Source organism: Marinomonas sp. IMCC 4694 (assembly GCF_008122525.1).
Taxonomy (GTDB): domain Bacteria; phylum Pseudomonadota; class Gammaproteobacteria; order Pseudomonadales; family Marinomonadaceae; genus Marinomonas.
On record NZ_VSRV01000001.1, the window covers coordinates 2,076,172 to 2,133,842 of the forward strand.

At 44.9% G+C, this 57,671-nt stretch carries 47 protein-coding genes and 1 pseudogene (1 of these 48 running past the window's edge); 11 read left to right on the plus strand and 37 right to left on the minus strand.

Translation table 11 applies throughout. From position 1 onward, the window contains the following. The first annotated feature begins 339 nt into the window (after positions 1-339). A complete protein-coding gene (locus tag FXV75_RS09470) occupies positions 340-1,893 on the plus strand; it encodes a methyl-accepting chemotaxis protein (RefSeq protein WP_148832849.1) in 1,554 nt (517 codons plus the stop codon). A gap of 302 nt (positions 1,894-2,195) precedes the next feature. Continuing rightward, positions 2,196-5,087, plus strand: coding sequence for a ligand-binding sensor domain-containing diguanylate cyclase (locus FXV75_RS09475; protein WP_148832851.1), 2,892 nt, complete (start codon positions 2,196-2,198; stop codon positions 5,085-5,087). A 134-nt stretch (positions 5,088-5,221) separates the two neighbouring features. On the opposite strand, the gene dld is transcribed toward FXV75_RS09475, so the two are convergent. The 6 genes from dld to FXV75_RS09505 form a co-directional block, all read right to left on the minus strand. Next, complete coding sequence (gene dld / locus FXV75_RS09480) at positions 5,222-6,958, minus strand: D-lactate dehydrogenase (RefSeq protein ID WP_148832854.1); 1,737 nt, start codon at positions 6,956-6,958, stop codon at positions 5,222-5,224. Positions 6,959-7,140: 182 nt separating this feature from the next. Next, on the minus strand, positions 7,141-8,007 hold the full coding sequence (gene purU, locus FXV75_RS09485) for a formyltetrahydrofolate deformylase (protein WP_148832855.1): 867 nt from the start codon (positions 8,005-8,007) through the stop codon (positions 7,141-7,143). Positions 8,008-8,114: 107 nt separating this feature from the next. Beyond that, on the minus strand, positions 8,115-8,795 hold the full coding sequence (locus FXV75_RS09490) for a sarcosine oxidase subunit gamma (RefSeq protein ID WP_148832857.1): 681 nt from the start codon (positions 8,793-8,795) through the stop codon (positions 8,115-8,117). After that, positions 8,788-11,820 (minus strand): sarcosine oxidase subunit alpha, encoded by a 3,033-nt coding sequence (locus FXV75_RS09495; RefSeq protein ID WP_148832860.1) that lies wholly within the window; start codon positions 11,818-11,820, stop codon positions 8,788-8,790. Before FXV75_RS09495 ends, FXV75_RS09490 begins: the two co-directional genes overlap by 8 nt. Positions 11,821-11,831: 11 nt before the next feature. Further along, positions 11,832-12,125, minus strand: coding sequence for a sarcosine oxidase subunit delta (locus FXV75_RS09500; protein WP_148832862.1), 294 nt, complete (start codon positions 12,123-12,125; stop codon positions 11,832-11,834). 30 nt (positions 12,126-12,155) lie between these two features. After that, positions 12,156-13,409 carry a sarcosine oxidase subunit beta family protein gene (locus FXV75_RS09505; protein WP_148832864.1) on the minus strand — a complete coding sequence of 418 codons (1,254 nt, stop codon included), beginning with the start codon at positions 13,407-13,409 and terminating at the stop codon, positions 12,156-12,158. A gap of 396 nt (positions 13,410-13,805) precedes the next feature. Between FXV75_RS09505 and FXV75_RS09510 the strand changes: the two genes are divergently transcribed. Next, positions 13,806-14,234, plus strand: a complete 429-nt coding sequence (locus tag FXV75_RS09510) for a nucleoside-diphosphate sugar epimerase/dehydratase (protein WP_148832866.1) — start codon at positions 13,806-13,808, stop codon at positions 14,232-14,234. A gap of 77 nt (positions 14,235-14,311) precedes the next feature. Here FXV75_RS09510 and sucD read toward each other — a convergent pair whose 3' ends face one another. From sucD to sdhC, 9 genes are all read right to left on the minus strand, one after another. Continuing rightward, positions 14,312-15,184, minus strand: coding sequence for a succinate--CoA ligase subunit alpha (gene sucD / locus FXV75_RS09515; protein ID WP_148832868.1), 873 nt, complete (start codon positions 15,182-15,184; stop codon positions 14,312-14,314). Positions 15,185-15,186: 2 nt separating this feature from the next. Next, entirely contained in the window at positions 15,187-16,353 is a 1,167-nt protein-coding gene (sucC, locus tag FXV75_RS09520; protein ID WP_148832870.1) for an ADP-forming succinate--CoA ligase subunit beta, read from the minus strand. An 88-nt stretch (positions 16,354-16,441) separates the two neighbouring features. Then, on the minus strand, positions 16,442-17,881 hold the full coding sequence (lpdA, locus tag FXV75_RS09525; protein ID WP_148832872.1) for a dihydrolipoyl dehydrogenase: 1,440 nt from the start codon (positions 17,879-17,881) through the stop codon (positions 16,442-16,444). 86 nt (positions 17,882-17,967) lie between these two features. Beyond that, a complete protein-coding gene (gene odhB / locus FXV75_RS09530; protein WP_148832874.1) occupies positions 17,968-19,491 on the minus strand; it encodes a 2-oxoglutarate dehydrogenase complex dihydrolipoyllysine-residue succinyltransferase in 1,524 nt (507 codons plus the stop codon). Between the two features lie 33 nt (positions 19,492-19,524). Next, on the minus strand, positions 19,525-22,362 hold the full coding sequence (locus tag FXV75_RS09535; RefSeq protein ID WP_148832877.1) for a 2-oxoglutarate dehydrogenase E1 component: 2,838 nt from the start codon (positions 22,360-22,362) through the stop codon (positions 19,525-19,527). A gap of 377 nt (positions 22,363-22,739) precedes the next feature. After that, complete coding sequence (locus tag FXV75_RS09540) at positions 22,740-23,444, minus strand: succinate dehydrogenase iron-sulfur subunit (protein WP_148832879.1); 705 nt, start codon at positions 23,442-23,444, stop codon at positions 22,740-22,742. Between the two features lie 12 nt (positions 23,445-23,456). Beyond that, positions 23,457-25,229 carry a succinate dehydrogenase flavoprotein subunit gene (sdhA, locus tag FXV75_RS09545; RefSeq protein WP_148832881.1) on the minus strand — a complete coding sequence of 591 codons (1,773 nt, stop codon included), beginning with the start codon at positions 25,227-25,229 and terminating at the stop codon, positions 23,457-23,459. Between the two features lie 3 nt (positions 25,230-25,232). Then, complete coding sequence (gene sdhD / locus FXV75_RS09550) at positions 25,233-25,580, minus strand: succinate dehydrogenase, hydrophobic membrane anchor protein (protein WP_148832882.1); 348 nt, start codon at positions 25,578-25,580, stop codon at positions 25,233-25,235. After that, positions 25,574-25,951 (minus strand): succinate dehydrogenase, cytochrome b556 subunit, encoded by a 378-nt coding sequence (sdhC, locus tag FXV75_RS09555; protein ID WP_148832884.1) that lies wholly within the window; start codon positions 25,949-25,951, stop codon positions 25,574-25,576. The genes sdhD and sdhC overlap by 7 nt, the downstream gene beginning before the upstream one ends. Positions 25,952-26,520: 569 nt before the next feature. Here sdhC and gltA point away from each other — a divergent pair. Continuing rightward, positions 26,521-27,804 carry a citrate synthase gene (gene gltA, locus FXV75_RS09560; protein WP_148832886.1) on the plus strand — a complete coding sequence of 428 codons (1,284 nt, stop codon included), beginning with the start codon at positions 26,521-26,523 and terminating at the stop codon, positions 27,802-27,804. Positions 27,805-27,873: 69 nt separating this feature from the next. On the opposite strand, the gene FXV75_RS09565 is transcribed toward gltA, so the two are convergent. Continuing rightward, positions 27,874-28,098, minus strand: coding sequence for a hypothetical protein (locus FXV75_RS09565; RefSeq protein WP_148832888.1), 225 nt, complete (start codon positions 28,096-28,098; stop codon positions 27,874-27,876). A gap of 3 nt (positions 28,099-28,101) precedes the next feature. Further along, entirely contained in the window at positions 28,102-29,184 is a 1,083-nt protein-coding gene (locus tag FXV75_RS09570) for a DUF2066 domain-containing protein (RefSeq protein ID WP_148832889.1), read from the minus strand. 115 nt (positions 29,185-29,299) lie between these two features. Here FXV75_RS09570 and purM point away from each other — a divergent pair, with 115 nt between their 5' ends. The 3 genes from purM to FXV75_RS09585 are packed head-to-tail and all read left to right on the plus strand — an operon-like array spanning position 29,300 to position 31,753. Beyond that, positions 29,300-30,358, plus strand: a complete 1,059-nt coding sequence (gene purM, locus FXV75_RS09575; RefSeq protein WP_148832891.1) for a phosphoribosylformylglycinamidine cyclo-ligase — start codon at positions 29,300-29,302, stop codon at positions 30,356-30,358. After that, positions 30,355-31,008 (plus strand): phosphoribosylglycinamide formyltransferase, encoded by a 654-nt coding sequence (gene purN / locus FXV75_RS09580; protein WP_148832893.1) that lies wholly within the window; start codon positions 30,355-30,357, stop codon positions 31,006-31,008. Before purM ends, purN begins: the two co-directional genes overlap by 4 nt. A gap of 13 nt (positions 31,009-31,021) precedes the next feature. Continuing rightward, positions 31,022-31,753 (plus strand): DUF3108 domain-containing protein, encoded by a 732-nt coding sequence (locus FXV75_RS09585; RefSeq protein ID WP_148832894.1) that lies wholly within the window; start codon positions 31,022-31,024, stop codon positions 31,751-31,753. Here the strand turns inward: FXV75_RS09585 and FXV75_RS09590 are convergent. The 14 genes and pseudogenes from FXV75_RS09590 to FXV75_RS16710 all read right to left on the minus strand — a co-directional run bounded on the left by FXV75_RS09590 (position 31,750) and on the right by FXV75_RS16710 (position 50,564). Further along, positions 31,750-32,328 carry a molybdenum cofactor guanylyltransferase gene (locus FXV75_RS09590; RefSeq protein WP_148832896.1) on the minus strand — a complete coding sequence of 193 codons (579 nt, stop codon included), beginning with the start codon at positions 32,326-32,328 and terminating at the stop codon, positions 31,750-31,752. The two genes, FXV75_RS09585 and FXV75_RS09590, sit on opposite strands and share 4 nt — an antisense overlap. A gap of 61 nt (positions 32,329-32,389) precedes the next feature. Then, entirely contained in the window at positions 32,390-33,430 is a 1,041-nt protein-coding gene (locus FXV75_RS09595) for a glycosyl transferase family protein (RefSeq protein WP_148832898.1), read from the minus strand. Between the two features lie 14 nt (positions 33,431-33,444). After that, positions 33,445-36,126 carry a nitrate reductase gene (locus tag FXV75_RS09600; protein ID WP_148832899.1) on the minus strand — a complete coding sequence of 894 codons (2,682 nt, stop codon included), beginning with the start codon at positions 36,124-36,126 and terminating at the stop codon, positions 33,445-33,447. Between the two features lie 318 nt (positions 36,127-36,444). Beyond that, positions 36,445-36,777: a nitrite reductase small subunit NirD gene (nirD, locus tag FXV75_RS09605; RefSeq protein WP_148832901.1), complete on the minus strand. Its 333-nt coding sequence runs from the start codon at positions 36,775-36,777 to the stop codon at positions 36,445-36,447. 3 nt (positions 36,778-36,780) lie between these two features. Beyond that, positions 36,781-39,339 (minus strand): nitrite reductase large subunit NirB, encoded by a 2,559-nt coding sequence (gene nirB, locus FXV75_RS09610; RefSeq protein WP_148832902.1) that lies wholly within the window; start codon positions 39,337-39,339, stop codon positions 36,781-36,783. Between the two features lie 57 nt (positions 39,340-39,396). Beyond that, positions 39,397-40,638 (minus strand): NAD(P)/FAD-dependent oxidoreductase, encoded by a 1,242-nt coding sequence (locus FXV75_RS09615; RefSeq protein WP_148832904.1) that lies wholly within the window; start codon positions 40,636-40,638, stop codon positions 39,397-39,399. After that, positions 40,631-41,473 (minus strand): ABC transporter ATP-binding protein, encoded by an 843-nt coding sequence (locus FXV75_RS09620; protein ID WP_148832906.1) that lies wholly within the window; start codon positions 41,471-41,473, stop codon positions 40,631-40,633. Before FXV75_RS09620 ends, FXV75_RS09615 begins: the two co-directional genes overlap by 8 nt. Positions 41,474-41,487: 14 nt before the next feature. Beyond that, a complete protein-coding gene (locus FXV75_RS09625; protein WP_148832907.1) occupies positions 41,488-42,459 on the minus strand; it encodes an ABC transporter permease in 972 nt (323 codons plus the stop codon). 90 nt (positions 42,460-42,549) lie between these two features. Next, complete coding sequence (locus FXV75_RS09630; protein WP_148832908.1) at positions 42,550-43,959, minus strand: CmpA/NrtA family ABC transporter substrate-binding protein; 1,410 nt, start codon at positions 43,957-43,959, stop codon at positions 42,550-42,552. 375 nt (positions 43,960-44,334) lie between these two features. After that, positions 44,335-45,525, minus strand: coding sequence for a CmpA/NrtA family ABC transporter substrate-binding protein (locus FXV75_RS09635; RefSeq protein ID WP_148832910.1), 1,191 nt, complete (start codon positions 45,523-45,525; stop codon positions 44,335-44,337). Beyond that, the gene (locus tag FXV75_RS09640; RefSeq protein WP_148832911.1) at positions 45,522-46,127 is read right to left on the minus strand and encodes an ANTAR domain-containing response regulator; all 606 of its coding nucleotides are present in this window, start codon (positions 46,125-46,127) and stop codon (positions 45,522-45,524) included. The genes FXV75_RS09635 and FXV75_RS09640 overlap by 4 nt, the downstream gene beginning before the upstream one ends. Before the next feature lie 210 nt (positions 46,128-46,337). Beyond that, the gene (locus tag FXV75_RS09645) at positions 46,338-46,964 is read right to left on the minus strand and encodes a response regulator transcription factor (RefSeq protein ID WP_148832913.1); all 627 of its coding nucleotides are present in this window, start codon (positions 46,962-46,964) and stop codon (positions 46,338-46,340) included. A 105-nt stretch (positions 46,965-47,069) separates the two neighbouring features. Further along, positions 47,070-48,401 (minus strand): HlyD family type I secretion periplasmic adaptor subunit, encoded by a 1,332-nt coding sequence (locus FXV75_RS09650; protein ID WP_148835323.1) that lies wholly within the window; start codon positions 48,399-48,401, stop codon positions 47,070-47,072. A 2-nt stretch (positions 48,402-48,403) separates the two neighbouring features. Further along, positions 48,404-50,564 (minus strand): annotated as a pseudogene (locus FXV75_RS16710) (type I secretion system permease/ATPase). A gap of 270 nt (positions 50,565-50,834) precedes the next feature. On the opposite strand from FXV75_RS16710, the gene FXV75_RS09660 reads away from it, so the two are divergent. Then, on the plus strand, positions 50,835-51,209 hold the full coding sequence (locus tag FXV75_RS09660; RefSeq protein WP_148832914.1) for a hypothetical protein: 375 nt from the start codon (positions 50,835-50,837) through the stop codon (positions 51,207-51,209). A gap of 44 nt (positions 51,210-51,253) precedes the next feature. Here FXV75_RS09660 and FXV75_RS09665 read toward each other — a convergent pair whose 3' ends face one another. The 5 genes from FXV75_RS09665 to FXV75_RS09685 all read right to left on the minus strand — a co-directional run bounded on the left by FXV75_RS09665 (position 51,254) and on the right by FXV75_RS09685 (position 55,570). Continuing rightward, the gene (locus tag FXV75_RS09665; protein ID WP_148832916.1) at positions 51,254-53,203 is read right to left on the minus strand and encodes an EAL domain-containing protein; all 1,950 of its coding nucleotides are present in this window, start codon (positions 53,201-53,203) and stop codon (positions 51,254-51,256) included. 10 nt (positions 53,204-53,213) lie between these two features. After that, a complete protein-coding gene (locus FXV75_RS09670; protein WP_148835325.1) occupies positions 53,214-53,831 on the minus strand; it encodes a transglutaminase-like cysteine peptidase in 618 nt (205 codons plus the stop codon). A 79-nt stretch (positions 53,832-53,910) separates the two neighbouring features. Next, the gene (locus tag FXV75_RS09675) at positions 53,911-54,204 is read right to left on the minus strand and encodes a DUF1244 domain-containing protein (protein ID WP_222863118.1); all 294 of its coding nucleotides are present in this window, start codon (positions 54,202-54,204) and stop codon (positions 53,911-53,913) included. A 37-nt stretch (positions 54,205-54,241) separates the two neighbouring features. Further along, entirely contained in the window at positions 54,242-54,841 is a 600-nt protein-coding gene (locus tag FXV75_RS09680; RefSeq protein WP_148832920.1) for a tRNA-uridine aminocarboxypropyltransferase, read from the minus strand. Between the two features lie 3 nt (positions 54,842-54,844). Continuing rightward, a complete protein-coding gene (locus FXV75_RS09685; protein ID WP_148832922.1) occupies positions 54,845-55,570 on the minus strand; it encodes a pyridoxine 5'-phosphate synthase in 726 nt (241 codons plus the stop codon). A gap of 145 nt (positions 55,571-55,715) precedes the next feature. Here FXV75_RS09685 and FXV75_RS09690 point away from each other — a divergent pair, with 145 nt between their 5' ends. The 3 genes from FXV75_RS09690 to FXV75_RS09700 all read left to right on the plus strand — a co-directional run bounded on the left by FXV75_RS09690 (position 55,716) and on the right by FXV75_RS09700 (position 57,394). Then, positions 55,716-56,390 (plus strand): DNA-3-methyladenine glycosylase I, encoded by a 675-nt coding sequence (locus FXV75_RS09690; protein WP_148832924.1) that lies wholly within the window; start codon positions 55,716-55,718, stop codon positions 56,388-56,390. A gap of 51 nt (positions 56,391-56,441) precedes the next feature. After that, positions 56,442-57,083, plus strand: coding sequence for a DsbA family oxidoreductase (locus FXV75_RS09695; RefSeq protein WP_148832926.1), 642 nt, complete (start codon positions 56,442-56,444; stop codon positions 57,081-57,083). A gap of 116 nt (positions 57,084-57,199) precedes the next feature. Beyond that, entirely contained in the window at positions 57,200-57,394 is a 195-nt protein-coding gene (locus FXV75_RS09700; RefSeq protein ID WP_148832928.1) for a (2Fe-2S)-binding protein, read from the plus strand. A 28-nt stretch (positions 57,395-57,422) separates the two neighbouring features. Here the strand turns inward: FXV75_RS09700 and bfr are convergent, their stop codons facing one another. Beyond that, on the minus strand, positions 57,423-57,671 hold the 3' portion of the coding sequence (gene bfr, locus FXV75_RS09705) for a bacterioferritin (protein ID WP_148832930.1). 216 nt of this gene lie beyond the right edge of the window; only the last 249 of its 465 coding nucleotides appear in the window; its start codon lies off the right edge, out of view; it ends in the stop codon at positions 57,423-57,425.

The following is a 57,671-nucleotide window of genomic DNA, read 5'->3' on the forward strand; positions in this document are numbered from 1 at the left end:
AGGAAGACCAAACACAGGGCTTCCTGCTTTGTTTTGATGCTGCCAATAAACGAAAAATAACACGACTGAAACACCAACAAAGTTGCATTATTTTTTGAAAAAAGACCATTTAAACAAAAAGAAAAAATATTTTCCCCCTTCACTTAAAAGCGAATCATAAACGCTATCTTTCTGTTTTAGCTAACAATTTAGCCTTACAGAAACGATACAAAAACACACAATTACTATCAATAATAAGTCAAATTAATGTTAGTATTGCCTAATATATAGTTATAGTCTCATTCATAGTCTATATTTGTAAGTAGCGAAGCCACGCATACATAGATAAAGGAAACGTCGATGCGCAACAACTCACCGATTACCAAAACAGAAAAAACATTCTCCCATTCAGTAAAGCTTATATCAGTAACTGATAAAGACGGCAGGATTGTTAGTTGCAATGAGGCGTTTATTGACATCAGTGGGTTTGATAAGAGTGAGCTGGTGGGGGAGCATCACAATATCGTGAGACACCCAGAGATGCCAGCAGAAGCTTTTAAAGTAATGTGGCAGCACTTAAATGCGGGCAAACCTTGGATGGGAATGGTTAAAAATCGCTGTAAAAATGGCGATTTTTATTGGGTAGATGCTTACGTTACGCCAGTAACGAAAGAAGGGAAGATTATAGGCTACGAGTCTGTTCGTTCATGCCCTAACCGTAAAGACGTGGAACGCGCCGACAAACTCTATAAGCAAATCAATGCCGGTCACCCCATTAGGGGCGCGCTGCCGATTTCGGTCCAAAATTTGGCTTTAATAATAGCTATAGCGACCTGCGCAGGGTTGTTCGCATTTGGTTATGAACACTCGTCTCAAGCGGCTCTTCTGCTGTCAACTCTTAGCTACGCATTCTGGTCCTCTACGACAACAAGAAAGACGATATCTTCCCTCACTACCATTCTTAGTCATTCGTTTTCGCATCCGCTAGCGGTTAAAACATATACCGATGATTCTGAAACCGTTGGTACGGTCAAAGTCGCCATACTGAGCCAGATTGCGCACTTAAACACCGTCATAACTCAAATTGAAAATGCCGCTTTTCTGGTTGCAACTGAGTCTGACAACAGCGCCGAACTGACTAATTTGACAAAACAAGCCATTGAAAGCCAGCAAGCAGAAACCCTTCAAGTTGCCAAGGCCATCGGCGAAATGACCATGGCGATTTCAGAGGTATCCAAACATGTTGGCGACACCGCCCACAGTGCAGATACGGCTAACCAGCTCTCAATGGATGGCGCTAGTGTGGCCAAGGACACCCACAAGGCGATTAAAAAATTAAAAGACACCGTCCAAAAAATCGGTAGTTCGGTGCACGGCGTTTCTGATCAAACCGCAAAAATTGCTCAAGCTGCCCAAATGATTGAGCAGATTGCAGATCAAACCAATCTACTCGCGCTTAATGCGGCCATTGAGGCAGCAAGAGCTGGCGAACAAGGTCGTGGCTTTGCCGTTGTGGCGGACGAAGTGAGAAGCTTAGCGCACCGAACCCAAGAATCAACAAAAGAGATATACGTGATTGTTAGTGAGTTAACCGAACGCGCAAACCAAGCCGTTGACATCGCGGAAACGGGGACACACGACGCAGAAGAGGGTTTATCTCAAGTCATTCAGAGCAGTAAGATGCTGTCTGGCATTTCTGAATCAGTGAACAAAATAGCCTCTATGTCAACTCAGATGGCCACGGCAGTAGAAGAACAGTCGTATGTGGCTGAGGACATTAAAAAGCAAATCGCGACCATTTCGTCTTTGGCAGATACCAGTACCCAGAGCTCCTCAAAACTCGCTGAAACGATACATTATTTAAAGAAAATATCCGATGAACTGCACGAGCTTGTCGTGCGATTTAAACGCTAGCGGTTTCAATATCGACAAGCTTCGTCTGGTCATACTGATGATTTATTCACCAGACGCAGCGATTGTTACAGAAACCGCCTCTTCATTTGATATATTTATTCAGCAGAATCCCTTCTGCTGGCAAGGTGGTTACAGTCATGCACGGGAATAACAACTGAATTAATACACACCTCAAGCACATCATTTAAATATATAGCCACTTTTTCCTTAACACACAGAAGTGCTGCGAAAGTCTCCTCAAATACGCTATTATTGTGATCAAATTGATTGCAACTCATTGAAAGTGTATTAAGAGAGAAGAAATGCTTGTCAGTAAGACAAAAATATTCGTAAAGTGGTTCGGTGTCATTCTTTGGGCTTGTTTTCCTCTCGCCCATGCCAACACGCCAATGGCGGATTATTTCACCGATGCTTGGTCGACCCAAGACGGCCTTCCTCACAACAGCATTAATGCCATCGCGCAAACCACCGATGGGTATTTGTGGTTTGCCACCTGGGAAGGTGTGGCACGCTATAATGGTCGTGAGTTTCTTTTTTTTGAACGCTCTTCTGATACCGGTATGATCGATTCTGGCACTCGCGCCCTAGTTACCGACAACGACAATGGATTATGGATTGCGGGTGCAAGGGGCGGCGTAACTTATCGACTAAACGACGAATGGCAACCTCAGCCTGTTGCACAAAGCATGGTAAACCATGTTCTTAAAGACAAAGCGAACAACCTTTGGTTGGCCATTGAAGGCTTGGGCGTTTTATATCGTCCTGGTGCAACCGCAACAGGTGAGGACCAAAAAGAAACATGGCCGCTACAAAACCTCAGCGCGTATCGTCTCCTTGAAGACAGCCAAGAAAGAATATGGGCCGCCACAGAAAAGGGTTTATTTCAGCTCAACAGCCAAGACAAACGAGAGCAATTAAGCCAACATGGTTTACCAAATCAGCATGTTAATGCAGTATTGGAAACGCAAGACAAACGCTTATTAATCGCCACAAATAAAGGAGCTTATGCGCTTGAAGGCGATCACATCACTTTGCTGCACCCCAGCCTGAAGGACGAAGCGATTTCATCGTTAATGGAAGATAATGAAGGTAATCTTTGGCTCGGCACCATCAACAAGGGCGTTTTACGGCTCAACAACGCCAAAATAGAAGCGTTAAATACTCAGTTAGGTCTACCTAATAATCGAGTAATATCCATGCTACAAGATTTAGAAGGCAGCATTTGGATTGGAACAAACGGTGGTTTAATGCGTCTGCGTAAAGCCCCGTTTACCACCTTTACTAAAGAACGAGGACTAATAGGAAATTATGTACGTAGTGTCATCGCAGTTGATGAGCATTCAATATTAGCTGGTTCCAGCGAAGGTTTGAGCCTGCTTGGAAAAGGCCGTGTTCGCAATGCATTAGGCAGTAGCGTGGCTACCATGTCCGTTCTGAGCTTTGCCAAACGACAGGCGGGTGGCGTCTGGGTCGGTACCTCTTTGAATGGTTTAATGATATGGGAAAACAATGCGTTAACGCCCTATCTAAACCAGATCAGTGGCTTACCAAGCGATGAGGTCAGAGCCATACTCGAAGACCGTCTCGGAAACCTGTGGATTGGCACCACGAATGGGCTAGTGAAACAAAACCAACGGGGTGAAAAACAAATCTTTAAGCGTGAGCAAGGCTTGCCAGACAATTACATCATGGCGTTAACGGAAGATGATCAAGGACATATCTGGGTTGGAACAGGCGTTGGGGTTGCTAAGTTAACCGAAAAGGGCTTTGATCCTATTCCTATTGCCACCCAAGAAGGTGCGGGCTATGCGTTCGGCTTTTGGGTAGAACCCGACTTTGTATGGATTGCAACGGATCGTGGGCTAATACGCTATCGCCAAATAGATGGCCATCTCAGCGTCATTGGTCGTCGCGCTGGGTTGCCTATAGACAAACTCTTTCAGGTCGTTCATGACGGCAATCATGGTTTATGGCTCACAAGTAACCGTGGTATTTGGCGAATTGATTACCAGCAAGCCCACGCGGTCGCAGATGGTCGTCTTATTAATATAGCGTTTGAACACTTTGCAGAACAAGATGGTATGGCGAGTGCTCAAGCCAACGGTGGATCAAACCCTGCGGCTGTCGCGATGGAAACCGGCCAACTGTGGTTTGCGACCGCAAAGGGTGTTTCTACTATTGATGGCTCTGGGCTTTCTCAAAAAAATGCCGTGCAACTGCCTGTTGTGATTGAATCCGTTATTGCCGATGGACAACATCTATCCCTACAAAAAAATACCGTATTACCTGCCGGTACAAACCGAATCACGTTTGATTATGCCGGTTTAGGCTATGTCCTGTCTTCGCGCATTGAATATCGAACTCGCCTAGTGGGGTTCGAAAATAGTTGGGCATTAAGAGACAAAAACACCTTGGCGGAATACACCAATTTACCACCAGGTGATTATGAGTTTTTAGTCAGTGCTCGGTATCCATACAGCGACTGGAATAATGCCATACAAACCTACAACTTTCGCATACTGCCTTATTTTTGGCAACGATTAGACGCTCAGATGGCGCTTGGCATCTTGTTTATTTCTCTGATCATTAGCTTGTTACGCTGGCGTTTACGTCGCTTGAGAATGAGTGAACTGCATTTAACGGCGCTTGTGGAGCAGCAAACCCATGCGCTACGCCAGCAATCAGAAGACTTTAAGCACCAAGCCAATGAAGACGATTTAACGAAACTGCCCAATCGTCGGGCTTTTGATAAATTGCTGAGTAAAAAATTCTTGAAAGCCAAAGAAAATAACACCCCATTGGCACTGGTTATTATCGATATTGACCATTTTAAACACATCAACGATACCTACTCTCACCTTATTGGCGATAAGGCAATACAAGCACTTTCCGCTCAGCTGAAACGCCTTGCCGGTGATACAATACACGTGGCCCGATGGGGAGGTGAAGAGTTCACCTTAATTGTAGAAGGGGTCGAAAATCACTCAATCGCTGCGTATTGCGACACAGTACGACAAGACATCGAAAACATCGACTACGCTTGCGTAGCGGCCAAGCTATCGCTGACTGTCAGCATGGGTGTTGCCCTAGTCAATCAAGTTGATCACTATGAAGATCTATTAAAGCTCGCAGACCAAGCGCTGTATCAAGCCAAAGACAGAGGTCGTAATCGAGTAGAAATTTGGCAGCCTTAACACTTAACAAGCCAAACTAACATAACGACGTTCAATCAACAAACACTTGGCATTAATGCAATACTTACGAACAATAACCGAGACTTAAGCCTTGGCTATTGTTTCACGTGCTGCATCCTATGCGTTCGCCCTATTTACTGACATCCGCAGTCGTGGTGCGAATCACTCGCTTCTTGCCAATATTTGAGCTTTGTCGTGCCACCAATGCCTGAATTGAACGTATTAGTTGGGTCGGTTTTTTGATAAAACTCGCGCAATGCTGACTTTGCAACATACTCATGGCCAACGTTATGCTCCGCTGGGTACTCCGCGCCGCGTAGATCATAACTGGCTAAAATTTGCTTTTTCACCGCTTTACCATCTACCCCTTTCTTCATAATGTAATTTTGGTGCATCACATGACAAAAGAAGTGGCCGTAGTACATTTTGACCGCAATCTTATCGTTGGTTTCTTGAGGCAGTACTTCAAACCAATCTCGCTCATTTCGAGGAAACGCCACATCAATGGTCATGATAGATCCCAAGCCCTTGCCGTTCATTATATGATAACGAGTCAATGCCCCACCCGTCACAAAACGATGTAAAATGGCCTGATCGGCTTCGCGCTCTGTGCAAGCAAAATAGCCACCTTGTTTGTCTTTGAAGAAGTGCTCTAAATAAGCCTGCGCTTCGTCTACACCTGCATTACTGGTTTCTACAATCCAATGATGCTCGTACTTTTCACGAAAATCTTCCATGCGTTTAGGTAAGTGATTGGGAAAAAGTTGACTCGCATACTGCATCATAATGTCGGAAAATTTATTGGGCATAAACTTTAATTTTCCAGCCCAGCGGTCTACCGTACGTTTCAATGCAAACATTTTTGGAATGTACTTAGTTCCGAGTTTGTCGATGACTAAAAAACTGTCTTTGCCGTATTTTTTACTGATGTCATAACTGCTGCTGTGCATGTATTCGCCAGAGACCGGCAAATTGGTAAACGTTGACAGCATATCTCGGCGCATTTGCTCCATCACAGCAGGATCGTTTGTACCAATGTAAAATACCTGATGTTTTTCAGGAATGGGAAAAGTATCAATTCGTACCGCAAACACCGCCAGTTTACCCGCACACCCAGAGGCTTCGTACAAACGACGCGGATCATTGTTAAAACGCGAAGGCGTATCGGCATCAACATCTCGAATACGCTCATGGTATTCATTGTCGGAACCACGTTTTTTAGGGAATTGAACATCTTTTTCTTGATATGTTTTGTTTTGTAAGTTTATAAGAATCGCTTCAGGATCAGAACCCAATTCAATGCCTAGGTTATTGACTAGCTGCAACTCACCCTCTTGCGTTACTTGAGCAAACAAAGACATTTCAGTATAAGCTGGCCCGCGCTGAACCAAGGCACCACCGGAGTTATTGCATACGCCGCCCACAATAGACGCACCAATACAGGAAGAGCCAATCACTGAGTGAGGCTCCCGTCCATAAGGTTTTAAGGTATCTTCTAAGCCGAATAAGGTACTGCCCGCAAAACCGATGATTTGCTTGCCTTGATCAAGCAACTGTATGTCATCAATGCGCATCGTACTGATGATCACGATGGGTCGGTCATATCCGCCACCATATGGCGTTGACCCTCCCGTTAATCCAGTATTGGCCGCTTGCATGATCACGATTACATCGGCTTTTACACACGCTTGTAAACACCGCCATATTTCAACCAAACCTCCAGGGCGCACAACCGCATACGCTTTGCCGCCACCAAGACGAAAACCTTGACTGTAGGGTTTAGTTTTATCTTCATCGGTTAATGTGTGCTGACTTCCTACAATGGCACTTAATTCAGTGGCCAAGTTTAGGCTGAAACTGGTGTCCGTCATACTAAAATACTTCGCAAGGTGTCGATAAAAGAGGTTTGTATAATAAACCTAACAAGCTATAAAAAACACTCTGACCACACAATAACGAATCATATTCATAAGCAAAGCTTATGCAAAAAAAAGCAAAAAGCCGCTCCCCCGAACGGCTTTTTGCTGACAGATAGCCAACTCATCAGAGCGGTTTATCCGCCGAACACTACTGTACGTTTACCATTCAAAAACACGCGTTTCTCTACATGACATTTAACCGCATTGAATAAGGTCACGCGTTCAATATCTTGGCCCTTAGCGATCAAATCTTCCGCATAATGGGCGTGATTAACCACCTGAATACCCTGCGAGATAATCGGGCCTTCATCAAGATCATTATTTACATAATGCGCCGTCGCACCGACCATTTTCACGCCTTTTTCCCACGCTTGGTGATAGGGACGAGCACCCTTAAAGCCTGGTAGTAAAGAGTGATGAATGTTAATGGCACGACCATCTAGGTACTCACACATACCGGGAGAAAGCACCTGCATGTAGCGAGCTAACACAACCAGTTCGGTATCGTATTGTTCTATCAATTCACGCACTTTTGCTTCCTGTTCTAGCTTAGTGTCGGCGGTAATAGGCAAATAGTAATAAGGAAGACCGTGCCATTTGGCCAAATCTTCTAAATCTGGATGATTCGAAATAATTACCGTCACATCAATATTCAATTGACCTGTTCTAAAGCGATACAGCAAATCATTCAAGCAATGATCATATTTTGACACCATGATCGCCACTTTAGGCTTGTGATCTGGCGCCGTTAATTGCCACTCCATTGAAAACGCCATAGCACGTTCGGAAAACGTATCGGCAAAGTGGGCTTCACTGAAGTTGACACTTTGTGGCAAAAACTCAATACGAATAAAAAATAATCCCGACTCTCTGTCGTCAAAGGAATGAATTTCATCGATGTAATTGCCCGCCTCGGCCATGTAACGTGTGACTACATCCACTGTGCCAATAATGCTCGGACAACGAGCCGTAAAAATCCAAGGTGCGATTTTTGTTTTCATACAATGTTCTCTTTATGTCTGGGCTGATGACACCCTGATTCGATACTCTTTACATTAGATCAATCAGGGTATAGGAGAAGATCCACCAACAGGATGAAACAAGTCGACTAGGCGGATTTTACAACCAAACCAAACTCACGACTGGCGTCTTGAATCCACAACCAAAGGTAATCAGCAAAACTGCGACGCACTATCAGCTCAAAATGCGTCTCACCTAAACGACGCATTACCACGCCACTTTTCGCAAAAAGAGTTGATACTACTTTTTCGACAGGAAAAACAGTGATGTGTAAATCAACCGGTACCGATTTTTTGAGCATATCAACAATATGATCACCGGATACATTAAAAACCGTCGTACCACCACTGATATTCACTAAAGAAAAATGCCCACTAAGCGACTCGAAAAAGTGTGTTTCCAACTCAAACGCACTGTCACCCGGCACACTGATCAGCCATTCATCTGGACCAACCCAACGAACAGACAATGTACCAAACGCTGAATCGTCATTGTCAGTAGATGTCAAGGGAGACATTGGCAAAGCCACACCCAAAATCGTCGCAATCTCATGTTGCTGAACCAACGACGGTGCGCAACGTAATGTTAACAAACCCAACAGCGCCTGCTCGTAGAAATGAACGCCTCCTGCTTGTGGTCCTTTCGCCGCAACACCAGCCAAATCGGCATGATGCAACGGACTTTCTCCGACCACGTCTAACGCTGAAAGAGGTGGTCTTTGTGCGGTGATCAATTTTTCTAATGGTGTTTCAAAGGTACTATCAGACATGTTGACGCTCCCCTTTTGGGTCTAAAAACACAGGGCTACAAATTTCAGCTTCGATCACACGACCATCGGCGAGTGGGTAAAAAATGCTTTCGCCCATTTTGTCTAAGCCACCTTTTACAAACCCCATCGCAACAGAGCGCTGCAGATTCGCACTCCAGTAACTGGACGTCACATGCCCGACCATTGGCATCGGAATAGGCGCTTTCGGATCCAGCACCCCTTGCGCACCTTCAGGCAATACCACGTTTGGATCTAGGGTCTTCAGCCCAACTAATTGCTTACGATCAGTACGAACGCAATCTTCGCGCTGCATGCCACGCTTGCCAATAAAGCTAAATGGCTTCTGCATAGACACCGCCCATGACATGCCTAGATCGAACGGATGTACGGAACCGTCTGTGTCTTGACCCGCAATAATAAAGCCTTTTTCAGCTCGAAGGATGTGCATGGTTTCCGTGCCATAAGGCGTTAAATTGAATTCAGCGCCTTCCTCGAACAGGGCCTTCCAAACGTGCATACCGTAGTTTGCCTGCACGTTAATCTCAAAAGATAACTCACCCGTAAAGGAGATACGGAACACCCGCGCTGGCACGCCGGCTACGGTCATTGGCTTCCAATCCATAAACGCCATGTTGCCTTTAGACACATCATAATCGGTGAGTTTTTCAAGTAATTTACGGCTATTAGGGCCAGAAATCGTCATGGTTGACCAGTGATCTGTCACCGAAGTGAAATACACTTCTAGCTCTGGCCACTCGGTTTGGTGATAAAGCTCTAACCATTCCAAAACACGTGCCGCGCCACCCGTTGTAGTGGTCATTAAGAAATGATTCTCCGCCAAACAAGACGTTACACCATCGTCGAACACCATGCCGTCTTCACCACACATCAAGCCATAGCGACATTTTCCGACCGCCAGTTTTGCCCACGCGTTGCTGTAGACACGACCAAGGAATTCACGCGCGTCTTTGCCTTGAATATCGATTTTACCTAAGGTAGAGGCATCCAAAATACCAACAGATTCTCGCGTCGCTACACATTCACGATTGAGACTTTCTTGCATGGTCTCATTGCCTTGCGGGTAATACCAAGGGCGCTTCCACAAGCCCACATCTTCAAATTTTGCACCACGCTCCAGATGCCAAGAATGCATCGCAGTGTAACGCTCTGGATCAAATAAAGCACCACAGTCACGCCCTGCAATGGCGCCAAACGTCACGGGTGTATAGTTTGGTCGAAAAATCGTTGTGCCGGTTTTGGGAATGGTTTGATTCAATATCTTCGCGGCGATCGCCATACCATTGATATTACCTAGCTTACCTTGATCTGTGCCAAACCCCATCGCGGTATAACGTTTCACGTGTTCAATCGATTCAAAACCCTCACGACATGCCAACTCAATACCAGCTGCGGTCACATCATTCTGATAATCAACAAACTGTTTTGGTGCCTGGGATGTGGTTTTGGTGTGTGGGATGTGGAACAACGCCATGGCGGCACCTTCCTCGATCATTTCCGCTTCAGGTAGGGTGATTTCTGAGACGGATAACCCCAACGCCGAGAGAGCATCTCGCGCCGCATTCATGCCTTCAGAAAGTGCCATTGCGGTTGTATATTGGCCGTTAATCGCGCCCGCTGTGAGCTGTTTTTGCACCGTAGCGCCCGGCGTAAAACCAACAATAGCGTCATTCCAAACGGGACGAGCACCAGTATGACAAGACAAATGAATCACAGGACTCCAACCGCCAGACGTGGCGACGGTGTCAGCTTTTATTTTCACAACGGCGCCGATAATCTTATCGCCTGTCTCATTCAGTGGCGCAATGGATACGCCAGTAACGCGCTTACTGCCATGCGCCTCAATCACACCAGAGCCAACCAAAATGCTAATGCCACGTTCACGAGCGGCATCAACAAATGTACCTTGTGGGTTCTTACGAGAATCGACAACCGCCACCACGTTACGGCCGGCATCGTGCCAATCGAGCGCCGTGCGATACGCGTTGTCGTTCGACGTCATCAACACCAAATCATTGCCTGGCGTGACACCATAACGATTAATGTAAGTCGACACAGCGTTCGCCACCATACAACCTGGTACATCGTTGTTGCCATACACCAAAGGACGTTCGTGAGCACCTGTTGCCAAAATCACCCATTTTGCCCGCACTCTGTGTAAACGCTGAGCGACTTGACCATGGGGGGCACGATCCAGTAAATGGTTCGTTAGATGCTGCTGTATGGTTAGAAAATTATGATCATGATAGCCATTCACCTGAGAGTGAGGCAGCATCATAACGTCTTTGAATGTTGCCAGCTCTTTTACAACTTCAGCGACCCATTCGACAGCCGGTTTGCCGTTCAGCCCTTCCGTGCTGCTCAGTAAACTCCCACCAAACTCATTCTGCTCATCAGCAATAATAACGCGAGCGCCAGATCGGGCGGCGACTAATGCAGACGCTAAACCCGCAGGTCCAGCTCCCACAATCATGACATCACAGTGTTGATTCACCTTATCATATTGGTCTGGGTCATTTTCTTTGGGCGCACGACCCAGACCCGCTGCTTTACGAATATAGGATTCATACGTTTGCCAAAAGGATTGAGGGAACATAAATGTTTTGTAGTAAAAACCCGGTGGCATCATTTTGCCACCGATTTTACCTACGTACTCCATCAAGTCCGTTTCAACGCTCGGCCAACCGTTTGTAGTACCCGCTACTAATCCGTCATAAAGCGATTGTTGCGTCGCACGTACGTTAGGAACTTGCGTCGCTTGCGTTGCGCCAATTTGCATAATAGCGTTAGGCTCTTCTGCCCCTGCGGCGACAATACCGCGCGGGCGACTGTACTTAAAACTTCGACCAACAATATCAATACCGTTCGCTAACAAAGCAGACGCTAAAGTGTCACCTGCAAAGCCGTTGTACTGCTTGCCGTTATAAGTAAATGTCAGCGTTTTAGAGCGATCTATTCGGCCACCAGTAGAAAGGCGATTAGACTGCTGTTTCAAATCTTGTGTCATTGTATCGCTCCTTAGTGTAGGTCGTTAGCCACAATAGATGGCTTTTCGCCCACCTTGTAGACTTCTTTGATTTCGTAGGTTTGTGTGTCGCGTGTGATGTTAAAAAACTTACGACAACCTGCCGAATGCACCCAAAGTTCATGATGGATACCGCGTGGGTTCTTGCGGAAATACATGTATTCGCCCCACTCTTTGTCAGTGCACGCATCGGGATCCAATGGGCGCGCAATGTGTGCCTGACCGGCCGCATGAAACTCTTCTTCCTCACGGTGTTCGCAACAATGTGGGCAATAAATATAAAACATGGTATTTCTCCTAAGTCGGCTTTGCCCTAATTAATGCGCAACACCCGCTGCGCCGTGTTCATCCACCAGCGCACCGTTATGAAATCGAAACATAGAAAAAGGCTTGGCTAATGGGTGCATTTCGCCTTTTGCTAATGACGCCGCAAATACATGACCCGATCCCGGCGTGGCTTTAAAACCGCCCGTTCCCCAGCCGCAGTTGAAAAACAAGTTCTTTACTGGCGTTTCGGTAATCAGCGGACACGCATCGGGGCAGGTATCGACAATGCCGCCCCACTGACGATTCATGCGCACTCGACTGAACACAGGGAACATTTCTAAAATCGCTTGAATCGTGTGTTCAATCGTCGCGTAAGAGCCCCGCTGACCGTAACCGTTGTAACCATCAATTCCTGCACCGATGACCAAATCGCCTTTATCGGACTGGCTGGCGTAACCATGCACATGGTTGGACATCACCACGGTGTCCAAAATCGGCTTGATCGGCTCGGATACCAGAGCTTGCAGAGGATGCGACTCTAATGGCAATTCAAAACCGCCCATTTTCGCCAAAACGCTGGAATTACCCGCCACGACGCAGCCTACACGATCGGCTCTAATATCGCCGTATTGCGCCGTACGAACACCAACAACAGTGCCATCTTCGATAATCAAATCTTGCACTTCGGTTTGCTGTATAAGATCCACCCCATGAGTATCAGCACCACGGGCAAAACCCCAAGCGACCGCGTCATGTCGTGCTACTCCGGCCCGAGGCTGCCAAGATGCCCCCAATACAGGGTAACGAGCGCCATCCGAACAATCCAAAACCGGTACAATCTCTTTAATTTGTTGAGCATCTAATACTTCGCCATCAATGCCGTTTAAACGATTGGCGTTCACCCGACGTTCAATGTCACGCATGTCTTGCAGCGTATGACCAAGATTCAAACAACCGCGCTGAGAGAACATCACATTGTAGTTTAGATCTTGCGACAAGCCTTCCCACAGTTTCATCGAATGTTCGTAAAGGTGCGCGGCTTCATCCCATAAGTAATTTGAGCGTACAATCGTTGTATTTCGAGCGGTATTACCGCCACCTAAAAAGCCTTTCTCGATGACAGCCACGTTCGTCACACCAAACTCTTTCGCTAAGTAATACGCCGTCGCCAAGCCATGGCCACCGCCACCCACAATAATCACATCGTATTTCTTTTTGGGGGTTGGATTACGCCACACCCGCTGCCAATTTTCATGATGGCTAAAACTGTGCTTTAACAACCCAAAGCCTGAATAATGCTGCATCAGATCAGCTCCCTTAAATGAACAATCGACTCTATCGATTATTGTGGTGTGGTTAAAAATATCGCGCCTTTCCGATACACACAAAATACTGAGTTCACCGGGGACGCTTTAGAAAGTTCGTTACAGTGATAATAGAGAGAAAAAAATCATTCCCTATGCTTGGAAGCGTCCAGCGTATGACAATTTGCGACAGAGACAAAAAGACGTTTTTAGAAAAGCCAATGAATACTAACCATGATAAGAATTATCATCGCTTTATTAGATGGCGCAGAGGTTATCTGTTAAATTATTCGTGGCTGAGCTATATGTGGCTGAGCTACATTGGGCTAGGCAGTGCAAGGCCTTATGGCTTTTGCACTAACATTGAAAACACAATGAATAAAGGCTTTGTAACGAATGATTCATGCACTGTCTCGTACTTTAGGAACATTCTTTGTGCGCAAGCCACCACCGAAGAATGTTATTTTTATTGGTATTGATTATGGGTGTTATTCACTGGCAACGTCATTATTAGAAAATAATGCTCGGGCAAAGCAAGTCATTCAGATCGTCGCCTTTATTGACGACGAGCCGTGGAATAACCGTACTCAGATTCAAGGTACTACGGTATTTTCTCCTAGTGAAATATCAGCCCTTGTGCGTAAGCGAAAGGTCGCTGCCATCATACAGATTCAAGGTGAATCACTCCGTATCGCAGACAATATTTGGGAAGATGTTTTAAACACGAAAGTAGACTTAATCACCCTAGATCAACACCAAGACACTGTGACGATGCGACAAGCGATCTATGATGCTTTGGAAACGAAGACCCAGTTAGTGCCATGAATCATTTATTCTTACCAAAAAAAATCCCTGCCAATGCAGGGATTTTAATAATCAGTATTGCTTAAAAAATGACTCGCTTACCAGCCAGTGATTTCTTTCAATGCGACACCGATATCAGCAAGAGAACGAACGGTTTTCACACCCGCGTCTTGTAACGCTGCAAATTTCTCATCCGCTGTACCTTTACCACCAGAGATGATTGCGCCAGCGTGACCCATACGCTTACCAGCAGGTGCCGTAACACCAGCGATGTAAGACACAACAGGCTTAGTTACGTTTGCTTTGATGTAAGCAGCCGCTTCTTCTTCCGCTGTACCACCGATTTCACCGATCATTACAATCGCTTCCGTCTGTGGGTCGTTTTGGAACATTTCCAATACGTCGATGAAGTTAGTACCAGGAATTGGGTCACCACCAATGCCAACACAGGTAGACTGACCAAAACCGGCGTCAGTTGTTTGCTTAACCGCTTCATAAGTCAACGTACCAGAACGAGATACGATACCTACTTTACCTGGCAAGTGAATGTGACCAGGCATGATACCGATCTTACATTCGCCTGGTGTGATTACACCTGGGCAGTTAGGGCCGATTAGACGAACATCTAAAGCATCACACGCCACTTTACAATCAAGCATATCAAGAGTCGGAACGCCCTCTGTGATACAAACGATAAGTTTGATACCTGCATTCGCCGCTTCTAGGATAGAGTCTTTGACGAAAGGCGCTGGAACATAAATAACCGACGCTTCTGCGCCTGTTTGCTCTACAGCTTCTTTCACTGTGTTAAACACAGGTAGTCCTAGGTGAGTTTGACCACCTTTCCCCGGCGTAACTCCACCGACCATTTTCGTTCCATAAGCAATCGCTTGCTCAGAATGGAACGTGCCTTGTCCACCAGTAAAACCCTGACAGATAACTTTCGTATCTTTATTGATTAAAATAGACATTATTATTTGCCCTCCGCAGCTTTAACTACTTGCTCAGCGGCGTCTTTTAAACTTACTGCAGCAATAATATCTAGGCCAGAATTCGCAAGTACTTCACGACCTAGCTCAGCATTTGTACCTTCAAGACGAACAACAACAGGCACATTTACGCCTACTTGTTCAACCGCACCGATAATCCCTTCAGCAATCATATCGCAACGAACGATGCCACCAAAGATGTTAACCAATACTGCTTTTACATTGCTGTCAGAAAGGATGATTTTAAACGCTTCAGCAACGCGCTCTTTCGTCGCGCCGCCACCCACATCTAGGAAGTTTGCAGGCTTGCCACCGTGAAGGTTAACGATGTCCATTGTACCCATTGCCAGGCCAGCACCGTTAACCATACAGCCAACGTTTCCGTCTAGTGCGACGTAGTTAAGCTCCCACTGTGCTGCATGTGCTTCACGCTCATCTTCTTGAGACGGATCGTGGAACTCTTGCATCTTCTTCTGACGGTAAACAGCGTTGCTGTCGATACCGATTTTGCCATCGAGACAATGAAGGTTACCTTCCTCTGTGATGACAAGAGGGTTGATTTCAAGCAAAGCGAAATCGTAGTCATGGAACATTTGAGATAAACCAAGAAATACTTTGGTGAATTGCTTAATTTGAGTTGGGTTTAGGCCCAATTTAAAGGCTAATTCACGTGCTTGGTAAGGCTGAGCACCGACCAAAGGATCGATGATCGCTTTGTGTATCAGCTCAGGAGTTTCCTCAGCAACTTTTTCAATCTCAACACCACCTTCTGTAGAGGCCATGAACACAACACGACGTGTTGAACGGTCCACAACCGCACCAAGGTACAATTCATTGGCGATGTCAGTGCAAGACTCTACAAGAATCTTAGTAACTGGCTGACCTTTCGCGTCTGTTTGATAAGTAACTAGGTTTTTACCGATCCAGTTTTGTGTAAATGCTGCAACTTCTTCATAAGAATCAACAAGTTTAACACCGCCGGCTTTACCGCGACCACCAGCGTGAACCTGAGCTTTAACAACCCACTTATCACCACCGATTTTTTTCGCTGCTTCTACTGCCGCTTCAGGCGTGTCTACTGCGTACCCTGTAGATACTGGCAGGCCGTATTCAGCAAAAAGCTGTTTAGCCTGATATTCATGTAAGTTCATTTGATTCTTCCGCTCATCTGAATGATTGACATAAGCTCTGCCCGTTAAGGCAGACATTGCCGACTCTCGTCGGCAAATCTAATTTTTATTAACGCTTTTTACGGTTTGCGATGTGAATCGCATGATTGTCTACCGCCAGCGCTGCTTCGTGTACCGCTTCACTCACTGTTGGGTGAGCAAAAACAGTCAAAGCAATATCTTCTGCAGTAGAACCGAATTCCATTGCAATCACTGCTTGAGCGATCAAATCCGCCGCGTGACCACCAATAATATGGCAGCCGAGAATACGGTCAGTTTCTTCACAAGCAATCATTTTAACGAAACCATCAGTGTCGTTAGCCGCCATTGCACGGCCTGACGCTGCAAAGGGGAATTTACCCACTTTAAACTTAACACCTTCTGCTTTTAGCTCTTGCTCATTTTTACCAACCCAAGCAAGTTCTGGGTGAGTGTAAATAACAGAAGGAATGCAGTCGTAATTCATTTGCGCTTTGTGACCCGCAATGATGTCAGCCACCATGACGCCCTCTTCTGATGCCTTATGCGCCAACATTGGGCCGCGAACGATATCACCAACAGCGAATACGCCAGGGACAGAGGTGCGGCACTGCTCATCAACAAATACAAAACCACGTTCGTCAAGTTTCACGCCAGAGTCTTCCGAGAAACAACCCTCTGTGAATGGTTTACGGCCAACCGCCACGATCAACTTATCGAACGTTTGCTTTTTCTCTTCACCCTTGGCGTCGAGATAAGTCACTTCAACTTCTTCGCCATTAATTTGGCTGCCAGTAACGCGAGCGCCCAGACGAATATCAAGGTGTTGTTTCTTGAAGATCTTAGCTGCTTCTTTGGCTAAATCTTGGTCACAAAGACTTAAAAACGAGTCCTGAGCTTCCAGTACAACCACTTCTGAACCAAGACGGGCCCAAACTGAACCCAACTCCAAACCAATAACACCCGCACCAATAACGCCTAGACGTTTTGGAATAGCGCGGAAATCAAGAGCACCTTGGTTGTCTACAATAATATCGCCAGTGCGCGGAGCAGGTGGAATATTAACGGGAATAGAACCTGTGGCTAAAATCACATTGTCAGTTTCAATGACAGTAACAGTACCGTCATGAGCGGTGAATTCTACTTTTTTGTTTGCCAGAACTTTACCAAAACCTTCGAAGCTGGTTACACCATTTGCTTTGAAAAGCCCAGTAATACCGCTGGTTAATTGGTCTACGATTTTGTCTTTGCGATTTACCATCGCATCAACATCCATAGATACATCACCCACACTGATTCCGTGAATACCGTAGGATTCTTTTGCATCATGGTATTTTTGTGACGAATCTAATAGCGCTTTAGAAGGAATACAGCCAACGTTTAGGCAAGTTCCACCTAGACGAGACTTATTCTCTTTGTCTAACCATTTTTCGATACACGCTGTTTTCAGACCCAGCTGAGCCGCTCGAATGGCTGCAACGTACCCACCAGGGCCGCCACCAATAACAACAACATCAAATTTATCAGACATAACATATCCCATTTTTTAGTCAAACTAAGCGGTGTATTTTCATTACCGCTCAGCATTCAATTCATACAAAAAGATGATACAGACGCTTAAATTTCAAGTAAAAGGCGTGCAGGATCTTCTAGCAGATCTTTAATCGTTACCAAGAATTGTACGGCCTCTTTACCGTCAATCATACGGTGATCATAAGACAATGCTAGATACATCATTGGCTGAATCACAACCTGACCGTTTACCGCCATTGGGCGCTCTTGGATTTTGTGCATACCCAAAATAGCCGTCTGCGGTGGATTGATAATGGGGGTCGATAGCAAAGAGCCAAACGTTCCACCATTCGTAATCGTAAAGGTTCCACCTTGCATGTCATCCATACCCAGCTTGCCATCACGGCCACGAAGCGCAAAATCCATGATAGCTGACTCTATACCCGCAAGCCCCATGGCTTCTGTATTACGAAGAACAGGAACCATCAAACCGCGATCCGTTGAAACGGCCACACCAATATCTTGGTATCCATGGTAAACCATGTCATTACCATCGATTGAAGCGTTTACTGCTGGGAAGCGTTTGAGTGCTTCAGTCGCTGCTTTCACAAAGAAAGACATAAAACCAAGCTTTGTACCGTTATGAGCTTTGATAAACTCATCTTTGTACTTTTTACGAAGCTCCATGATTGGACCCATGTTCACTTCATTGTAGGTGGTCAATAACGCGGCTGTCTGCTGCGCGTCAACCAAACGCTTTGCAATCGTCGCGCGAAGACGCGTCATTGGAACACGCTTCTCAATGCGACCTTCAGCACCCAACGCTGTAGAAATTGGTGCTGCTGCAGCCGCTTTAACTGCTGGAGCCGCTTTTGCTGGTGAAACAGCAGGAGCGGACGCTTTAGCCTTCACCGCTGCATCAACGTCTTCTTTAGTGATACGTCCACCCTTACCAGTACCTTTTACTTGCGCACTCGTAAAACCCGCTTCAGATAAGGCTTTACGTGCGGCAGGGCCTGCAACACCGTCTTCATCTGGCTCCGATGCTGCCGCTTCAGCGGCGGATGTAACTGGGACAACAGAGGCACCGGTAGCGCCCACTAAGAAACTTCCAAGCACTTCATCACTCAATACGGTGTCGCCTTCGTTTTTCAGAATATCACCAATTACGCCGTCAGCAGGCGCAACCACTTCTAGTACGACTTTATCCGTTTCGATGTCTACTATGTGCTCATCACGCGAACAAGCCTCACCGGGCTGCTTATACCAAGTGGCCACGGTACCGTCTGCAACCGATTCAGGAAACGAAGGCGTTTTGATTTGAACAGACTCTGTTGCCGTTGCGGGTGCCGCCGCTGGCTGCGCCGCTTTCTCAGCAGTAGATGACGCAACTCCAGCCTCAAAAATACCCAACACTTCATCGCTTAGTACAACATCGCCTTCTGCTTTCAAAATGTCTTTTAAAACGCCATCGGCTGGCGCAACCACTTCCAAAACAACTTTGTCAGTTTCAATGTCCACAATGTGTTCATCACGCGCACAGGCTTCGCCTGGCTGCTTATACCAAGTAGCGACGGTGCCGTCTGCTACAGATTCTGGAAAAGTAGGTGCTTTAATTTCAATGCTCATTTTATACCCTTATCTCTTTGACAGGCTATGGTACTAACCAACTAATGCGTCGTTGACCAGCGCTTCTTGTTCTTCAACATGGATGGACATGTAACCAGCCGCTGGGGCAGCAGACGAAATACGACCTGCAAAGCGGATTTTTAACTCTGGGTACAGTTTTTCCAATACTCGATTCATACGGTGACGATTGGCATGCCAAGCCCCTTGGTTTTTAGGCTCTTCTTGACACCATACCAAACTCTCAACATGTTTATACTGCTCTAACACAGACTCAAGGTCAGCGTATGGGAACGGGTACAATTGCTCTAATCGAATCACGGCAACGTCTTCTTTTTGCAATTCCTCACGGCGATTGATCAAATCAAAGTAGACCTTACCGCTACAAAGAACAATGCGCTTAACACCATCTGCATCAAGCGTTTCAGAAGATTCTGGCAATACCGTTTTAAAGCTTCCTTCCGCCAAATCCTCAAGTGTCGAAATCGCTTGTTTATGACGTAACAAGCTCTTAGGAGACATAATGATAAGCGGACGACGCATAGGGCGAATCGCTTGACGACGGATAATATGGAAAATTTGTGACGGGGTTGTTGGTACACAAACCTGAATATTATATTCCGCACACAACTGTAAGAAACGCTCTAATCGTGCAGATGAATGCTCAGGACCTTGACCTTCATAACCGTGTGGCAACAGCAAAGTCAAACCGCACAAACGCCCCCACTTGTGTTCGCCACTGGTAATAAACTGGTCAATTACGACTTGCGCGCCGTTGGCAAAGTCACCAAACTGAGCTTCCCAAATCACCAAACCTTTGGGCGATGTGCTCGCGTAACCGTACTCGAACGCCAACACCGCCTCTTCAGAAAGGTATGAATCGTACAGGTCCAGAGTTGGTTGATCGTCGGACAAATGCTTCAATGGAATGTATGCACTGCCATCTTTTTGGTTATGAATCACAGCATGACGATGTGAAAAAGTACCTCGTCCAGAATCCTGACCGGTAATACGAATCGGATAACCCTGCTCTAACAAAGTAGCAAACGCCAGCGTTTCGGCATACCCCCAGTTAAGCGGTAATGCGCCCGCTGTCATTTTATCGCGATCCTGATAAATCTTATGAACTTGGCGCTGAATAACGACACCATCAGGCACAGTCGTTAATTTCTTAGCCACTTCCTGTAGCTGAGATAATGGATATGTGGTATCACCCGCGTCCGTCCACTCAACACCAAGGTAAGGCTTCCAATCAACAAAACTCTTGTATTGAGATTCAAGCACTAAACTTTTTGATACATGACGAGCATTGTCTAAATCTTCGCGATTTTCGTTCACCATTTGATCTGACTTCTCCTGAGTCACAACAGACTCAGCAACCAAACGCTCAGAGTAAAGGGTACGCGTAGTTTTCAGTTTATTAATGACGCTGTACATCAATGGCTGAGTACCAGAAGGCTCATCAGTTTCATTGTGCCCACGGCGTCGGTAACAAACCATATCGATTACAACGTCACGCCCAAACTCATAACGGTAGTCTAGGGCCAACTGAGTAACAAAAAGCACCGCTTCTGGGTCATCGCCGTTAACGTGAAAAATAGGTGCTTGGATGATCTTAGCAACATCCGTAGCGTATTCAGTAGAACGGGAATCTTCTTGACGGTTGGTGGTAAAGCCCACTTGGTTGTTGATAACAATGTGAACCGTGCCACCTGTACGGTAAGCACGAGTTTGAGACATCTGGAATGTCTCCATCACTACGCCTTGACCCGCAAAAGCCGCATCGCCATGAACGGAGATAGGTACCACTGTTTTACCTGTCGTGTCTTTACGACGATCTTGACGGGCACGAACAGAGCCTTCAACGACAGGTGAAACGATTTCTAAATGTGACGGATTGAACGACAAAGCAATATGTACTTCGCCACCTGCTGTCATCACATTAGATGAAAAGCCCTGATGATATTTAACGTCACCAGAGGTGTTAACCAACTTTTTACCCTCAAACTCATCAAATAAGTCTTTAGGATTTTTACCTAGAGTATTGACCAAAACATTGAGTCGACCGCGGTGAGCCATACCAATGACCACTTCTTTTGCACCCAGTGCGCCAGAACGCTGAATCAACTCGTTTACCATAGGAATAAAACTCTCAGCACCTTCGAGGCCAAAACGTTTTGCGCCTGGATACCGACTTGCAAGGTACTTCTCTAACCCTTCAGCGGCTGTTAAACGCTCTAACAAGCCCTCACGAGTTTCTTGAGAGTATTCGGGACGAGATCGAACAGACTCAACACGCTGCTGAAGCCACGCTTTTTCTTGCGTATCAACAATGTGCATGAATTCATAACCAATGCTGCCGCAATAAGTTTTTTCAAGCTCGGACAGTATCTCACCTAACTTCAACGACTCCTTGTTGAAAAATAAAGACCCTACATTAAAAACAGTGTCTAAATCTGCACCCGTTAATTGATGATAACCAATGTCTAAATCAGCGACTTTCTCACGTTTTTGCAACCCAAGCGGATCAAGTGTTGCATGTTGATGCCCACGAACGCGGTAAGCATTAATCAACTGCAATACATTAATTTGTTTCTGCTCATGGTCAGAGGTTACGGCTTTACCTGTTGAAGCAGGTAAAGATCGAAATTTGTTCTTACCAATCTGTAGAAATTGCTCTTGAATCACGGAATGAGGAAGATCAGTTGATTGTGCTTCACTAATGCGAGGCAATTGATCAAAACATTTACGCCATTCTTCCGACACTGAGTTCGGATCGACGAGGTAGCTTTCAAACAACCCTTCAACATATTCCAGGTTTCCACCTGAAAAATGAGAGGTGCTCCACAGCAACTCCATTAAACTTTCGTGCATTCTCGATCACCCTTATGTTCGAGCCAGCTACCGGGGTCCCGGTATCGATCTATGATTATGATCGATCATTTTATCAGGCCCGTAAGGCTATTAAAGCCTCGATTTTTTGTTTATTTCCAGCTACTTTCGCCCTTTTACGTTCAATGCCAAGTCACTAAGAGCCGCTTATTTAAATCAAACAAACTGCCCTGAATCCATTATCACTGAGTTAGTGACTTCTCTTAGCGCTTCCTTGCTCGTAAAGATCGAATTTTAAATTCTTTGTAGTGCATTCTCTAGTTGAGATTATGCAAAAATGGCGGCATTGAATCTTTATCCAAGCCGCCTATTTTACTGTGATCACTTTAACGCAATAATAGAGACCACTTTAAGTATCATTATGTTGCTCTTTGTAAAAGCATAGTACGAATATTACCAATGGCCTTAGTAGGATTTAACCCTTTAGGACAAACGTTGACACAATTCATAATACCATGACAACGGAAGACACTAAACGGATCATCCAAATCACTCAAACGCTCTTGTGTAGCCGTATCGCGGCTGTCTGCCAAAAAACGATACGCTTGCAACAAACCTGATGGACCGACAAATTTATCGGGATTCCACCAGAATGAAGGACATGCGGTTGAACAGCATGCGCACAATATACATTCGTACAACCCGTCAAGTTTTTCACGCTCTTCTGGGCTTTGTAGACGTTCAATTGCAGGCGCTGGTGCGTCGTTAATTAAGAACGGACGAATTTTCTCATATTGCTTATAAAACTGCCCCATATCTACGACAAGATCACGTACTACAGGCAACCCTGGAAGTGGACGCAATATTAACTTTCCATTTTTTACCGCTTCAGAGACCGGCGTTATACAAGCAAGACCGTTTTTACCTGACATATTCATGCCATCAGAGCCACAAACTCCTTCTCGACATGAGCGACGGTAAGAAATACTCGTATCCTTTGCTTTCAGTAAGTTTAATACATCAAGCACCATCAAGTCTTTACCTTCAGGCAGCTCAATTTGGTAATCCTGCATGTAAGGTGCATCATCCTTTTCAGGATTGTAACGATAAATACTAACTAACATTGATACAACTCCTTAGTATGACCGAATTTTAGGTGGAAAAGCGTCCATTGTTTTAGGCGTAAAGTTAACGTTACGCTTAGTCACTGATTTATCAGCTGGATGAAAAACAGAATGTTTCAACCAATTTTCATCATCACGCTCAGTGAAATCGTTACGCGCATGAGCACCACGACTTTCTTTACGGAACTCGGCAGGTATCGCTGTTGATTCAGCTACTTCTAACAGATTCTCAAGCTCTAACGCTTCAATACGGGCGGTGTTAAAAGCCTGACTCTTATCTTCAAGATACAAGTTCTCAACACGAGTACGAATCTCTTTAAGCTGAGCCAAACCTTTCTGCATCGCTTCACCGTCACGAAATACACCAAAGTAAAGCTGCATTACGCGCTGAAGATCAGCACGAACTTCGGCAACATTTTCACCGCTTGTTGTATTATTTAGACGATTTAACCGCACAAGAGCAGCATCAATATTCGTTTCATTAGCGTCTAAAGACTCAAAGCCCGCATCAAGAGATTTCTTAACCTGTAAACCCACCGCGCGACCAAATACAACCAAGTCAAGTAGAGAGTTACCGCCAAGACGATTCGCACCATGGACCGACACACAAGCGGCTTCACCACAAGCATACAAACCATCAATGATGATGTCTTCGCCCGCTTCGTTCATTTTTAGTGCCTGACCGCCGATGTTAGTCGGGATGCCGCCCATCATGTAATGACACGTTGGGATAACTGGAATGGGCTCTTTAACAGGATCAACGTGCGCAAAGGTACGAGAAAGCTCAAGAATACCAGGAAGACGCTTGTTTAACGTTTCTTCTCCCAAGTGATCAAGCTTAAGCAATACATGATCACCAAGAGGCCCACAACCACGACCTTCCAAGATTTCAAGAACCATAGAGCGCGCTACAACGTCACGACCGGCAAGGTCTTTCGCGTTAGGCGCATAACGCTCCATGAAACGCTCACCATCTTTGTTGATCAGGTAACCGCCTTCTCCACGACAACCTTCAGTAACAAGCGTTCCGGCACCGTAAATACCCGTTGGATGGAACTGCCACATCTCCATGTCTTGCATCGGAAAACCAGCACGCAACGCCATACCGACACCATCACCCGTATTGATGTGAGCATTGGTTGTGGATTGGTAAATGCGACCTGCACCACCCGTTGCAATTACGGTTGCTTTCGCTTTAAGGTAAACCGTTTCACCGTCTTCCAAACAAATAGCGATAACGCCGACAACAGCACCTTCGTTGTTTTTCACCAAATCTGTGGCATACCATTCATTAAGAAAAGTGGTCCCGCCTTTCAGGTTACCTTGATAAAGAGTATGCAACAACGCATGACCCGTTCTGTCAGCAGCAGCACAAGTACGCGCCGCCTGAGTGCTGTCATTAGGACCTTTGGATTGGCCACCAAAAGGACGTTGATAAATACGACCTTGCTCTGTACGAGAGAATGGCAAACCCATGTGTTCAAGCTCAAAAACAGCCTGAGGACCGACAGAACACATATACTCAATAGCATCCTGGTCACCAATATAGTCTGACCCTTTTACGGTGTCATACATATGCCAGCGCCAATCGTCATTTGGATCATCACTCGCAATTGCGCAAGTAATACCGCCCTGAGCAGACACAGTATGTGAGCGAGTTGGGAATACTTTTGTTACGCACGCCGTATTCAAACCAGACTCGGTTAATTGCAGGGCAGCACGCATACCTGCACCACCACCGCCAATTACTATGGCATCAAAAGAAATAGTACGAATATTTGCCATTACTTAAAGCCCCCAAAGAACCTGAACACCCCACACGATGTAAATAAACATTACAAGACCGCACAGAGATTGAAAGAAGAAACGCGCACCCGTTGCTTTTATATAGTCAGTAGAAATTGACCACAAACCAATCCATGAGTGCATACCAATTGAAAGAAGCACCATTAAACTGAAAACGCGCATCCAAGTTGCTTCATATAATGTACTCCACTGATCGTATGTTAGATCAGGGTTAAGCAACAAATAACCAATAATAAAAACAGTGTATAAAGACAATACAACGGCGGAAACACGTTGCATCATCCAATCGTAGAGACCAGAACGGCCAAAACTTGTAATTTGAGTTACCATATCCACACTCCCGCTAAAACAATAAGAACAGCAGCAATTACCAAATTGGCTTTAGCCGCAGCGCGTCCGCTCTCTAATTCTTCAAAATACCCCATATCCATGAACAAGTGCTTTATACCTGCTACAAAGTGATACATGAGCGCAGAAACGACACCCCAAATAACAAACTTCACCAAAAAGTTAGTCTGTAAGGCATTCACCACTTGATCGAAGCCTTCTTGTGACTCCAACGAAAGATCAAACGCGTAAAACAAGAAAGCTAGCCCAACAAAAAGGATAATTCCTGTAACACGGTGGAGAATAGACACGACGGCTGTGACGGGCATCGATATTGTTGAAATATCAAGGTTGACTGGTCTTTTTTTATTCACGACTTTTTACACCATATTATCGATTGAATAATCAATCACGGTCCAATTTCTATAAGTGCAGCCTTCAACTTTACTCAAGTGAAAAACCCACGTTATAGGCCTGCTTTGAAAATCCCATCGATTTGCAAACAAATGTTTAAAAGCGACTCTCTTTTATCCATTAACATCAACAAATCAATAAAATCGTCTCGGGCGCAATTATAGACTAGCGAAAAATGCTAAGACAAATAGACTGTACAAGAGGTTTTCAATGATCACCATTCAGGAAATGAATGTAGCCATAAGCCTAAACAATAATGGTATAAAATTACATAAAATAGAACACCTAAAAACAACAATAAATCATTATTTATCAAATACTTGAATATAAAGCCTCTTTCTTAAGTTTTATACTCATTAGAGTATCTTGTTGGATAATTACAAGATAAAGAACGTAATTATAAAAACAGCTCAACGCAACAAGATTGACTTTCATAGGCTAGAAACAGTATTTTTTCCGCACCTTCTGGGTTGAGTGGCGTCAACCTATGACACTTTAATCCAGAACCAGAATACGAAGGAGACAGTAAATGGCTGATAAAAAAGCGATACTCACAGTGGACGGGATCGATAAATCTATCGAACTTCCTGTCCTTTCAGGTACTTTAGGCACAGACGTTATAGATGTTCGCGGTCTTGGTGCTAACGGTGTATTCACCTATGATCCAGGGTTTATGTCGACTGGTTCGTGCGAATCTTCAATCACCTACATAGATGGCGATGCTGGAATCCTTTTGCATCGCGGCTACCCTATTGCCCAACTTGCAGATCATTCTGACTACTTAGAAACGTGTTACCTGTTACTTTATGGAGAGCTTCCAGATAAGAAACAAAAAGCTGAATTTGAAAAAACAGTGGGTAAACACACCATGGTTAACCAATCGATGCATAAATTCATCGAAGGTTTTAGAAACGACGCTCACCCAATGGCGATTATGTGCGGCCTTGTTGGAGCACTGTCGGCTTTTTACCAAGATCACATGGATATTAACAATCCTAAGCATCGCGAGATCGCCGCGTTTCGTTTGATTTCTAAGATGCCAACTTTGGCGTCAATCTGTTATAAATATTCGAAAGATCAACCTGTTATGTACCCACGTAACGATCTATCGTATGCAGAAAACTTTTTGTACATGATGTTTGCAACGCCATGTGAGGAATATAAAGTAAACCCTGTTTTTGCCAAGGCGATGGATAAAATTTTTATTCTACACGCTGATCACGAGCAAAATGCGTCTACTTCAACCGTTCGCTTGGCAGGCTCCTCTGGTGCCAATCCGTTTGCTTGTATTGCAGCTGGTATCGCCACACTTTGGGGCCCTGCTCATGGCGGTGCCAACGAAGCGGTACTGACGATGCTTGAAGAAATTGGTGACGTTGAAAACATCGATGAGTTTATCGCGAAAGCGAAAGACAAAAATGATCCGTTTAGATTAATGGGGTTTGGTCACCGGGTGTACAAAAACTTTGATCCACGCGCTAAAGTCATGAGAGAAACGTGCGATCAAGTACTGGCTGAATTGGGATTATCAAACGACCCATTACTAAAAATTGCCAAGCGTCTTGAACAAATCGCACTTGAAGACCCTTACTTTGTCCAACGTAAACTCTATCCAAACGTCGACTTTTATTCGGGCATTATCATGAAAGCCATTGGCATTCCAACGAGTATGTTTACGGTGATTTTCGCCATGTCTCGAACCATTGGCTGGATTTCACATTGGAACGAAATGATCAGTGGGCCATACAAGATTGGCCGCCCTCGCCAGCTTTATGTTGGTCAGCCTGAGCGTGACTACCCAACTGACAAGTAATGTGATATCTCTTTTTTAAGAGTAAAAAAATCGCGCCAGAGGGCGCGATTTTTATTTTTATAAGCGATATTAATCTTCCTCTACAATGTCTGTAACGGTTAATTGTCCGCACTTTAGACACTCGCCCTCAATCCACAACCTATCTTTCGTCTCAAATTCTTTAGGGTTTCCCATACCCAGATCCATTTCCATGCAGTGGTTACACCATGTTTGCTTTAGAAAATCACTTTGCTCCTCTAAAGATCGCTCAAAGAAATCACGCTCAATTTTCTCTTCTTCTGGCATGCCTGTCATTTCTTAGTCTCCACTGTATTGATACTTTACAACTCGATTAGCATCAGGATCTAACGCGTTTATGGGTATTTTTTTAAGTAAAGCGCTTAACGAAATACTGTTAAATAACTTTTGCTTATCACCATCAATCTCGATCAAAAACTCTATTTTTTCATCACCCACTTGTACCAATAACACGTCTCGAACCACACTAATACTTTCAAGATAGGACTGAACATTACGCATAATACCGTACCCCGTCACTCCAGTAATTTGTAAGGTTAATGCGTTAGCAGAATAACCATTACGAACAGACGCATACTTGGAAGAAAACAACTTGGCTAACTTAACGCTTGCTTGTTCAACAATCTCTTTGTGTGTTTGCCCCATTAAAGCAAAGCGCACTGACTCACCCGTTGACAGTAAAACCAGTAGGTTACCACTCACTTGACCCGAAAAATCACTTACCCTGAGAGCAGCCACTGCGTCAGTTTGATAACGTCGACTCGCCTTAGCAATAGTCTCTCCAAAGAACCCCCACACATCGGCAACTGCAAGGCTATTTTTATCTACTTCATCGAGCAAGGGTGCATAAATTGGCACACCTAACTCGCTTGCAGACTGAGCAAACTCATTTAAAATAACCGACGGCGCATTTGAACCGGAGAGTACTCTTACGCCATTTATTTCAGCAGCCAGCCAAATCAATACAGACGGACGCTCCTGACCCCATACAGGTAAATTATTATCCGATAAAAACTGATCGATGGAGGTCTGATAAAAAGTCACTTTAACCTGTTTACCGGGTACACCACCTTCAGGCGAAGGTAATAAATCACTCAGCGAGGCAATAGAATGTTGCGCCACCCACGTTGGTGCGTTTTTTTTTGCTTGATTTAAGACCTTACCAACAATGGCACCTTTATCACCCGACACCTTTACAAGCACCGCCTCAACCGCTAATCCAAAGGCCTCGTTTAACATTTGCGCCTCTGACGCCGCTACGGGCAGCTTAATGTCAGCACTATAAAGGTCAGGTATCGCGATCGCACCAACCAATGGAATCCAAAAAAAACCAATCAAAAATATAAATATGTGAGATTTCATAACCCTTCCTTCGTTTATTTGTCTATTCTACTGTCTTAATTAGAAAGAACCATAGCCCTAATGCGTCACTATGTTAAAATGCTTTTTTTCCTCGTACCATGATAGGGCATAGGCAATGACCAAATCGGATAAACCATCCATCAGTTATAAAGACGCTGGCGTAGACATCAACGCTGGTAATCAACTTGTTGAACGCATCAAGGGCGTAAGCAAAAAAACCCGTCGTCCTGAAGTCATGGGAGGATTGGGTGGTTTTGGCGCCTTAACACGCCTACCAACAAAATATAAAAACCCTATTCTTGTTTCCGGTACCGACGGTGTTGGCACTAAATTACGTTTAGCAATGGATTTAAACCAACACGACACCATTGGTATTGATTTGGTGGCCATGTGCGTTAACGATTTAGTGGTTGCTGGAGCAGAACCTCTTCTATTTTTAGATTACTATGCAACAGGCAAACTGGATATCGACGTTGCGGCGAACGTGGTAACCGGTATCGGTGAAGGCTGCCTACAAGCTGGCTGTGCGTTAGTCGGTGGCGAAACAGCCGAAATGCCTGGCATGTACCAAGAGGGTGACTATGATCTTGCTGGTTTTTGTGTCGGTGTTGTCGAAGAGGAAAACATCATTGATGGCACCAAAGTAAAAGCGGGCGACAAATTAATCGCGCTTGGCTCTTCAGGCCCTCATTCAAACGGTTACTCACTGATTCGTAAGATTCTCGACGTTAGCAAAGCGGATTTGAATCAAGTAATTGACGGCGTGGCTCTTAAAGACGCGCTTATGGAACCGACTCGCATCTATGTCAAATCCATTTTAAAACTCATGGAATCTGTGTCTGTTAATGCATTGGCTCACATTACTGGCGGCGGCTTATTAGAGAATATTCCTCGCGTACTCCCAGAAGACACGGCGGCTCGTATCGATGCCACCAGCTGGAAGCGCCCTGCTGTTTTTGATTGGCTCCAAGAACAAGGCAATGTTGAGCAAGAAGAAATGTACCGTGTGCTTAACTGCGGCGTGGGCATGGTGTTAGCAATTGATGCTGATAAAGCCAATGAAGCCCTGGCCATTTTAATGGCAGAAGGCGAAAATGCTTGGATCATCGGTGATGTTTGCGCACGCAATGAAGGCAAAGACGTTTTGATCTCTGACTTAGAGACTCAGGCATGAGCTTTCCTATCGTTGTCTTAATTTCTGGCAGCGGCAGCAACTTGCAAGCTTTGATTAATCAAAGCTTGCAAGGACAGCTTAATGTGACGATCAGCGCAGTGATTAGTAATAAAGCAGACGCCTACGGTCTTGAACGTGCAAGAGAAGCCGGTATTCCGACGCATACGCTCAGCCATAAAGCGTTTGATAGCCGCGAAGAATTTGATGCAGCGCTGCAAATCATTATCGATCAATATTCACCAAAGCTGGTTGTTCTGGCAGGGTTTATGCGCATATTGTCTGAAGGTTTTGCAACGCATTACCTAGGAAGAATGCTTAATATTCATCCATCACTACTGCCCAAGTTTAAAGGGTTAGATACACACCAACGAGCCATAGACGCCCGCGAAAAAGAGCATGGTGTGTCCGTACATTTTGTCAGCCCTGAACTCGATGCCGGTGCCGTCATTATTCAAGCGGCCACCTTGATTGAAAATAACGATACGGCAGATTCTTTAGGTAACAAGATTCACGCACTAGAGCACATTATCTACCCGTTGGCCGTCAGGTGGTTCAGTGAAGGTAGAGTCACTTTCCATGATGGAAAGGCGTTATTGGATCATAAAGAGCTCCCTGCAAGCGGTATTCTTTATAACAACACACTACAATGATGTAGAGAAAAGCATGACAACTCGTAAAATCACACCGTTTTTAATGGCCATTTTTATGAGTGCGCCACTACTTTCTTCCCCTTCAGCAGAAACCGCTCAACCAAATCAGGATACATTTTTAACCCCTTATTCTGCGGTTTACAGCACCATATGGAAGAAAGGCATTAGTTTAAAAGTTGAGGGAAAACAAATCCTCACCAGACAAAACAATGATTTATGGCGCTTTGTCTTTTCAGCCAACAGCCTTCTTGCGTCACTCTCTGAGTCATCGACATTTTATGTAGAAGATCACCAAATCATTCCGACTTTGTACCAATATGAAAGTTCTGTTTTAGGTAAGAAAAGATCCGCTGTACTCACCTTCGATTGGGACAAAAACAGCGTTCGTAATGACATCAAGAACAAACCATGGAACCTGTCAATTGAGCCTAAGACCCTTGATAAATTATCCATTCAGTTACAGGTCAGGCAAGACCTAAAAATGGGGTTGAATACCTTTGATTATTTAATTGCTGATGGAGGCCATGTTAAAAATTGGCAATTTAAACGAGAAGGTATGGAGACGATCAATACCAAGATTGGGAGGTTGTCTGCCATTAAGATCATTCGGACAGATAATTTGGAAAAAGGTAAAAAAACGTCTTTTTGGTTCGCTCCGTCTTTAGACTACCTATTGGTTAAACTCGAACACAAAGAAGATGGCGAATCCTATTATTTAGACATAGATGCTTTTAGTACGCTTTAGTCGTTGAGTTCTTTCAGCGTATTTATATTGTTCATTTCATGCTCATTGCGCCAATCTATAGCAAAACTCCCAAAAACCTCGTAAAAGGCCATGACACTCAATCTATTTTGGCTTTTCAAAAAAGACCGTAATGCCGTTAACGCTGCGGTCACAGGTAAAATGGCATGCAAGGGGTGCACCCCAGAGGCGCTGCGCAAATAATAAATATTCCCAGGTGACGCCTGAGCTGCGGCTTTCAGTTGCTCAAAAGCCGCCGAACTAATGCAGGGGGTATCACATGGCGAAATAAGTAGGTGAGAAGTATTAGCGTATGCCAAACAGCTAATAAGTCCAGATAAAGGGCCTTTTCCGCGATGCTCCTCATCGTCGGCCACCACTTCAAAGCCTAAAGATAGGTAGTCCTGCCGGTGCTGGTTAGCGTTAATAAAAACGCAGTGACTCACCAACTGCAGGGCATTTCCAACGGATCGAGCCATAGGCTCGCCACGAAACAATAACAACCCCTTATCGCGCCCAGACATTCGTTCGGCTTTACCGCCAGCCAATACCGCAGCTGACACGGACATAACACTCATATCACGCTTCCTCTGACAATTTTATTCGCACACTCAAGTTAACCGACTAAAACACGGCTCTTTAGACTGACCCAAAATACGCTTTATTGCGCTTTTGCCATATTGTATCGGCTAAAGTAAGACACTCATCATGTGATGCCACATCATACAAAAGCCCCACGACCGAAGCCAGCGTCTGACGTACCGCTTGCTGTCCAAATTGATCAATCTGATTGCCACACCAATGCTCTGTTAAACGAGACAAATCAAGCTGATGTTTAAGGCGCTTATGTTCTTTTTCTGCTTTAGGCCATGTCGTCCAGCTCGCTGCACCATGTTGCCATTTACCGAGCGTAACGTCTCGTTCTGGGTTCACTTCGGCCTCACCATTTCCACCACGAAACACGAGCACTGACGCATCCCCTAATTGTTCGCATGCCGCCATATGCAACTCATCATAACCACGATGAAACACACCATGCACACTGTGGTCAGCACTAAACGGATTCATCATTCGCACGATGGTATTCACCGGTGAACGCAACCCCAGCACATATTTAAGATCCATTAGATCACCCAATGTCTTGTCTATCGCGGTAAGCGGCATATAAGCAAAACATTGTTCTGCTAAAGCATGCTGTGCCTGTTGATGCGAATAACAAACACTTATTCCTAACTGCTTAATAGTTTGCTCGACATACAAACGATCTTCGCCGTCAAATGTATGACCATGCATCACAATATGAACCCCCGAATTGGCCAGCGCCAGTGCTGCCAATAAAAACCAGGGTAATTCGTTGCGTTTCCCCGCGTAAGCGGGCCAATCAAGGTCAACTTTATGACCTAATGGTGTTTTTTGAGCAAGGTGCTTTCGCACAGCGCTGGTAAAACCAACGGTCTCTTCTACGGTTTCTTCACGAATTCTAATCAGCATCCAGAACGCCCCCGATTGCTCAGGAGCAACCTGACACGCCAACAGTAAGCTCATGGCGTGTTCGGCCTCTTCGACCGTTAAACTGCGGGCACCTTTTTTCCCACGCCCCAGAATTTTTACATACTGGGTGAAATCATTGCTCTTTTTGGTCGCAACACCACAAAGGTCAAGTTCAGAAAGTGGAGGCATTGTTTTGCACATCATCATATTGATCGCTCCGCCTTAACGGTAAGAAAAGATTTTAGTTCTGGTATACAAGAGCCACAATTGGTCCCGCATTTCAGTTTTGCGCCCAATGCCGCGACACTATCACCCCCCGCTGCGACCGCTTTATCGATTTGCTTACTGCCCACCTGATAACAAGAACAAATAATATCACCTTTGTCTTCTACATTCGCAGGCATACCAGCCAGTATAGCCAACCGATCTTGCTGCATCAGCGGCGTATTTGTTGTCAACTTTGATACCAGCCAATCTGCTGAGATCGACTCAGGTCTTGGATGAGCATACACCAAGAGCGACATCACACCCTTTAGCACTTTCACCAAACGAAGTTGTTGAGTAATCGGGTTTTGATACTCAAGCCATTCTCCTGTTTCGGCACCCAGAAGTGGGTCGCTCCACATGGATTTTAGTGAGCTCATTGTCTGACGATCTGACCAAACCACTTCATAATGATAGCCCTGCTTTGAGGGTACCCGACACCAATAGACACACTCATTCAACGCCAAGGGCTCCGCTGAAACAATCACCCCATAATACACAGGATTTACGGCCTCTAATTGAACCGATGCATGCTTAGATTCTGGCTGCCCTGACAACGGATCTGCAATCTGAGCAATAAGATTGGAGACCACTGAGGCATTAGCAAATTGCTGTGTCCAATGAATTGGAGCAAAGACATGACCTGGAGAAACCGCTCGGCTAATCAGCGCCTTTAACAACACGTCACCATAAGGCGATGTCACTCGCACCAAAGATTTGTCTACAATATTCAGTAATTTTGCATCCTTGGGATGAATTTCAATATAAGGCTGCGCAGTGTGCTTGCTTAATAAAGCCGCGTCACCAGTTCGTGTCATGGTGTGCCATTGATCGCGCACACGACCGGTGTTTAACACAAAAGGCCATTCATTCGATACGGTATTTTGCGGTAACATCGGCACAATGGGTATAAAGCGCGCTCTACCATTGTGTGTAAAGAATCGCCCATCTTCAAACATGCGCTCGGTACCTTCAGGACGTCCTTTTGGCACGGGCCACTGCACGGGACGCAAATTATGGTATTCATGTTGGGTCATAGAACTAAAATGCCCAATATCGAAATCTCGCTTACCATGGTTTTCAAACGCCGATAATGCCGCATGCTCAACAAAAATCTCATGAGCACTGCGATACGAAAAACCCGACTGAAAACCCAAATACTTCGCTACTTCACAAATCGCCCACCAGTCGTGCTTTGCTTCACCCGGGGCTGGCAACATACCACGCTGGCGCGAAATACGGCGCTCCGAGTTAGTGACCGTACCGTCTTTCTCGCTCCAGCCAGTAGCGGGTAATAAAATATCCGCCATGGCAGTGGTATCCGTATGCGCTTTGCAGTCACTAACAATCACCAGTTCGCATTTTTCCAGAGCACGCCGAACTTGCGCGGTGTCGGGCAAACTCACCATCGGATTGGTCGACATGATCCACACAACTTTAACCTTGCCTGCCTCCATCGCTTGGAATAAATCAACCGCTTTTAAACCGTTTTGTGTCGCCATGTTAGGAGCTTGCCAAAAGCGCTGTACTAACTCAATCGCGCCAGGTGTTGCGAAATCCATGTGGGCGGCAAGTTGGTTAGCCAATCCACCCACTTCTCGACCGCCCATCGCATTTGGCTGGCCAGTAATAGAAAATGGCCCCGCACCTTTTTTACCGATACGCCCTGTAGCTAAATGGCAGTTGATAATGGCATTGCATTTATCCACACCTGATGAAGACTGATTAATACCCTGAGAATAAAACGTTACCGTTTTGGGCGTTTCAGACCACCAGCTTGCCAATTGCATGACATCATTGGGCTCGACATCACAAAATTCAGCGGTGGCTTTTAATGTCGGTGTTGACTGGTTGGCCTGTGCCACAGCTTGCTCAAAACCGTCAGTGTGTGACGTGATAAATTCACTGTCTAAAAGATTGGCTTGTGCCGAATAATTCAATAAGAAAGAAAATAGGCCGGCATCGCTGCCAGGTTTAATCGCCAGATGCAAATCGGCTATATCGCATGTCGCGGTTTCTCTTGGGTCAATCACGACAATCTTCATGGCTGGTCGGCGTTTTTTTTCAGCGGCGATTCGCTGATACAAAATAGGATGTGTCCAAGCGGCATTGGAACCCACCATAATCAACAAATCACAACATTCTAAATCTTCGTAGTTGCAAGGAACCGTATCTGAGCCAAACGCACGCTTATAGCCGACAACAGCCGATGCCATGCACAAGCGAGAATTGGTATCAACGTTTGCCGTACCAATAAAGCCCTTAGCCAGTTTATTCGCGACATAATAATCTTCCGTAAGGATTTGCCCTGACAAGTAAAATGCGAAAGCGTCTGGGCCATGTTCCTTGACCACTTTGGTGATTTTATCAGCAATGGTTTGGGCAGCAGACGCCCAAGAAACAGACGCGCCTTCCACCCTAGGCGTCAACAAACGATCGTCCGATTGAATAGTATGAGCTAGGCTACTGCCTTTGACACACAAACGTCCAAAGTTCGCAGGATGATCCATGTCCCCTTTAACCGGTGGTATGGGCATGGTAGACGACGCTGGTAAGGTCACATCAACCCCACAACCGACACCACAATAGGGACAGGTTGTTTTTACGCTTGTTGTTGTCATGTCGTCTCCTCTTGCATTAAAAGTAATAGACAAAAAAAAGCCCAAGCGCTCTTTTACAAAGCGGTTGGGCGTCGTTGCCTTTTGTCCTGTCTGATGATTGTGTAGATAAACCATCGTCGGCTTACGGTGCATCAGTTAACCATTTTAAAAGCAAAATATAAGCCAACTCTTATGCGACCCTTTATCCGCCATAAAGTGAGGATTCACTCTTAATAAACCAAGCTCTGGAGAAAAAAACGCACCAAAACATAACGAGTGTTTATTTTGGTGCAATTCCGTAGACTTGCTACCGGCTAGACGTGAGCTAATTTGCACCGTTTAGATTGATGCAAGAAAGACATCATCACCTTCTAACTTAACTTGCCAATGAGGAACAGACATCTCTTCTTCTAAGCACTTCCCTGAGTTAAGTACAAAGTGCTGCTTGTACAACGGACTCGCCACAACCCACTCATTTTGCAAATGAGCGATCAACCCACGAGACAACACATTGGCTTTACCGATCGGATCCCAGTTACCGATCGCAAACACTTTATTCTCAGATTCAGGCACGTAAAAAACCGCCACCTGCTCACCATTCAACATGGCAGCAACACCGGCACCAACGACCAAATCACTTTTTTTGCAGACTAATTTCCATGCCATTGTCATTGTTTAACCCACCTTTGCAATAAGTTGCTGTTTTTCGAGGTCTGTTGCAGGGCGTATTTGATCACGCTCCTCCACAAACACCACGTTGGTATCGTCACCGTCATAATTAACGAATTGGCGGAACGTTTTCAGCGCTTCTTGGTCTTCTAATGTGGTCTTCCATTCGCACTGAAAGGTATCAACAATATGCTGCATGCGCGCTTCAAGCTCATCGCACAAACCTAACGTATCGTTAATCACTACGTCTTTTAGATACTCTAGACCGCCTTCAAGCCCGTCCATCCATACTGACGTACGCTGCAAACGATCGGCGGTTTTTGTGTAAAACATCAAGACACGATCGATGTATTTCACCAAGGTGGCATCGTCTAAATCGGTGGCAAATAAATCGCCATGGCGCGGCTTCATCCCCCCATTGCCACAGACATATAGATTCCATCCGCCTTCCGTTGCAATCACACCAATGTCTTTACTTTGTGCTTCGGCGCATTCTCGGGTACAGCCCGATACCGCAAATTTGATCTTATGCGGAGAACGCAATCCCTTATAACGATTCTCTAAATCAATCGCCATTGTCATGCTGTCGTTTACACCAAAACGACACCACGTGCTGCCCACGCACGATTTTACTGTACGCAGCGATTTGCCATAGGCTTGGCCTGTTTCAAAGCCTGCGTCTATCAATTTGCCCCAAATCTCTGGTAACTGTGACAAGGTTGCGCCAAATAAATCAATGCGCTGACCACCGGTCACCTTAGTGTATAACGCATATTCCTTGGCCACTTGCCCTAACACAATCAGCTTATCGGGTGTGATTTCACCGCCGGGAATCCTAGGAACAATGGAATAAGTCCCGTCTTTTTGCATGTTTGCTAAAAAACGATCATTGGTGTCTTGTAAGCTAATATGCTCTTTTTTAAGCACATAGTCGTTCCACACGCTCGCTAGTATAGAGCCCACCGCGGGCTTACAAATTTCGCAGCCATGCCCTTTACCGTGTTTGTGTAATAAATCGTCGAAGCTCTTAATTTCTTCCACTTTTACGAGGTTGTACAAATCTTGACGTGTAAACGCGAAGTGCTCACAAAGATCGGTGCTAACTTCCACACCTAAAGCCAATAGTTCGTTATCGACGACTTTTTTCAGTAAAGCGACACACCCACCACAACCTGTGCCCGCTTTGGTAATGCCCTTTACATCGCCAACCGACAAGGCACCATGACAAACCGCATCGCTAATATCTTGTTTCGACACATTGTGACAGCTACAAATAGACGCCGTTGCTGGTAAGGCATCGACACCTAATGCCGCTGGAGCACCATTCATGGAAGGTAAAATAAGGGCTTGAGCTTGTTCAGGTAAATCAATGGCATTGAGATAATACTGCAACAAGGTATCGTAATAACTGTTATCGCCAACTAAGACAGCCCCTAACAATTTTTTACCGTCTTCTGATACCACCATTTTACGGTAGCTTTGGCTGATCTCGTCCTGATAAACGAACACCTTACAGCCCTGAGATTGAGCGTGCGCATCTCCAATTGAACCTACATCACATCCTAATAATTTAAGCTTGGTACTCATGTCTGCACCGGTAAACGTCACACCAGCATCACCCATAAGATGTCCTGCCGCCGATTTTGCCATCGCATAACCCGGCGCCACCAAACCAAAGATTCGGTTGTTCCACAAAGCACACTCGCCTATCGCATAAATATCCTCGTCACTGGTTTGACAATGATTATTAACGCTAATGCCACCGCGTTCACCCACAACCAACCCAGATTGATGCGCTAAAGCGTCTTGAGGTCGGATACCTGCCGAAAATAAAATCAAATCCGTTTCAAGGTGTGAGCCATCTGCAAAATTCATTCGGTGAAAGGCGTTATCACCATCGACAATCTCTTTAGTGGCCGTGTCGGTATAAACTTTAACGTCCAACCCTTCGATCATACCCTTTAATACAGACCCACCTTTATCATCCAATTGAACTGGCATTAAGCGTGGAGCAAACTCAACCACACTGGTTTCAAGGCCTAGATTTTTGAGTGCGTTGGCGGCTTCAAGTCCAAGTAAACCACCGCCGACTACGGTACCGCGCGTCACTTTCTGAGCACAAGCGCGAATCGCATCCAAATCGTCCAGCGTTCGGTACACAAATGTGTTATCGCGCTTATGACCAGGAATAGGTGGTACAAACGGATAAGAACCTGTTGCCAAAACCAGTTTGTCATAAGACAAGGACTCACCATTTTGCAATAGCAAACACTTTTCAGCGCGATCAATCTCCGTCACCAAGCTGTTGGTAAAGTAACGTACGCCATGTTCGTCGTACAAAGTACCGTCTGTCATTGCTAAATCGGCCGCGCCCTTGCCGGTAAAATATTCGCTGAGGTGAACTCGGTCGTAAGCCAAATATTTCTCCTCACCGAACACGGTAATATCAAATACTTCATGGCCACTCTGAGCGATTATCTGCTCAACAAAGTGATGGCCTACCATACCGTTTCCGATGACGATGAGATGAGGTTTTGTCGTAAGAAAAGACACTGTTGACGTCATTGTATTCCCCTTTATTAAATCATTTGCCTAATGGCTCACATGCTTTAAGCGCTCTAGTTAAGCGGCCTGAAGGCGACAATACGCCTCACCAAACACCAGCAAATCTAGGCTATTAGAAACATCGGTCTTATTTTGAATAAGCTGAAAATACCAGCTTCCATCGGCCACATTGCCATACAGAATAGCGCCCACCAGCAAGCCGTCATTGACCACCAGTTTGCGATAATGATCGCCCTCCACATCGTTAAAAACGATGCAGGTATCGTCGTGTATCGGTTCAATCCGACCTACGGAAAACAGATTCACGCCCGATACTTTTAATTTTGTTGGTGTTGACTCGATGGCAAACTCATCCGATTCACCCGCCAACACCTGCGTTAATACACGAATTTGTGTCCAAATCGGTGCCACTAAACCAAACGTCTGCTGATTAAACTCACAACACTCCCCTATCGCGAAGACGTTCTCGTGGGAAGTTGCCATTTTAGAATCGACGATAATCGCACGATGGGTTTGCAATCCTGCGTTTTTTGCCAATGCTATTTCAGGCGTAATACCCGCTGCCATAACCACAAGATCAACGTCCATTAGGTCGCCATTTTGACAAACAACCTGAGACACGCGACCCGCCTTTTCTTGAATAAATGAGTCAGGCGATTCACCGAGACGAAACTCAACGCCCATTTGCTTCAAACGCGATTGCAATAGTGCGGCGGCCGGCTCGTCCAGTTGGCGGTTTAATAACCATCTTGAACGATGAAACACAGTTACCTTGTGACCGCGCTTTACTAGGCCGACTGCTGCCTCCAGACCTAATAAGCCACCACCCACCACAACGATTGATTGCTGATCGGGTAACGCGGTCATCACATCCACATCTTGCCAAGTGCGAAATCCCATCACGTTATCCGCTTCGGCGCCACCGATAGGCAAGATAGTGGAACGAGAACCTGTCGCCATAACGAGCTGGTCGTAGTTGATCTCTTTGCCGCTGGCTAATTGAAGGGATTTGTCATCTAAATTCACGTTAACGACAGGGTCACTGACGATCATATCAATGCCGTGTTGCAGCATCTCATGTGTATTGACCAACGCCATATCACGTGCGGTAATGTCATTCGCCAACAAAGAAGACAACATAATTCGGTTGTAACCTAGCCGTGGCTCCTCACCGATTAAAACGATGTGAAAACGATCGCCATGAGCTTGCTGCATATCGTGAGCCAACTTGCTGCCCGCCATACCGGCCCCCACAATAACCAACCGTTGCTTATTCATTGCGTTAGGAAAACTAGGCATGGGCGGCCTTGGTCGCGGTTTCTTTGGACTTCACCGCTCGCTGAATAGGCTCTACTTTTCGTTGCTTTTCATACAAAAACGTCAACACTTGGGTGCGATAATCGACATATCTAGGGTCATTCGCTAAAGCCAAACGATCCCGTGGACGCTCTAAATCCACGTGTAAAATTTCCCCCACGCTGGCTTCTGGACCGTTTGTCATCATGACAATGCGGTCCGACAATAAAACCGCTTCGTCCACATCATGGGTAATCATAATCACGGTATTATTAAGATCTTTTTGAATTTCCATAAGCGAGTCTTGTAAATGCGCTCTTGTCAACGCGTCAAGCGCACCAAAAGGCTCATCCATCAACAAGACACTCGGCTCCATCGCCAAAGCTCGAGCAATACCTACGCGCTGTTTCATACCGCCAGAGATTTCATCTGGACGCTTATCAGCAGCGTGCGTCATATGCACCAACTCTAAGTTATGCATGATCCAGTCGTGCATTTCTTTCTTCGTTTTGGTTTTTCTGAACACTCTTTTTACCGCTAACTCGACATTTTGATAGGACGTCAACCAAGGTAATAGTGAGTGATTTTGAAAGACCACTGCACGCTCTGGCCCTGGCCCTTTCACTTCTTTTCCGTCGAGCAAAATGCCACCTTCGGTAGCGTCATACAAACCCGCAACGATATTCAACACCGTGGACTTACCGCACCCAGAGTGACCGATAAGAGAAACGAACTCGCCTTTTTCAATTTTTAAACTGACGTTATCCAATGCCTTAAACGGCCCTTTTGGCGTCGGAAACTCAATAGAAACGTGACTGATGTCTAAATGTGTCGCCATGGTATTCTCCCGTCTTAGCGTAATATTTGTGTTTTGTCCCAAGAGACAATGCGCTGTATGGTCAGCATGACTCGGTCTAATAAGTAACCGATAAAGCCAATCATCAATACCGCTACCATGATCCGCCCCAACGAGTTTGAACTGCCGTTTTGAAACTCATCCCAAACGAACTTTCCTAACCCAGGGTTTTGCGCCAACATTTCGGCCGCTATTAATACCATCCAAGCAATACCCAGTGATAAGCGCAACCCGGTAAACATCAAGGGAATCGCTGAAGGAATCACGATCTTCATCACATGAGTCACCCATCCAAGCTGAAGCACTTTAGAAACATTGAGCAAGTCTTTTTCCACAGCAGCAACACCAACCGCGGTATTAATTAACGTTGGCCACATGCAACATAACGTTACTGTAAACATTGAAGTTAAAAATGATTTCGAAAACATCGGATCATCCGATACGTAACTCGCGCTGACTACCATAGTGACCAAAGGTAACCACGCCAAAGGTGAAACCGGTTTAAAGATCTGAATGACAGGATTTAAAGCACTGTAAACAGAACGATTTAGACCGATTAGAATGCCCAATGGAATGGCAATAAAGCTGGCCAAACCAAAGCCAGCCAGTACGGTATAAAGGCTGGTAAAAATCTGATCAAAAAATGTCGGTTTTCCTGTGTAGTCTCTTAATGTTCCTTCGTAATTAGGGTCTTTCGCTTGACGCTCAGCAATACGCTCTTCTTGACGCACATAAAATTTATCTTCTTTTAGTCGCTCACGCTGATGCTCTGCAACCAAACTGTTCCATTGTTCATAAACTACGACGGGGCCAGGAAACTCTCCTAACGAGGTATGAACTCGGCTGGCCCCCATCTGCCATAACGAGATGAAGACTAAAATGCCAAAAATAGGCAGTAACATACCTTTAAAGGACAGCTCACTGAGCTTGTCTTTTAGCGACGCCATAGTTAGGTTGCTTATCATCATGTATTCTCACTTTGTTTTACTCGGGCTATTGCACACACTAAGCCATCTCATAAAGCCGCCACACAAGGCGGCGGCTATTACGAGATTGAGTTAGATTTGATCGTCGTTTTTCAAGCCAATATCAAAACGCTTCAAGTAATCATTAGGGTATTTACCGTCGTACAAAACACCGTCTATGAAGTCACTTTGTGGTGCTTTAAAACCATCTTCTGTTTTGAAGTCAGGAAATTCAGTCGCTTTCATAATCCCATCTTCTATTAACGCTCGAGCCGCCTGTGCGTATATATCTGGACGATAAACGTCTTTGGCGATATTCATAAACCACTCATCTGATTTAGGCTCAGCAATTTGACCCCAACGGCGCATTTGCGTTAAATACCAAATCGCGTCGCTGTAGTAGGGGTAAGTCGCGTGATGGCGAAAGAACACATTAAAATCAGGAATCTCACGCTTATCGCCTTTTTCGTACTCAAAGGTGCCCGTCATGCTGTTTGCAATGACATCGTAATCAGCGCCAACATATTGACTACGTGAAAGGATCTCAACGGCTTCTGGACGATTACCATTGTTGTTATCATCCAACCATTTCGCCGCACGAATCATGGCTTTTACCACACGGATATGAGTGTTTGGATTTTGCTCAGCCCACTCGTTGCTCACACCGAATACTTTTTCAGGGTTATTTTTCCAAATTTCATAATCCGTAATAACGGGCACACCAATACCCTTGAATACGGCTTGCTGATTCCATGGTTCACCCACGCAATAGCCAGAAATGGTGCCGGCCTCCATGGTGGCTGGCATTTGTGGCGGTGGCGTCACCGACAACAAGGCATCCGCGTTAATTTGGCCACTTGTATCGCCACGCGCTGGTGCATAATATCCTGGATGAATGCCGCCAGCGGCTAGCCAGTAACGCAATTCATAGTTGTGCGTTGATACTGGAAATACCATGCCCATTTTAAAAGGCTTACCCTGAGCCTTATAACCATCAATCACTGGCTTAAGGGCACTTGCACTGATTGGGTGAACCGGTTTTCCATCGGCGTCGTTTGGAATATTCTTCTTCATCTCAGCCCAAACATCGTTCGAAACCGTAATACCGTTACCATTTAAATCCATGCTAAACGCAGTCACTATGTGGGCTTTAGTACCATAGCCAATGGTTGCGCCCAGTGGTTGACCTGCCAGCATGTGAGCGCCATCTAATTGACCATCTATTACTCGGTCTAATAGCACTTTCCAGTTCGCTTGTGCTTCTAACGTGACGTACAAACCTTCATCTTCGAAGTAACCCTTTTCATAAGCGATGGCCAAAGGCGCCATATCGGTTAACTTTATAAAGCCAAATTTAAGCTCTTCTTTTTCCGCGTAACCCAGTTCTGCTTGCGCTGTTAATGACAACAAAGCTGACCCAAGAACAAGGCCAAAGGTCACACGTCGAGTTGTTTTTGCCAACGTTGATAACGGGGTAACCGTCTTTAAAAGTCTTACATTCATCGTAGTGCTCCGCTTTGAGAGTGAGTAAAAATCAAAAACAAAAAAAAGGCGCGTGCAAATCACATATAATGTGTTTACAGGCACCTTTGCCATTCAAGAAAAGCCCTACATTGGACTTTAATAATGTGAACAATCACCAGCCATCGTTGCTGGTGTTGCTAAAATAAAGCGTTCATTTTTTATCGTTAAATCGTGTTTGTCCCGATAACGATTTACTAAATAATTAGCATAAAACGCGCCAACTATCTTAAGTTAATGATTTTGTTGATTTTTAATTTATGGATGTGTTTTTTAGTCACCGCTCACTATAAATTCCATCCCTGTTTAGGTTTTACTGCGCCCAACCATCACGCACAACGCACCATAAAGGACACGCTACCGCCGAAACCCTTTATGGATACCCTCTTCATGTAATCGTATCTTTCCTGATGCGACAGACCCCAGCCAAACCAAAGCTTCATCTGGTGCTAAATGCCAAGAACGATCAAGGGTGTCGCTTAAACCTAATGCCTTAATGTACAAATCTTGTCGATACACCTGCTCAGCGGTTTCATTAAGAGAAGCGACAGATGATAATTGATGCCAACGGTGCATTTGCGCCATAATCCATAGTGCATAACTGGGCAGCGGCTTATTCACACCCTCGCCAGAAAAACGTTGATACGCTTGCAACGGCCAGTCAAACTGGCTTTTAGGTTTTATAGAACCAAAACCATAAATCAACTGCTCAACCGTGCAGTTCAAATACTCTGACTGACTTAACAGGTTCAATAAATCTGTTCGATTAATGGGGTCATCTACCCATCGGCACGCTTTTTCCAAGGCTCGAATCATGGCTAGATGTACGTCTGGTTTTTGCTCAGCCCATAAAGAATTCACACCGAAAACTTTCTCGGGTGTGCTGCCCCAAATGTCGTAACCTGTCACCAACATGTGACCGACACCTTGCTCCACCGCAAGACTGTTCCAGGGCTCTCCAACGCAATAGCCATCAATGTCGCCGCTTTTTAAACTGTCTATCATTTTTACTGGTGGCACGACGACAATTTGAACGTCTTTATCTGGGTCTATGCCTGCTTGGCTAAGCCAATCCCTTAATTGGTAATTGTGAGACGAATACGGGTATACCATGGCAAAACGTAACGGCGGTTTATCATCGCCACGCTCTTCAATACATTGTTTCAAGGCCATTCCGTTACGAATGTCCTCTGCATTACTGGCGACCAGCCGAAGCTGATCGTATAAGGCGTTACTCACTGTTATCCCATTACCATTATGACTGACCGTAAAGCTGGTTTGCATGGCCGCTTTAAGCGTACCCACCCCTAATGTTGCCGCAATAGGCATTGAGGCCAACATATGAGCACCGTCGAGTAAATTAAAGGCCACTTTGTCGCGAATGCTGGCCCAAGAAGCCTCTTTCGACAAGACAACATCGACACCTTCATCGGCAAAGAAACCCTTTTCGTAAGCAATGACGAAAGGCGCACAATCAATCAGTGGAATAAACCCAATGCGAACAGGCTCTACGGCATGCAAAATAGGAGGATTTGATATTTGGCTCATTTCGAATCCCCCATTAAAGCCATTACGGAAATGATGTTTCGCGCCACCTCAGTCATACGCTGACTACGATCCATCGCTAATTTTCTCAGCGCTTGGTAGGCGGCTGGTTCATCGCATTTTTGGTGTTTCATGATCAACCCTTTTGCTTTGTCTATGAGCTTACGGTCTTCTAATTGACTTTTTACACTTTCCAATTCAGACCTTAACGCTTGAAATTCTCTGAATCGAGCAATGGCGACTTGCAACAGCGCCTTGACACTTCCACTGTTAACTCCGTCAACAACATAAGCACTCACACCGGCACGAATGGCGGCTTCGACATGTTTCGAGTCATCTTCTTGAGCAAACATAACGATGGGGCGAGGATTATCTTTAGTGAGTCTGGACATATTTTCCAACATATCTCGATCTGGCGACTCAATATCAATAATCACCATATCAGGCTGATATTTATTGACGGCCTCTGTTAAATTTTTGGCATTTTCAAGGCGCCTAATGACACGATAGCCACTGTCCGTCATGGCTTGCTCAACAATCGCCGCTCTTGCGGGTTCATTATCGACAAGCATCACGGTTAATTCTGTTTCAGGGAGCGCTGGCATGGTGCATTCTCTTTAAAATCGTAAGTTTACGCTCAATTAAGAAGCAAATATTACGCCAGTAAGGTTGGTTTTTTTTCGAAGAATAAAGACAAAAAAGGCCCATTTTGGGCCTTTAAGAATGATTTGAGCAAAATATTGAATACAAAAAATACAGAAAAAAAAAATAACGGTGCGAAGTATTAAAAATATGCACCAACTAAAAGCAAAAAATCACCCCTTAACCAGCAAAGCTAAAGACAACCGGTCTTTCGTGCCTGTCTTTTTAAAAATAGAGGTCAAGTGAGCTTTTATTGTACGCTCGGTGATACTCATCTCTAGAGCAATTTCCTTATTAGACAAACCTCTCGAAATACCTTCCGCTACCTTATGCTCACGTTCTGATAAATCTGCCAACTTATCTGACAGCACAGAAGAAGCCGATATTGAAGGCGACTGCATAATAAGCTGCTGTATAAAAGCTTTTCCACCCCATATTTCCCCTGCATCGATCACAGACAACACCAATTCAAGCTGATCTTTACCAATATAAGGGGCACATTGACCATTGACTCCAGCAGAGAATAAACGCGCAGCCGCCGCTTGACTTGCCTGGTTAGGAAAAACGATGATCTTTTGAGTAGGAAAATCAGAACACAAGCGCACAACGCCTTCCACTTGTTGTGAAAAGGCACTATCACCTAAATAAATAAAGCAGTATGAAAGCGCGCCCCCTGAGGCGCTAAGCACATCATAAGCCGCTTCAAACGATTCGGTTCGCACCATGGAAGCGGAGACATTGATAACCTGATTCCAATGCTTCCATACGGCGTCATCTGTATTCCAACACAAAATTTTCAAAATAAGTTTCGTCCTAGCAAATACCTTGCTGACATTCTAAACAGCAAACAACACTCAATTGTTAACATTTGTTATCAAGCTCTGTTCTAAGCATTATTTTTGTAATTAACGTTCACGAAGTGCATTTTGTTTTGCTTTTAAAATAGGTTTTAGGAGGTAATCAAGCAATGTTTTCTTCCCTGTCAATATGTCTACCGTAGCCTGCATGCCAGGAATAATAGGTAATGGGGACTGATCGGTACCTAAATAATTTTTGTCAGTACGGACTCGAACAAGGTAAAAGCTTTTCCCCTCTTCATCCAAAATGGTGTCTGCACTGATATTTTCAACCACCCCATGCAACCCCCCGAAAACAGCAAAATCATATGCCGACAATTTAACTACAGCACTGAATTTGGGCTGGATAAAACCAATGTTTTCAGGGCGAACTTTGGCTTCAATAAGCAGAGAGTCTTCAATGGGAACGATTTCCATCAAATTCATACCAGGCTTGATAACGCCTCCAACGGTATTTAATTGAATTTGTTTTACAATTCCTTTCACTGGCGATCGAACTTGCGTTCTGGATACCTTGTCTTCAAGCGATACATTGGTTTCACGTAACTGATCCAGTTTGCTGCGTACGCCAGTCAGGTCCTCTTGGGCTTCTGATCGGAACGTCGCATCACTTTCTTGCAGTTTACTTTGCGCTTCCTTTAAAGAGGATTGCGCACGTGGAATAGCAAGCTGAGTTGCCTCTAACTCTCCTTGTAGCTGATTAACTTGACGCTCAAGCTGTAACAACTCAACCCGTGAAACGGCCCCTTGCTTATAAGCTGGACGTGTTAAATCCAGCTCTTCTTTTGAGAATCCATAACTTTGTTTTAGATTATCCAGTTTTGCCTCAAGCTCGATGATTTCTTGTCTTTTCTGTACAATTTGCTGCTCAAAACCCACTTGGTTTGTACGCAAAGACTCTCGCCGGCTGTTATACAAATCCAGCTCTCTTTTTACGACGAGGGGGTAATCTTTTTTAAACTCCTCACTAAAATCAGGTTCAATCCCGTAGGACTCAGCCTGTAAACGTGTTGCTCTTACTTGTAAATTAATCGATTCGGCTTGCTGCTCCCTCAGAGACGATAAGGCTTCTGTGTTTTCAATCGTCATCAAGATTTGGCGATTGTCTACCACCTGACCCACTTGAACGTTAATTTCTTTTAAAATCCCCCCCTCAAGGTTTTGGATTTGCTGCACTTGACTCGAAGGTATTACCTTACCTTCGCCAACCGTCACTTCATCCAAGGAGGTGTAATTTGCCCACACCAATGCCGCTGCTACAAAAACAAAGATTACCCATAAAATGATTCGCCCACCACGAGGAGTCTTTAGCATTAAGGCCGCGTTGCGGTCAGTAAGATATTCAAGATCGTGCTGTGAAATCGATTTATTATCACTCATCATTAACTGACCTTTAACTTGCCTTGACGAAGCGCTTCATGCACCTGCTCTTTTGGACCATCGGCGATTAGTCGTCCGTTGTCCATAACAATAATACGATCTACCATATCTAACATAGACGCTTTATGAGTAATTAAAATAAGCGTCTTATCTTTTATGCCCGCCATGAGCCTTCTCTTCATACGAGACTCGGTTGTATTGTCCATTGAGGCGGTAGGTTCGTCTAAGATCAAAATAGGCGGATCAAATAGCAAGGCACGTGCAATCGCAATACTTTGGCGTTGACCACCTGACAACAAGGCTCCCCGCTCTCCCACGCTGCTGTCTAGCCCATTTGGCTTACGATTTGCAAACTCTGATACACCCGACAATTCAGCTGCACGAATAATCGCGTCATCTTCCATGTAGGGTACACCCATTACGATATTGTCTTTAATCGACCCATAAAACAAATTCACATCTTGTGACACAGAGCCTATATTACGACGCAGATCCGCAGGGTTAACCTGACGAAGGTCAACACCATCAACGCGAACGGCACCACTATCAGGTGTATACAGTCCTGTCATCAATTTACCGAGTGTCGACTTACCGGATCCAATACGCCCAATAATGGCGACTTTCTCACCCTTCTTGATATTAATATTGATAGCACTGATGGCAGTTTGTTCTTGATCAGGATAGGAGAAGTTCACCGCTTCAAACTGAAACTCCCCTTTAAAACCAGAACGATGCACAAATTTCACATCCTCAGGATGCTCAACGGGTGACGACATGATCTCATTTAAAGAGCTAAACGCTGACTTGGCTTGGTTATAACGCGTGGCTAAACTCGCGACTTGTGCCATTGGGCCTAGCGCTCTACCGGTTAACATCACAGACGCAACTAAGGCCCCCATACTCATGCTGCCTTCGGCGATCTGATACACCCCCACAATAACAATAATCACCGTAGTAAGTTGCTGAGCCACCATCGCAAACGAAGAGGACGACTGTGACAGCTGACGTGTTTTCACCCCCCAATCAGCGATATTACCTACCGCACTTTCCCACTGTTTTTGCATAACACCTTCAGCGTTATTTAACTTAACACTTTCGGCGTTATACAGACTTTCAATCAATACGGCATTTTTCTGAGAAGCCGTTTTCTGCCCTTCCTCAATAGAACGCTTAAGCGGAATCTGAATAATGAGACTGTAAAGTAGAATTAATGCAACAGTTACCAAGGGTATATAACCAACAGGCCCACCAATTAGCCAAATCACACCAATAATGAGGAACATAAAAGGTATATCAACCAAAGTGGTGACTGAGGCAGACGTGATGAAATCCCGAATACTCTCAAACTCTTGTAGATTTTTAGCAAACGCACCAACCGACTTAGGACGTGACGCCATTGTGATGTTATTCACACGAGAAAAAATAGCGGCAGAGATCAAAATATCTGATTTTTTTCCCTGCTATATCAATAAAATAGGCTCTTAACGTGCGCAATAAGAAATCAAACAGATAAACAACACCCGCTCCAATTGCCAGTACCCACAAGGTATCAAATGCGTTGTTTGGTACAACACGATCATACACATTCATCACAAAAAGAGGACTAGCTACCGCGAAGATATTGATCAACAAAGAGGCAATAAACACATCGCGATAAATGCGCCATGAACGCGAGATAGTCCCCCAAAACCAATGCCCTTTTTTGCCTTCGTTTTCGTTTTTTTTCTCAGATCGTTTATCAAACTTATAGAGGGGGCGCACAAAGAAGCAGTAGCCGGTAAAAGAATCAATTAAATCCCCCGTGGTTACCTCTATCTCACCTTCACCTGATTCGGGACGCAATATTTTTGCTTTGCCTTTCGCTTTGTCAAACTCAAGTAAAACACAGGCCTGTTGATCGTTAAGCAGCAACACAACAGGCATCACCATATTGGGAATTTTAACTAATGAACGTTTTACAAATCGCGCATTGATGCCAATACGCTGTGCCGCACGCTTAAATAGCTCAGGCGACATTGCGTTATCGGTAATGGGCAAGCCGGCTGAAATACCGTCTGCTGTATGGGGATTATAAAAATACTTACTTAGCAACACCAAGCAATCTAGTAACGGGTTTGGGTATTCTAAAGAAGCGCCTTTAATATTCCATTGACGGCCACTCATCTCAACCTCTTCTTCAATCCGTGAACTCGATCCTTCGCCTGATTCATTCGCGATATCATGTTCGCTCTTTGCATCATTATCTAAAGGCGATGAAGAGCTCTGTTCTGAGCGATCAGAGTCAGACATACTCTATATTCTCCTAAAACTTCCAAAAATCTGTTTTTGTAAATCAACAACTTGAGTATTATTATCTAGAATAGTGGTTATTTGTTAAGATGGGAAGCGAACAAATCATCTTACGGTACATTCAGACATAAGAAGGAAAGCACCATGCTGTACGCAAAAACAAACATTCAAGGTGTCGTTATCGATGTCTCCACCACACACTCTGATGAATATAACCTATTGGTTGCACCAAATGACCCAGAAGTCGCCAATATCTTAGCCAAAAAGTTCACCACAGCAGGCACCAGCACTCAAGACATTCTGGACAATTCAGACAGTGACATGATGAGGGTGTTAGAAGACCTTGTCGACTTACTCACCGAAAAACGACTTATACAGTTTACCGAACTGCCGCTGGCGGCACAAAAAAAGTTACTGGGCCGAAAATGGGTTCGCGGTGTTCACAATGGCCACGATGACAGTCTAATGACTAATAACGATCGATTCATTGAAGGCTTGGATGAAGACCCTCTTATTTGAGAAAGAATGACCATTAAAAACAGTCAAGATAAGTAGTAATACCATTACATATCTTGCGAGCGACCAACAAAGAAACCTTGTGTACCGGTGACATCAAAACGCTTTAACGCCGTCAATTGTTTTTCACTTTCTACGCCGGTAGCAATCACGTCAATATTTAAACTGCCAAACATTTTACAAAGCGTGTGCATAAAGAAAGACTCAGATTCTTTGCCTGCCGCCATTCGCGTGTAAGAAGAATCCACTTTCACATAGTCAGGCATCAGGGTCTGTAAATATTGAAAAGCAGAAAATTGTTTGCCTACGTTATCGATACCAAATACGACTCGCTGTGTTTTTAACATTTTCGCCAAACTGATCGCCTGCGCCTCTTCAGACAAAATACCTTGTTCTGAGATTTCAAACATGATTTTGCTTTTTAATAGTGGACTAAGTTGACTTAGCGTCTTCTCTAGCCAACGAATAAAATCGGGCTTAGCATATGAAGACAGGGATAAATTTACCGTCAAGGGGATCGCCGGCTGTTTCACTCTGATGTATTCAATAACCCGTCCAATAATTACCTGATCGATTTGCTTACCCAGATCAAATTGCTCTGACAAACCAATAAAGAAACCGGCATGATACTCCTTACCGTAATGCTCTAGCCCCATAAACACTTCTTCATGAAGCAAACTCGAAGGGGCCTCTAAAGTTGCCACGGGTTGTTTTTTCAATTTAAAAGCACGGTTTTTGATGGCGAGCTCTAATATCTCTTTCCATTGCGCCTTAGTTAAAGCCACCGTATTGTCGATATTAAGATCAAACACTTTACTTGTATTTTCCCCTAACCGCTTGGCTTCACGTAGCGCCGCATCCGCTTGCGTCATTGCGCTTGGGCGATCCACCGAACCGTCTATGGTTGCCGCACCGATATTCGCCACCGAGCTTGAATAGCTAATGCCAGCGTTATTCAACTCCATCAAATCGATTATGATCTCATCAACAGCTCGCTTAAGTTGATTATGATCAAAATTCGGAATTAACAAAACAAAATCGGCACCAGATAAACGTGCCAAGGTCGCCGAAGACGATAGCGTCATGACTTTTCTCGCTAAGATCTCCGCTGAAGACAATACAAACAAGTCCGCTGATTCATACCCTCGCTCATTGTTAAGTTTACCTAAATCAACCAAACTGATTAGGGCAAGGCCATCCGTTCCGCGCTCTCTTTCCGCAAAATGTGACTTCATTTGGCTTTCAAAGAAATTACGATTGCCCAAACCACTTACGGGGTCTTTAAATGCTTTGGCTTGTAACCAATGTGCTGTCTCTACTTCTGAAGCAAATTCTTTTTCTAATTTATCAGCCATTCGATTCATAGACAAAACCACTGACTTTAACTCTCGCGTTTTAGGAACGTTTAGCATTTTAATAAAACGACGCTGCTGGATTGCTTCGGCTTGCTTTTCTAATTCCGCTAAGGGGCGAAACAAATAACGTAAGGCCACGCTACCTAAAATAAGGGTTATCGATCCAATGATAAAAAAAGACAGCAACAAGTCTCTTGAGGCAAGCCAAAGCTGATTGTAACCATAACCCGCACTGCCGGTAATATACACCTGACCCAATTCATTCCAACCATTGGAAATAATAGCCCTTGCCACTGGCACTTTAAAATCAATCAACTGGATGAACCATGACGGTACACCATCGATTTTCGTCTCATTAGACCGAGTAATATTTTGATCATCGGCGTAAATGTGTATGCGCACTTCAGAGAAATAGCCGCTATCAAACACAGCATTAATACTACTCTCAACCGAAGCATAATCTTCAATTGCCATAAAATCAGACACAGACATGCTTAGCGAAGTGGCCGAATCTTGCGTCGTCGATTCCAATTGCCCCACCAAATACCCTTTGGTGGTATTAAAATTGATCCCCATCACAACAGCGAGCATTATTGAGAATATGGCAATAATCGTCATCATTAATTGGCGAAACAGTGTCATCCAAGTTCTCCTAATTTGTCATTGTATCAAAGCGATTATTTAGATCTGTCCACAAGCTCAATCTTGATGAGCCACCGACTAACACCCCCCGCCCTTTTTCTTTAGAAAGCCACAAGCTGTCTGCATTGAACGAATATATAGGCAGGAGGTCGTTGCGCTTTGACGCAGGTTTTAATTCTCTATCAAGGTTATCGAGCAAAACTGGGATGGATGTTGGATTATGATAATACGCCAGTACCATGTGATGCTGGTTGAGCTTTAACGCTTTAACGTAAACAAGGCGCAATTTTTCGTCGGGAACACCCAGTTCTCTGAGTGTAAAGTATTTGGCAATCGTAAAATCTTCACAATCCCCTGCCTGCATCCCTAAAAACTCAATGGGAGTCGCCCAATAATCTTCTTTTCCCCATAACTTCATATCGTCTACAAAATCCATTTGATTAAAGAAAGTATTTACTTGAGTAAGTTGCTCAACAATTGGCAAGGCCTTCGAATCATCCACTAATTGCCGCCATGCCAATATTCGCTTTTCTGCACTTGCACCATACAAAGGTACAGCTTGTTTGGCTAATTTTTTATATTTATCCGAGACATCAGCATACAATAAGATATGTGAGGTCAAGCACATAATAATAAGCACACAAACCAAACGTTTGGCGCGCTTTAGTAGAGCATAAAACGAATCAACTCGTTTTCTCACTGAAATGTCACTTATCAGACAGTGGCTTAGCGTTAAAAGCCGCAAGCTGTTCAGGGGTGGCGTTTGGTTGATATTTAGCTTTCCAAGTATCATAAGGCTCGCCATAAACGAACTCACGAGCCTCATCGTAGTCGAGCTTAACCCCACGTTGCTCGGCCTCCGCCATATACCATTTACTTAGACAATTCCGGCAAAAACCCGCCAAATTCATAAGATCTATATTTTGTACCGACTTATTATCATCTAAGTGCTTTAACAGCCGACGCAATACGGCCGCTTCAATTTCAGTTTGATTGCTCATCATAGGACTCTAACTTATAAAGTTGAAAGGTTAACCCTTATTTACTACAGCGATGGTCAGAGGGTTGCTTTCTCCACTGCCACTCTTGGGCTGATGACATGAATGCTCTTAACGGCGCCATATTTTCCCCTGATACCTGCTCAATGGCGTAAGCACACGCTTCGAGTGTAGACAAAAATTCTGCACTCGGAGATTTGCGAATCGTATACATGCTCATTGGCGCAGAAGAAAAACACACTGCGTCATAGACTTGCAACAAGCGCTCACTGAAATACAGTTTTTTGGCCTTGCGCCACGTCGCATCAACAAAAATTAGCCCTTCAATCTCTGACAACCTGCTGGACTCCATAGACTCTAATGCAACGGCTCGATCAGAGGGAAAAACCAGCCGCCATTTTTGAGGATCTTTTTCTTTTAACGCATCACTCAATGCACCGACAGACGTTAAAACAACACGCTCAACCGATGGCAAACAAAGGGTTAAGAGTGCAACGGTATTCTTGGCGTGTTGCGCTTCTTTTGGATCTTGTAAAACAAGGATCGACATACGGGTTGTGACGGAGGGAATCCAACGACACACACACTGCCCTTGAAGAAAACAACAGCCATCGCAACGTACTCGTTTATCGTCACTCATTCTTCAATTTAATCTTTCCAGATACGCTTTAACCACGTTATCCCAACCCATATCCAATGCCTCAGTCGTTAACGCATGGCCAATGGAAACTTCAGCGATTCTACCCTGTTCACACAGTGCTTGAACATTGTTTAAATCCAAATCATGACCGGCGTTTACGGTAAGCCCTGCATCTAAAGCGGCTTGAGCGGCGTGCTGATACTGTCTAAGCGTATCATTAAAATTTTCCTGACCGAAGGCATTGGCGTATCCCTCTGTATAAAGTTCCACACGATCCGCCCCCACCTCTTTCGCCATAGCCATACTGTCTGCATCGGGGTCCATAAACAAAACAACACGAATGCCTTTCGCTTTTAATTGAGCGATAACCGGACGTAACGCATCTTGATCGCGTGCGAGGTTCCAACCGTGATCGGAAGTCAATTGATTCGGGTCGTCGGGGACGAGCGTGCACTGATCTGGCTCTACTTCCAAAACCACCTCTAAAAACTGCGCATCGGGGAATCCTTCGATATTTAATTCTGCCCCAGGAAAACGTTTTAACAAGGCTTTTAAATCATGCGCATCTTGATACGTAGCATGACGTTGATCTGGTCTTGGATGAATAGTAATGCCAAACGCGCCCAACCCTAAAGTCCGCTCCGCCATGTGAATCAAATTGGGGTAGTCCCGTCCCCGTGAATTTCGAAGTAGACCAATTTTGTTCAAATTAACGCTTAAGTGTGTCATCTAACATCTCTCGACAGGGTCATTTATTGACATTATAAGATAAACACCCAACCACAAGCATTAAAATACCCAACAACTTCTTCACTTAGACAACCCAATAAATGGCGGCTTATGATAAAATGCGCACCACAAATAGGAGTCCACAATGAAATACGAACTCTTCCAGTCCATTTTTGATCGCGCAGCACGTCGCCATGGTGGAAACACTCGCCTCAATACCTTGCTTGACAGACCCTTCAGCTCATTAGAACTTCGTCAACACAGTGACGACCGATGGCTCTCGGCTTTTTCACAAAAAATATTTCAGTCCGGTATTAATTGGCAGGTAGTGCGCAATAAATGGCCTGATTTTGAGACCGTTTTCTTTGCTTTTGATGTCGAAAAAATGCTTCTTATTCACGATGAAATGTGGCAAGAAAAAGCCAAAGACACGCGCATTATACGCAATTTTGGTAAAGTCATGACCATTCGAGAGAATGCGTTAATGATCAATGAATGCCAAACCAGTCATGGTTCATTTGCCAACTTTGTAGCGCAATGGCCTAACGAAGACATTATTGGGCTATGGGCGTATTTAAAAAAACATGGCGCACGCCTTGGTGGAAACACCGGCCCCTACACACTTCGGGCAATGGGGAAAGATACCTTCATGCTCACAAAAGACGTTGAAGGCTATTTGCGCCATCACGAGATTATTACAACTGGGCGCGACACTCAGACTGCATGGAAAGCTGCACAAAATGCGTTTAATCATTGGCACAAAGAAAGTGGCCGCTCTTACACCGAAATAAGTCAATGCATTGCGTTGAGTGTAAATTAACACTCACTCATTTAGACTTTAAACCATACACATTATTTATTAGGAAACCACATGGCCGACTTACGCATCGACATCATTACAGATTTAGTTTGCCCTTGGTGTTACCTGGGATACTCACGACTCAAACAAGCCATCGAGCAGCTAGGCGATGATTACCGCATTGATATTCACTGGCAACCCTTTGAACTGCACCCAGACATGCCACTTGAAGGCGCCGACCGTGAAAGCTTTTTACGAGAACGCTTTGGCAGCCCAGAAAAACTCAATGAAGCCACTCACGCAATTCAACAGGTGGGAATAGAAGCAGGGATACAATTTAATTTCTCTGAAAACGACCGCCTTCCCAATACAAAACTGACTCATCAGTTTGTTCTCGCCGCCGCAAAGTCAGGTTTAGCAACGCCTTTCGTGCTCGCTGTTTTCCATGCGTATTTTACGGAAGGTAAAGACATTGGCTCAAACAAGGTGCTAGAAGAACTGGCAGGTTTAATTGGCATGCAAACGATCGACATAACCTATGCAGTGAGTCCGGAAGCACACACTTTAACTGAAAAAAAACTCATACACTTACGAAAGATGGGCATTGATTCCGTCCCAACGTATGTCATCAATGATAAATACATGGTGCAAGGTGCCCATAATCCGGAATCTTTCCTTAAAGTCTTAGTCGACATCGCAGCAAAAGAGCACTAACTTTTTCAGAATACGACCAAAAAAATAATCCGTAAGTGCACTCATCACTGTTGATAATCATTAACATTGCAATTACAATCGCATGGTCAGAATATTAGTGAGAGTGATTTTCATTTATGTATATTTGTATTTGCAACAAAGTATCGGACAGAGACCTTAAAGCCTCTATTAATGAGGGTGCAACAACAATGCGGGAACTGTATAAAGCACATAATATTGGTAGTCAATGTGGTAAATGCTGCCAATGCGCTAAAACAATCCTGAATAATGAGTTGCTTATCCTGGCTGAAGGCCAAGTCAAAGTAGCGTAAGGCCGCATTATCGCGGCCTTACGTTTTCCTACAGTTGAGATTGTAAGTAGTTTTCAATTCCAGTGCTGGAAATCAAGTGCTGCTGCGTTTCTAACCAATCAATTTGTTCTTCTTGCTCTTCTAAAATCTTTTCCAACGCCGCTCGGCTCATGAAGTCTTTTCGCTCTTCGCATAATTTAATAGCCGCTTGTAGAGCGGGCAAGGTATCTAACTCAAATTCTAGGTTAGCTGCAATCATCTCTTCACTGTCTTCACCAATACGCAATCGCCCGAGATC

Coding starts and splice junctions, on each gene's coding strand:
- FXV75_RS09470 (WP_148832849.1), top strand. CDS start 340: ATGCGCAACAACTCACCGATTACCAAAACAGAAAAAACATTCTCCCAT.
- FXV75_RS09630 (WP_148832908.1), bottom strand. CDS start 43,959: ATGAATGTAAGACTTTTAAAGACGGTTACCCCGTTATCAACGTTGGCA.
- lpdA (WP_148832872.1), bottom strand. CDS start 17,881: ATGTCTGATAAATTTGATGTTGTTGTTATTGGTGGCGGCCCTGGTGGG.
- FXV75_RS09620 (WP_148832906.1), bottom strand. CDS start 41,473: ATGGCGACACATTTAGACATCAGTCACGTTTCTATTGAGTTTCCGACG.
- FXV75_RS09690 (WP_148832924.1), top strand. CDS start 55,716: ATGAAATACGAACTCTTCCAGTCCATTTTTGATCGCGCAGCACGTCGC.
- FXV75_RS09570 (WP_148832889.1), bottom strand. CDS start 29,184: ATGAAATCTCACATATTTATATTTTTGATTGGTTTTTTTTGGATTCCA.
- FXV75_RS09535 (WP_148832877.1), bottom strand. CDS start 22,362: ATGCACGAAAGTTTAATGGAGTTGCTGTGGAGCACCTCTCATTTTTCA.
- sucD (WP_148832868.1), bottom strand. CDS start 15,184: ATGTCTATTTTAATCAATAAAGATACGAAAGTTATCTGTCAGGGTTTT.
- FXV75_RS09500 (WP_148832862.1), bottom strand. CDS start 12,125: ATGTTTTATATTTATTGCCCACATTGTTGCGAACACCGTGAGGAAGAA.
- FXV75_RS09650 (WP_148835323.1), bottom strand. CDS start 48,401: ATGAGTGATAATAAATCGATTTCACAGCACGATCTTGAATATCTTACT.
- nirD (WP_148832901.1), bottom strand. CDS start 36,777: ATGACAATGGCATGGAAATTAGTCTGCAAAAAAAGTGATTTGGTCGTT.
- FXV75_RS09660 (WP_148832914.1), top strand. CDS start 50,835: ATGCTGTACGCAAAAACAAACATTCAAGGTGTCGTTATCGATGTCTCC.
- FXV75_RS09695 (WP_148832926.1), top strand. CDS start 56,442: ATGGCCGACTTACGCATCGACATCATTACAGATTTAGTTTGCCCTTGG.
- FXV75_RS09680 (WP_148832920.1), bottom strand. CDS start 54,841: ATGAGTGACGATAAACGAGTACGTTGCGATGGCTGTTGTTTTCTTCAA.
- FXV75_RS09635 (WP_148832910.1), bottom strand. CDS start 45,525: ATGAGCCAAATATCAAATCCTCCTATTTTGCATGCCGTAGAGCCTGTT.
- FXV75_RS09625 (WP_148832907.1), bottom strand. CDS start 42,459: ATGATGATAAGCAACCTAACTATGGCGTCGCTAAAAGACAAGCTCAGT.
- FXV75_RS09490 (WP_148832857.1), bottom strand. CDS start 8,795: ATGTCTGATAGTACCTTTGAAACACCATTAGAAAAATTGATCACCGCA.
- FXV75_RS09615 (WP_148832904.1), bottom strand. CDS start 40,638: ATGCCTAGTTTTCCTAACGCAATGAATAAGCAACGGTTGGTTATTGTG.
- FXV75_RS09675 (WP_222863118.1), bottom strand. CDS start 54,204: ATGAGCAATCAAACTGAAATTGAAGCGGCCGTATTGCGTCGGCTGTTA.
- purU (WP_148832855.1), bottom strand. CDS start 8,007: ATGAAAACAAAAATCGCACCTTGGATTTTTACGGCTCGTTGTCCGAGC.
- FXV75_RS09595 (WP_148832898.1), bottom strand. CDS start 33,430: ATGCCTCCACTTTCTGAACTTGACCTTTGTGGTGTTGCGACCAAAAAG.
- FXV75_RS09495 (WP_148832860.1), bottom strand. CDS start 11,820: ATGACACAAGATTTGAAACAGCAGTCTAATCGCCTTTCTACTGGTGGC.
- sdhA (WP_148832881.1), bottom strand. CDS start 25,229: ATGGCAAATATTCGTACTATTTCTTTTGATGCCATAGTAATTGGCGGT.
- purM (WP_148832891.1), top strand. CDS start 29,300: ATGACCAAATCGGATAAACCATCCATCAGTTATAAAGACGCTGGCGTA.
- FXV75_RS09475 (WP_148832851.1), top strand. CDS start 2,196: ATGCTTGTCAGTAAGACAAAAATATTCGTAAAGTGGTTCGGTGTCATT.
- FXV75_RS09640 (WP_148832911.1), bottom strand. CDS start 46,127: ATGCCAGCGCTCCCTGAAACAGAATTAACCGTGATGCTTGTCGATAAT.
- odhB (WP_148832874.1), bottom strand. CDS start 19,491: ATGAGCATTGAAATTAAAGCACCTACTTTTCCAGAATCTGTAGCAGAC.
- FXV75_RS09670 (WP_148835325.1), bottom strand. CDS start 53,831: ATGTGCTTGACCTCACATATCTTATTGTATGCTGATGTCTCGGATAAA.
- dld (WP_148832854.1), bottom strand. CDS start 6,958: ATGACGGACACCAGTTTCAGCCTAAACTTGGCCACTGAATTAAGTGCC.
- sdhD (WP_148832882.1), bottom strand. CDS start 25,580: ATGGTAACTCAAATTACAAGTTTTGGCCGTTCTGGTCTCTACGATTGG.
- FXV75_RS09565 (WP_148832888.1), bottom strand. CDS start 28,098: ATGACAGGCATGCCAGAAGAAGAGAAAATTGAGCGTGATTTCTTTGAG.
- FXV75_RS09510 (WP_148832866.1), top strand. CDS start 13,806: ATGATTCATGCACTGTCTCGTACTTTAGGAACATTCTTTGTGCGCAAG.
- FXV75_RS09665 (WP_148832916.1), bottom strand. CDS start 53,203: ATGACACTGTTTCGCCAATTAATGATGACGATTATTGCCATATTCTCA.
- gltA (WP_148832886.1), top strand. CDS start 26,521: ATGGCTGATAAAAAAGCGATACTCACAGTGGACGGGATCGATAAATCT.
- sucC (WP_148832870.1), bottom strand. CDS start 16,353: ATGAACTTACATGAATATCAGGCTAAACAGCTTTTTGCTGAATACGGC.
- purN (WP_148832893.1), top strand. CDS start 30,355: ATGAGCTTTCCTATCGTTGTCTTAATTTCTGGCAGCGGCAGCAACTTG.
- FXV75_RS09540 (WP_148832879.1), bottom strand. CDS start 23,444: ATGTTAGTTAGTATTTATCGTTACAATCCTGAAAAGGATGATGCACCT.
- FXV75_RS09700 (WP_148832928.1), top strand. CDS start 57,200: ATGTATATTTGTATTTGCAACAAAGTATCGGACAGAGACCTTAAAGCC.
- FXV75_RS09585 (WP_148832894.1), top strand. CDS start 31,022: ATGACAACTCGTAAAATCACACCGTTTTTAATGGCCATTTTTATGAGT.
- FXV75_RS09590 (WP_148832896.1), bottom strand. CDS start 32,328: ATGAGTGTTATGTCCGTGTCAGCTGCGGTATTGGCTGGCGGTAAAGCC.
- FXV75_RS09600 (WP_148832899.1), bottom strand. CDS start 36,126: ATGACAACAACAAGCGTAAAAACAACCTGTCCCTATTGTGGTGTCGGT.
- FXV75_RS09505 (WP_148832864.1), bottom strand. CDS start 13,409: ATGCAGCATTATTCAGGCTTTGGGTTGTTAAAGCACAGTTTTAGCCAT.
- nirB (WP_148832902.1), bottom strand. CDS start 39,339: ATGACGTCAACAGTGTCTTTTCTTACGACAAAACCTCATCTCATCGTC.
- FXV75_RS09685 (WP_148832922.1), bottom strand. CDS start 55,570: ATGACACACTTAAGCGTTAATTTGAACAAAATTGGTCTACTTCGAAAT.